Annotated in this window: 51 protein-coding genes (1 of these 51 cut by a window edge); 22 read left to right on the top strand and 29 right to left on the bottom strand. The window is 66.8% G+C overall.

Going from position 1 to position 50152, the window contains the following annotated elements; translation table 11 throughout:
* Positions 1-27: 27 nt before the first annotated feature.
* The 13 genes from PVZ77_RS15125 to PVZ77_RS15065 form a co-directional block, all read right to left on the bottom strand.
* Positions 28-1263 carry an aspartate kinase gene (locus PVZ77_RS15125; protein WP_273809275.1) on the bottom strand — a complete coding sequence of 412 codons (1236 nt, stop codon included), beginning with the start codon at positions 1261-1263 and terminating at the stop codon, positions 28-30.
* 84 nt (positions 1264-1347) lie between these two features.
* A complete protein-coding gene (gene alaS / locus PVZ77_RS15120; RefSeq protein WP_273809274.1) occupies positions 1348-3972 on the bottom strand; it encodes an alanine--tRNA ligase in 2625 nt (874 codons plus the stop codon).
* Between the two features lie 185 nt (positions 3973-4157).
* Entirely contained in the window at positions 4158-5156 is a 999-nt protein-coding gene (ltaE, locus tag PVZ77_RS15115; protein ID WP_273809273.1) for a low-specificity L-threonine aldolase, read from the bottom strand.
* Positions 5157-5167: 11 nt separating this feature from the next.
* Positions 5168-6175 (bottom strand): succinylglutamate desuccinylase, encoded by a 1008-nt coding sequence (astE, locus tag PVZ77_RS15110; protein WP_273809272.1) that lies wholly within the window; start codon positions 6173-6175, stop codon positions 5168-5170.
* 39 nt (positions 6176-6214) lie between these two features.
* Positions 6215-6511, bottom strand: a complete 297-nt coding sequence (locus tag PVZ77_RS15105) for a GTPase (protein WP_273809270.1) — start codon at positions 6509-6511, stop codon at positions 6215-6217.
* Between the two features lie 14 nt (positions 6512-6525).
* On the bottom strand, positions 6526-7887 hold the full coding sequence (gene astB / locus PVZ77_RS15100; protein ID WP_273809269.1) for an N-succinylarginine dihydrolase: 1362 nt from the start codon (positions 7885-7887) through the stop codon (positions 6526-6528).
* On the bottom strand, positions 7884-9347 hold the full coding sequence (gene astD / locus PVZ77_RS15095; RefSeq protein WP_273809268.1) for a succinylglutamate-semialdehyde dehydrogenase: 1464 nt from the start codon (positions 9345-9347) through the stop codon (positions 7884-7886). Before astD ends, astB begins: the two co-directional genes overlap by 4 nt.
* A 9-nt stretch (positions 9348-9356) precedes the next feature.
* Positions 9357-10364 carry an arginine N-succinyltransferase gene (gene astA, locus PVZ77_RS15090; protein ID WP_273809267.1) on the bottom strand — a complete coding sequence of 336 codons (1008 nt, stop codon included), beginning with the start codon at positions 10362-10364 and terminating at the stop codon, positions 9357-9359.
* Between the two features lie 26 nt (positions 10365-10390).
* Entirely contained in the window at positions 10391-11410 is a 1020-nt protein-coding gene (gene aruF, locus PVZ77_RS15085) for an arginine/ornithine succinyltransferase subunit alpha (protein ID WP_273809265.1), read from the bottom strand.
* Between the two features lie 62 nt (positions 11411-11472).
* Positions 11473-12693, bottom strand: a complete 1221-nt coding sequence (locus tag PVZ77_RS15080; RefSeq protein WP_273809263.1) for an aspartate aminotransferase family protein — start codon at positions 12691-12693, stop codon at positions 11473-11475.
* Positions 12694-12879: 186 nt separating this feature from the next.
* Positions 12880-13344: a hypothetical protein gene (locus PVZ77_RS15075; protein WP_133859558.1), complete on the bottom strand. Its 465-nt coding sequence runs from the start codon at positions 13342-13344 to the stop codon at positions 12880-12882.
* 133 nt (positions 13345-13477) lie between these two features.
* Entirely contained in the window at positions 13478-14125 is a 648-nt protein-coding gene (gene pdxH / locus PVZ77_RS15070; protein WP_273809261.1) for a pyridoxamine 5'-phosphate oxidase, read from the bottom strand.
* Between the two features lie 80 nt (positions 14126-14205).
* Positions 14206-15051 carry an OmpA family protein gene (locus tag PVZ77_RS15065; protein ID WP_273809260.1) on the bottom strand — a complete coding sequence of 282 codons (846 nt, stop codon included), beginning with the start codon at positions 15049-15051 and terminating at the stop codon, positions 14206-14208.
* 327 nt (positions 15052-15378) lie between these two features.
* On the opposite strand from PVZ77_RS15065, the gene PVZ77_RS15060 reads away from it, so the two are divergent.
* Together PVZ77_RS15060 and PVZ77_RS15055 are read left to right on the top strand one after the other, a co-directional pair.
* Positions 15379-15798 (top strand): hypothetical protein, encoded by a 420-nt coding sequence (locus PVZ77_RS15060; RefSeq protein ID WP_273809259.1) that lies wholly within the window; start codon positions 15379-15381, stop codon positions 15796-15798.
* A gap of 178 nt (positions 15799-15976) precedes the next feature.
* Positions 15977-16570, top strand: coding sequence for an NYN domain-containing protein (locus PVZ77_RS15055; protein WP_133859562.1), 594 nt, complete (start codon positions 15977-15979; stop codon positions 16568-16570).
* Between the two features lie 184 nt (positions 16571-16754).
* Here the strand turns inward: PVZ77_RS15055 and PVZ77_RS15050 are convergent, their stop codons facing one another.
* The 4 genes from PVZ77_RS15050 to PVZ77_RS15035 form a co-directional block, all read right to left on the bottom strand.
* Positions 16755-17900, bottom strand: coding sequence for a serine hydrolase domain-containing protein (locus PVZ77_RS15050; RefSeq protein ID WP_273809256.1), 1146 nt, complete (start codon positions 17898-17900; stop codon positions 16755-16757).
* Between the two features lie 194 nt (positions 17901-18094).
* Positions 18095-20239: an ATP-dependent DNA helicase DinG gene (gene dinG / locus PVZ77_RS15045; RefSeq protein WP_273809255.1), complete on the bottom strand. Its 2145-nt coding sequence runs from the start codon at positions 20237-20239 to the stop codon at positions 18095-18097.
* Between the two features lie 135 nt (positions 20240-20374).
* Entirely contained in the window at positions 20375-20635 is a 261-nt protein-coding gene (locus PVZ77_RS15040; RefSeq protein ID WP_183630645.1) for a DUF1145 domain-containing protein, read from the bottom strand.
* Positions 20636-20725: 90 nt separating this feature from the next.
* Positions 20726-21385, bottom strand: a complete 660-nt coding sequence (locus PVZ77_RS15035; protein WP_064306594.1) for an OmpA family protein — start codon at positions 21383-21385, stop codon at positions 20726-20728.
* A 135-nt stretch (positions 21386-21520) separates the two neighbouring features.
* On the opposite strand from PVZ77_RS15035, the gene PVZ77_RS15030 reads away from it, so the two are divergent.
* Positions 21521-22018, top strand: coding sequence for a DUF6231 family protein (locus PVZ77_RS15030; protein ID WP_273809249.1), 498 nt, complete (start codon positions 21521-21523; stop codon positions 22016-22018).
* 1 nt (position 22019) lies between these two features.
* On the top strand, positions 22020-22493 hold the full coding sequence (locus PVZ77_RS15025; RefSeq protein ID WP_273809247.1) for a YchJ family protein: 474 nt from the start codon (positions 22020-22022) through the stop codon (positions 22491-22493).
* A gap of 12 nt (positions 22494-22505) precedes the next feature.
* On the opposite strand, the gene PVZ77_RS15020 is transcribed toward PVZ77_RS15025, so the two are convergent.
* Complete coding sequence (locus tag PVZ77_RS15020; RefSeq protein ID WP_273809245.1) at positions 22506-23066, bottom strand: hypothetical protein; 561 nt, start codon at positions 23064-23066, stop codon at positions 22506-22508.
* Positions 23067-23235: 169 nt separating this feature from the next.
* Between PVZ77_RS15020 and PVZ77_RS15015 the strand changes: the two genes are divergently transcribed.
* Both PVZ77_RS15015 and PVZ77_RS15010 read left to right on the top strand, forming a co-directional pair.
* On the top strand, positions 23236-23718 hold the full coding sequence (locus tag PVZ77_RS15015) for an LEA type 2 family protein (protein ID WP_183630654.1): 483 nt from the start codon (positions 23236-23238) through the stop codon (positions 23716-23718).
* A 1-nt stretch (position 23719) separates the two neighbouring features.
* The gene (locus PVZ77_RS15010; RefSeq protein ID WP_273809244.1) at positions 23720-23923 is read left to right on the top strand and encodes an SEC-C metal-binding domain-containing protein; all 204 of its coding nucleotides are present in this window, start codon (positions 23720-23722) and stop codon (positions 23921-23923) included.
* 121 nt (positions 23924-24044) lie between these two features.
* On the opposite strand, the gene PVZ77_RS15005 is transcribed toward PVZ77_RS15010, so the two are convergent.
* Entirely contained in the window at positions 24045-25538 is a 1494-nt protein-coding gene (locus PVZ77_RS15005) for a RimK family protein (protein WP_027596882.1), read from the bottom strand.
* A gap of 139 nt (positions 25539-25677) precedes the next feature.
* Between PVZ77_RS15005 and PVZ77_RS15000 the strand changes: the two genes are divergently transcribed.
* The 3 genes from PVZ77_RS15000 (at position 25678) to yghU (ending at position 28692) form a co-directional block, all read left to right on the top strand.
* Positions 25678-26772, top strand: coding sequence for a GNAT family N-acetyltransferase/peptidase C39 family protein (locus tag PVZ77_RS15000; protein ID WP_273809241.1), 1095 nt, complete (start codon positions 25678-25680; stop codon positions 26770-26772).
* Between the two features lie 64 nt (positions 26773-26836).
* Positions 26837-27739, top strand: coding sequence for an AraC family transcriptional regulator (locus tag PVZ77_RS14995; RefSeq protein WP_027596884.1), 903 nt, complete (start codon positions 26837-26839; stop codon positions 27737-27739).
* Between the two features lie 119 nt (positions 27740-27858).
* Positions 27859-28692, top strand: coding sequence for a glutathione-dependent disulfide-bond oxidoreductase (gene yghU / locus PVZ77_RS14990; RefSeq protein ID WP_273809239.1), 834 nt, complete (start codon positions 27859-27861; stop codon positions 28690-28692).
* A gap of 39 nt (positions 28693-28731) precedes the next feature.
* Here yghU and PVZ77_RS14985 read toward each other — a convergent pair whose 3' ends face one another.
* A complete protein-coding gene (locus tag PVZ77_RS14985; RefSeq protein ID WP_273809237.1) occupies positions 28732-30123 on the bottom strand; it encodes a CoA transferase in 1392 nt (463 codons plus the stop codon).
* A 162-nt stretch (positions 30124-30285) separates the two neighbouring features.
* Here PVZ77_RS14985 and PVZ77_RS14980 point away from each other — a divergent pair, with 162 nt between their 5' ends.
* From PVZ77_RS14980 to PVZ77_RS14970, 3 genes are all read left to right on the top strand, one after another.
* A complete protein-coding gene (locus PVZ77_RS14980; protein ID WP_273809235.1) occupies positions 30286-31329 on the top strand; it encodes an SDR family oxidoreductase in 1044 nt (347 codons plus the stop codon).
* An 85-nt stretch (positions 31330-31414) separates the two neighbouring features.
* Complete coding sequence (locus PVZ77_RS14975; RefSeq protein WP_273809234.1) at positions 31415-31954, top strand: DsbA family protein; 540 nt, start codon at positions 31415-31417, stop codon at positions 31952-31954.
* A gap of 113 nt (positions 31955-32067) precedes the next feature.
* Positions 32068-32505, top strand: coding sequence for a YqaA family protein (locus tag PVZ77_RS14970; RefSeq protein WP_273809647.1), 438 nt, complete (start codon positions 32068-32070; stop codon positions 32503-32505).
* 20 nt (positions 32506-32525) lie between these two features.
* On the opposite strand, the gene PVZ77_RS14965 is transcribed toward PVZ77_RS14970, so the two are convergent.
* The 3 genes from PVZ77_RS14965 to PVZ77_RS14955 form a co-directional block, all read right to left on the bottom strand.
* The gene (locus PVZ77_RS14965; RefSeq protein WP_273809233.1) at positions 32526-33347 is read right to left on the bottom strand and encodes a lipopolysaccharide biosynthesis protein; all 822 of its coding nucleotides are present in this window, start codon (positions 33345-33347) and stop codon (positions 32526-32528) included.
* A 263-nt stretch (positions 33348-33610) separates the two neighbouring features.
* A complete protein-coding gene (gene uraH, locus PVZ77_RS14960) occupies positions 33611-34009 on the bottom strand; it encodes a hydroxyisourate hydrolase (RefSeq protein WP_027602718.1) in 399 nt (132 codons plus the stop codon).
* Between the two features lie 11 nt (positions 34010-34020).
* On the bottom strand, positions 34021-34497 hold the full coding sequence (locus PVZ77_RS14955; RefSeq protein ID WP_273809229.1) for a GlcG/HbpS family heme-binding protein: 477 nt from the start codon (positions 34495-34497) through the stop codon (positions 34021-34023).
* Between the two features lie 349 nt (positions 34498-34846).
* Here PVZ77_RS14955 and dapA point away from each other — a divergent pair, with 349 nt between their 5' ends.
* The 10 genes from dapA (at position 34847) to PVZ77_RS14905 (ending at position 45591) form a co-directional block, all read left to right on the top strand.
* On the top strand, positions 34847-35722 hold the full coding sequence (gene dapA / locus PVZ77_RS14950) for a 4-hydroxy-tetrahydrodipicolinate synthase (protein WP_310045612.1): 876 nt from the start codon (positions 34847-34849) through the stop codon (positions 35720-35722).
* A 12-nt stretch (positions 35723-35734) separates the two neighbouring features.
* Positions 35735-36901 carry an iron-containing alcohol dehydrogenase gene (locus PVZ77_RS14945; RefSeq protein WP_273809226.1) on the top strand — a complete coding sequence of 389 codons (1167 nt, stop codon included), beginning with the start codon at positions 35735-35737 and terminating at the stop codon, positions 36899-36901.
* Positions 36898-38151, top strand: a complete 1254-nt coding sequence (locus tag PVZ77_RS14940) for a four-carbon acid sugar kinase family protein (RefSeq protein WP_273809223.1) — start codon at positions 36898-36900, stop codon at positions 38149-38151. The genes PVZ77_RS14945 and PVZ77_RS14940 overlap by 4 nt, the downstream gene beginning before the upstream one ends.
* Positions 38144-39157: a 4-hydroxythreonine-4-phosphate dehydrogenase PdxA gene (pdxA, locus tag PVZ77_RS14935; protein WP_273809221.1), complete on the top strand. Its 1014-nt coding sequence runs from the start codon at positions 38144-38146 to the stop codon at positions 39155-39157. Before PVZ77_RS14940 ends, pdxA begins: the two co-directional genes overlap by 8 nt.
* A gap of 11 nt (positions 39158-39168) precedes the next feature.
* Positions 39169-40119 (top strand): phosphoglycerate dehydrogenase, encoded by a 951-nt coding sequence (locus tag PVZ77_RS14930; RefSeq protein WP_273809219.1) that lies wholly within the window; start codon positions 39169-39171, stop codon positions 40117-40119.
* Positions 40120-40145: 26 nt separating this feature from the next.
* Positions 40146-41471 (top strand): MFS transporter, encoded by a 1326-nt coding sequence (locus tag PVZ77_RS14925; RefSeq protein ID WP_273809217.1) that lies wholly within the window; start codon positions 40146-40148, stop codon positions 41469-41471.
* A 78-nt stretch (positions 41472-41549) separates the two neighbouring features.
* Entirely contained in the window at positions 41550-42962 is a 1413-nt protein-coding gene (locus PVZ77_RS14920; RefSeq protein WP_273809216.1) for a sodium:solute symporter family protein, read from the top strand.
* Positions 42949-44079 carry a sialidase family protein gene (locus tag PVZ77_RS14915; RefSeq protein WP_273809207.1) on the top strand — a complete coding sequence of 377 codons (1131 nt, stop codon included), beginning with the start codon at positions 42949-42951 and terminating at the stop codon, positions 44077-44079. Before PVZ77_RS14920 ends, PVZ77_RS14915 begins: the two co-directional genes overlap by 14 nt.
* 11 nt (positions 44080-44090) lie before the next feature.
* Positions 44091-44774: an SDR family NAD(P)-dependent oxidoreductase gene (locus PVZ77_RS14910; protein WP_273809206.1), complete on the top strand. Its 684-nt coding sequence runs from the start codon at positions 44091-44093 to the stop codon at positions 44772-44774.
* A 55-nt stretch (positions 44775-44829) separates the two neighbouring features.
* Entirely contained in the window at positions 44830-45591 is a 762-nt protein-coding gene (locus tag PVZ77_RS14905; RefSeq protein WP_273809205.1) for a DeoR/GlpR family DNA-binding transcription regulator, read from the top strand.
* Between the two features lie 77 nt (positions 45592-45668).
* On the opposite strand, the gene PVZ77_RS14900 is transcribed toward PVZ77_RS14905, so the two are convergent.
* The 6 genes in view from PVZ77_RS14900 to PVZ77_RS14875 are tightly spaced (at most 13 nt apart) and all read right to left on the bottom strand, a layout consistent with a single transcriptional unit that may run on beyond the window.
* Entirely contained in the window at positions 45669-46028 is a 360-nt protein-coding gene (locus PVZ77_RS14900) for a RidA family protein (RefSeq protein WP_027596893.1), read from the bottom strand.
* The gene (locus PVZ77_RS14895; protein WP_273809204.1) at positions 45989-47155 is read right to left on the bottom strand and encodes an NAD(P)/FAD-dependent oxidoreductase; all 1167 of its coding nucleotides are present in this window, start codon (positions 47153-47155) and stop codon (positions 45989-45991) included. Before PVZ77_RS14895 ends, PVZ77_RS14900 begins: the two co-directional genes overlap by 40 nt.
* Positions 47156-47168: 13 nt before the next feature.
* The gene (locus tag PVZ77_RS14890; RefSeq protein ID WP_273809203.1) at positions 47169-48548 is read right to left on the bottom strand and encodes an FAD/NAD(P)-dependent oxidoreductase; all 1380 of its coding nucleotides are present in this window, start codon (positions 48546-48548) and stop codon (positions 47169-47171) included.
* Positions 48545-48892: a (2Fe-2S)-binding protein gene (locus tag PVZ77_RS14885; protein WP_273809202.1), complete on the bottom strand. Its 348-nt coding sequence runs from the start codon at positions 48890-48892 to the stop codon at positions 48545-48547. Before PVZ77_RS14885 ends, PVZ77_RS14890 begins: the two co-directional genes overlap by 4 nt.
* A complete protein-coding gene (locus PVZ77_RS14880; RefSeq protein WP_273809201.1) occupies positions 48882-50021 on the bottom strand; it encodes an NAD(P)/FAD-dependent oxidoreductase in 1140 nt (379 codons plus the stop codon). The genes PVZ77_RS14885 and PVZ77_RS14880 overlap by 11 nt, the downstream gene beginning before the upstream one ends.
* Positions 50018-50152, bottom strand: partial view of an ABC transporter permease gene (locus PVZ77_RS14875; protein WP_273809199.1) — the 3' end only. Its footprint extends 663 nt past the window's final position; only the last 135 of its 798 coding nucleotides appear in the window; its start codon lies beyond the right edge, outside the window; the stop codon is at positions 50018-50020. Before PVZ77_RS14875 ends, PVZ77_RS14880 begins: the two co-directional genes overlap by 4 nt.

Below are 50152 nucleotides of genomic sequence, written 5' to 3'. Positions count from 1 at the left end.
CCTGTGGCAGGGACCTCATCCGACCGGTCACTCGGCGCCGCGTGCGGGGGCGTCGAGCTCGAAGGCGGTATGCAGGGCACGGACGGCCAGTTCGAGGTATTTCTCCTCGATGACCACCGATACCTTGATCTCGGAGGTGGAGATCATCTGGATGTTGATGCTCTCCTTGGCGAGGGCTTCGAACATCTGGCTGGCCACGCCGGCATGGGATCTCATGCCCACGCCGACGATGGAGACCTTGGCGATCTTGATGTCGCCGACGGACTCCCGGGCACCGATCTCGACGCCGGTGCGCTTGAGGATCTCCAGGGCCGCCTGGTAGTCGTTGCGGTGCACGGTGAAGGTGAAGTCGGTGGTGTTATCGTGCGCGACGTTCTGCACGATCATGTCGACTTCGATGTTGGCCGCACTGATCGGGCCGAGGATCTTGAAGGCCACGCCGGGGGTATCCGGCACACCGCGAATGGTCAGCTTGGCTTCGTCACGGTTGAAGGCGATGCCGGAGATGATCGGCTGTTCCATGGATTCCTCTTCATCAAGGGTAATGAGGGTGCCCGGACCCTCCTGAAAGCTGTGCAGCACGCGCAGCGGCACGTTGTACTTGCCGGCGAACTCCACCGAACGGATCTGCAGCACCTTGGAGCCGAGGCTGGCCATTTCCAGCATTTCCTCGAAGGTGATCTTGTCCAGGCGCTGGGCCTGGGGCACCACGCGCGGATCAGTGGTGTAGACGCCGTCGACGTCGGTGTAGATCTGGCATTCGTCGGCCTTCAGCGCGGCCGCCAGGGCCACGCCGGTGGTGTCGGAGCCACCACGGCCCAGGGTGGTGATGTTGCCCTGCTCGTCGACGCCCTGGAAGCCGGCCACGACCACGACCTTGCGCGCCTTGAGGTCCGCGCGGATGCGGGCGTCGTCGATCTGCTGGATGCGTGCCTTGGTGTGGGCGCTGTCGGTGAGGATGCGCACCTGGCTGCCCGTGTAGGACACCGCCTGGACGCCGCGCTTGAGCAGCGCCATGGCCAGCAGGCCGATGGTGACCTGCTCGCCGGTGGAGACCATGACATCCAGTTCGCGCGGATCGGGTTGCTCCATGATCTGCTTGGCGAGGCCGATCAGGCGATTGGTCTCGCCACTCATGGCCGACACCACCACCACGATCTGGTCGCCCGCCTCATGGAAGCGTTTCACCTTATCGGCGACCTGCTCGATACGCTCCACCGTACCCACCGAGGTACCGCCGAATTTCTGTACGATCAATGCCATTGCTTGCTGCCCGTCCGCAGAAAAATCTGATTCAAGTTGTTGAGGGAGGAAGCGGGCCGCCCTCCCCGGCGACCCGCAGCGCTCTTAGAGGCTTTCCTCGGCGTACTGGCCGGCACAGGCCAGGGCCGCTGCGAGCTGGCTGGCATCGGTGCCGCCGCCCTGGGCCATGTCCGGACGCCCGCCGCCCTTGCCACCGACCACGGCCGCGGCGCGCTTCATCAGCTCGCCGGCCTTGAGCCTGGCGGTCAGGTCGGCGGTGACGCCGGCCACCAGCACCACCTTGCCATCGGCTTCGCCACCCAGCAGGATCATGCCGCTGCCGAGCTTGTTCTTGAGCTGGTCGACCAGCGCCAGCAGCGCCTTGCCGTCGAGACCGTCGAGGCGGGCGGTGAGCACCTTGGCGCCCTTGACGTCCTGCGCCTGGTCCACCAAGTCACCGGCCGAGGCACTGGCGGCCTTGGCCTTGAGCTGCTCGATTTCCTTTTCCAGCTGACGATTGCGCTCGACCAGCGCGGCCAGCTTGTCCAGCACGTTGTCGCGACTGCCCTTGAGCAGGCTGGCGGCTTCGCGCAGCTGCTCCTCGGCGCCGTTGAGGTAGGCCAGGGCCGCGGTGCCGGTGATGGCCTCCACGCGGCGCACGCCGGAGGCCACGCCGCCTTCGCTGACCAGCTTGAGCAGGCCGATGTCGCCGGTCTGGGCGACGTGGGTGCCGCCGCACAGCTCGACGGAGAATTCACCCCCCATGCCGACCACGCGCACCACGTCGCCGTACTTCTCGCCGAACAGCGCCATGGCGCCACGGGCCTTGGCTTCGTCGATGGCCATGACCTCGGTGGTCACCGCGCTGTTCTTGCGGATCTCTTCGTTGACGATGGTCTCGATGCGCTTGAGCTCCTCGGGCTTGATGGCCTCGAAGTGGCTGAAGTCGAATCTCAGGCGCTGGTCATTGACCAGGGAGCCCTTCTGGTGGACGTGGTCGCCCAGCACCTGGCGCAGCGCGGCGTGCAGCAGGTGGGTACCGGAGTGGTTCAGGGCGATGCCCTGGCGGCGGCTGGCGTCGACCTGGGCCATGAGCGCGGTGCCGACGTTGAGGCTGCCCTTGGTCACCACGCCATGGTGCAGGAAGGCACCCTGGGTCTTGGTGGTGTCGCGCACGGCAAAGCCGACGCCGGCGCTTTCCAGGGCACCGGTATCACCGACCTGGCCACCGGATTCACCGTAGAACGGCGTCTGGTCGAGGATGACCACGCCCTCCTCGCCTTCGGCCAGGCTGTCCACCGGCTGACCGGCACGGTACAGGGCGACGATGGTGCCCGAGGCGCTGGTGGTGTCGTAGCCGAGGAAGCGGGTTTCGCCCTCGACCTTGACCAGGCTGTTGTAATCCACGCCAAAGGCACTGGCGGAACGGGCGCGCTCGCGCTGGGCTTCCATCTCGCGCTCGAAACCGGCCTCGTCGAGGTTGAGGTTGCGCTCGCGGGCGATGTCGTTGGTCAGGTCGACCGGGAAGCCGTAGGTGTCATAGAGCTTGAACACCAGGTCACCGGGGATGGTGTCGCCCTGCAGTTGCGCCAGATCCTGCTCGAGGATCTTCAGGCCTTGCTCCAGGGTCTTGGCGAACTGTTCTTCCTCGGTACGCAGCACGCGCTCGATGTGCGCCTGCTGCTGGACCAGCTCGGGATAGGCCTGGCCCATCTCGGCCACCAGGGCGGCGACGATCTTGTGGAAGAAGGTGCCCTTGGCGCCCAGCTTGTTGCCATGACGGCAGGCACGGCGAATGATGCGACGCAGCACGTAGCCGCGGCCTTCATTGGACGGCAGCACGCCGTCGGCGATCAGGAAGCTGCAGGAGCGGATGTGGTCGGCCACCACCTTGAGCGACGGGGCGTCGTCATTGGCGCAGCCGATGGCTTCAGCCGAGGCCGCCAGCAATTGCTGGAACAGGTCGATCTCGTAGTTCGAATGCACGTGCTGCAGCACCGCGCTCACCCGCTCCAGGCCCATGCCGGTGTCGACGCTGGGCGCCGGCAGCGGATGCAGGACGCCATCGGCGGTGCGGTTGAACTGCATGAAGACGTTGTTCCAGATCTCGATGTAGCGATCGCCGTCTTCTTCCGGCGAGCCGGGCGGGCCGCCCCAGATCTCGGCACCGTGGTCGAAGAAGATCTCGGTGCAGGGACCGCAGGGACCGGTGTCGCCCATGGTCCAGAAGTTGTCCGAGGCGTAGGGCGCGCCCTTGTTGTCGCCGATGCGCACCATCTGCGCCTCGGGCACTCCGACGTCCTTGGTCCAGATGTCGTAGGCCTCGTCATCGGTGGCATAGACGGTGACCCAGAGCTTTTCCCGGGGCAGACCCAGCCACTGGGGCGAGGTGAGGAATTCCCAGGCGAAGGTGATGGCGTCGCGCTTGAAGTAATCGCCGAAGCTGAAGTTGCCCAGCATCTCGAAGAAGGTGTGGTGACGCGCCGTGTAGCCGACGTTCTCCAGGTCGTTGTGCTTGCCGCCCGCGCGCACGCACTTCTGGCTGGTGGCGGCGCGGGTGTAGCTGCGCTTTTCCATGCCGAGGAAGCAGTCCTTGAACTGGTTCATCCCGGCATTGGTGAACAGCAGGGTCGGATCGTTCGCGGGGATCAGCGAACTGGAGGCGACCCGGGTGTGCCCCTTCTCTTCGAAGAAGCGGAGGAAGGCTTCACGGATTTCGGCGCTTTTCATATTCATTCCAGACAATGGGCTTTTCGACGCGCGTGACGGGCATCCGACTGGATCGCAGACGAGACGAACGGAGCGGGCGCCGCAGACGCGGCACGTGCGGAAAACGGACACGCATGTCTGGGAGTATATCGACGCCCGCGCCCCGGTGTCGCCCCGGTTGCGCAGGAAAAACGTCGTCGGAAGACTTAGCGGCGGCGGTAGGCGGAGAAAGCGGCGACGACCGCCTCGATATCGGCGGCGCTGACGTCTAGATGGGTGACCAGCCGCAGGCGCGCTGCCGGACTGATGCGGATGCCACGCTCGGCCAGGAAGGTATGCAGGGCGGGCGCCTCGTCGCCCATGGCGAGATAGACCATGTTGGTCTGCACCGGCTCCACCTGATAGCCGAGTTCGGCCAGAGCGGTGCCGAGTTGCGCCGCGTGGGCGTGGTCCTCGGCCAGGCGCTCGACCTGGTGATCGAGGACATGCAGACCGGCGGCCGCGAGGATGCCGGCCTGGCGCATGCCACCGCCCACCACCTTGCGCCAGCGCCGCGCCTTGGCGATGAGCGCGGCCTCGCCGCAGAGCACCGAACCCACCGGTGCACCGAGGCCCTTGGACAGGCAGACCGACACCGAGTCGAAATGCTGGCTGATCTCGCGCACCGGTACGCCGAGTTTGACCGCAGCGTTGTACAGCCGCGCGCCATCCAGGTGCAGGGCCAGGCCGTGTTCCCGGGTGAAGGCGCGTGCCGCCGCCAGATAGGCCAGCGGCAGGACCTTGCCGTGCATGGTGTTTTCCAGCGCCAGCAGCCGGGTGCGGGCGAAATGGAAGTCATCGGCCTTGATGTAGCTGCGCACCAGATCAAGGTCGAGACTGCCGTCGGCGGCCATCTCGATGGGCTGCGGCTGGATGGAGCCGAGCACGGCGGCGCCGCCGCCCTCGTACTTGTAGGTGTGGGCCTGCTGGCCGACCAGGTATTCGTCGCCACGCTCGCAGTGCGCCAGCAGGCCGAGCAGGTTGCTCATGGTGCCGCTGGGCACGAAGAGTCCGGCTTCCAGACCGAGATCGCCTGCCAGACGTTGCTCCAGGCGGGTGACCGTGGGGTCTTCGCCGTAGACGTCATCGCCGAGTTCGGCGGCCAGCATGGCCTGGCGCATGGCCGGCGTGGGCTGGGTGACGGTGTCGCTGCGGAGATCGATCAAGCGTTCGCTCCTTATGCCGGGACCACGATGAGTCCGGCCCGCAGGCCGACGGCGACCTTGGGATTGGGGAAGATGATGCGCGCCTCGGCCTCGTCGACGATCCAGCGCTCGCTGCCGTCTTCGGCCAGCAGCGAGCCCTGGCGCAGCGGCGAGAAGTTGGCCACGTCGTCGGCCAGGTGCAACTGGAAGCGCGGACTGGACTTGTACACCTGGCGCGCCACGCGAAATCTCAGCAATGAGGAATCCGGTGGCGGCAGCTCGGCTTCGCGGCCTTCGACCAGGGCTTCCAGCAGCAGGCGCAAGCGACTCAGGTCGAGTTCGCTGTTCTCGCCGAAGGGCCGTGCCTGGCCCAGCTCCAGGGTCAGGGCCTCGGCCTGGCATTCGGCGTAGGTGTAGGCGCTGAAGGTGATCCCCGGCTTGTCGTAGAGCAGCACGGCCTCGATGCCGGCCGCTTCGAGGCGCTGCAGCTCGGCTTCCGAATGCTCGCGCCCGGCGCTCCAGGGATAGAGGGCGAAGCGCGGCAGCGCCGAGGCGCGCAGCGCGGTGTGCAGGTCATAGTGCAAACGCGCCCGATCGGGCTTGCTGAAGAACTGCGCGGACAGGCGTTCCAGGTCGTTGGCGCGTTGCGCCTCGGAGCCTTCGGCCTGGGCATGGCGGCCGTTGAAGAGGCGATTCAGATCCTGCTCGACATAGCGGGTGCCGCGGCGCATGGCGTCGGGATTGCCATACATGAACAGCAGGCGGCAGGCGGGGCGCAGGGCGCCGCTGGCGATGCCGCTGAGCAACTCGTCGAGCAGCTCCATGGGCGCCGTCTCGTTGCCATGGATACCCGCGGAGAGCAGCAGGTCCATGCGGTTGTCGCGCGCCACCGGCGGGGTCACTTCCAGCACGCCTTCGGTCAGCCAGTGGAGACGGGTGCCGTCGGCAGTCAGTTGAATCTTCTCGGTCGGCTCGCGGCCGGCCAGGGTCAGGTCCAGCAGGCGGCCAAGCGCCAACCGATAACGTTCAGATGCAGCCATGCTCTACTCCGCTGAGCGACGTGTCGTCGGGCTAGATACTCAATGATCGTGGCCGCAACCGCAATCGGCGTCATGCACATGATTCTCATCGCCTTCGTCGGCGAAGGTCTCCAAGGCGATGGACAGGCCCAGGGCATTGAGGGCCTGAGGGCGCAGCACCAGGACCGGGGTCTGCTCCTCATCATCCTGGGAGTCGGCGAAGATGTTGAGACCGCCGCTGCCATCGGCTTCCAGCCAGAGGTCGCGACCGGCCAGGCGAATGGCCAGGCGCTGGACCTGCAGCGTCTGCTGCTCGTCGGCGGTGGGTTCGAGGATGAGATCGAGAAGGTTGCTCATGGAGGCTCCGGAGGTCAGGGCAATTGAAAGGGATAGACCGAGCCGAGGCCCAGCAACTGGGTCAACTCGTCCAGGGCGGTGCGGACTTCGCCCAGCAACTGGGGATCGGCGAGATCCGCAGGTGTCAGGCGGTCGCGGTAGTGGCGATCCACCCAGTCGAGCAGTTGGGCATGCAGCGCCGGGGTGAAGCGCACCCCCGGATTCACCGCGACCAGCTCGTCCGCGGTGAGCGCCACTCGCAGGCGCAAGCAGGCGGGGCCACCGCCGTTCTGCATGCTCTGCTTGAGATCGAAGACCTTGACCTCAGCCAGCGGGCCCGCGCTGCCGACCTGGGCCTGCAGATAGTCCCAGACCAGCGGATTCTGTCGGCACTCGTCGGGCACCACCAGCAATGTGCCCTGCCCCGGCCGATCCAGCAGCTGGCTGTTGAACAGATAGGAGCGCACGGCGTCACCGACGCTGATCTCGCTGCGACGCACGCAGAGGCGTTGCAACGTGGCACCGCGTCGGGCGAGCTTGGCTTGCAATTCGTCGAGCACGCGATCGCTGTCGAGGAAGGCATCCTCATGGTGGAACAGCACCTGGGCGTTGCCCACCGAGATGACGTCGTTGTGGAAGACGCCCTGGTCCACCACCGCCGGATTCTGCTGGGCGAACACCACGCCCTCCTCGCTCAGGCCATGCAGGCGGGCGATGGCCTGGGAGGCTTCGAGCGTCTGCCGGGCCGGATAGCGATGGGGCTCGGGATAACGCGGATCGAAGGCGCTGCGGCCGAAGACGAAGAATTCCACGCCCGGGGCGCCGTGGTCGCGACTGAAGCGGGTGTGATTGGCCGCGCCCTCGTCGCCGAACTGGGCCACCGAGGGCAGCGGCGCATGGTGCTGGAAATGCGCGGGATCGCGAAACATCGCCTGGAGGATGCGCGCCGTGGTGCTGGGTTCGAGGCTGCGGTGGAACTTGCAGGCCAGGTTGGCCGGGGTGAAATGCACCCGGCCGTCGCGGGTATCGGCGCTGGGGCTGACGGTGGCAGCGTTGGCCGTCCACATGGCCGAGGCGGAACTGGCGGACAGCAGCAGCGGCAAGGCTTCGCGCGCCGCGCCCTGCAGTACCTGGGCATCGCTGCCGGCGAACCCCAGGCGGCGCAGCGAGGCGATGTCGGGTCTTTCGTGGGGGGCCAGCACACCCTGCTCGAAACCCAGCTCCATCAGCGCCTGCATCTTGGCCAGGCCCTGGCGCGCGGCCTCGCGCGGATTCGAGCATTGCTGCTTGCTGGCCTGGGAGGCCACGTTGCCATAGGACAGGCCCGCATAGTTGTGGGTCGGACCGACCAGGCCGTCGAAATTGACCTCCCGAGCAGCAGGGGCGTGATGACTCATAGCTGTAGTCCTGGAGGCAGTTGGCTAGGCAGGGTCAGGGCGTCGCTTTCCAGCGAGGCGACCGGGAAGGCGCAGTAGTCCGCGGCGTAGTAGGCGCTGGGTCGATGATTGCCCGAGGCGCCGACGCCGCCGAAGGGCGCCGCACTGGCCGCCCCGGTCAGAGGCCTATTCCAGTTGACGATGCCGGCGCGCACCCCCTGCCAGAAGCGGTCGTAGAGGGCCGGATCGTCGGCCAGCAGGCCGGCCGCCAGGCCAAAGCGAGTGGCGTTGGCGAGCGCCAGAGCCTCGTCGAAGTCGCCATAGCGCTGGACCTGCAACAGCGGCCCGAAGACCTCTTCATCGGGCAGGTCGGCGATCCCCGACACCTCGATGATCCCGGGCGTGAGCAGCGCTCGATGGGGCTCCGGCTGCCGCAACTTCAGCAGTGCCCGGCCACCCTGGGCCAGGCGCCGGGCCTGGGTCTGCAGCAGGGCCTGGGCCGCGGCCAGAGAGATTACCGTGCCCATGAAGGGCGCCGGATCGGCGTCGAAACGACCAATGCTGAGCCCGGCGCTGACGCTCACCAGACGCTCCAGCAGGGCATCGCCCCAGGCCCCCTGGGGTACGAGCAGGCGGCGGGCGCAGGTGCAGCGCTGCCCGGCGGAGAGGAAGGCCGACTGGACAATGGTCACCACGGCGGCGTCCAGATCCGCCACCGCCGCCACCACCAGCGGATTGTTGCCGCCCATCTCCAGGGCCAGCAGGCGCTGCGGGCGGTCCGCGTTGAGACGATGCAGCGCCGCACCGGTGGCGCTGGAGCCGGTGAAGAGGATGCCGTCCAGGCCCGGATGCGCGGCCAGGGCCTCGCCGGTGGTCCGACCGCCCTGCACCAGATTGAGCACCCCGGCCGGCAGCCCGGCGGCGATCCAGCATTCCAGGGTCAGGGCGGCGAAACGCGGCGTCAGCTCGCTGGGCTTGAACACCACCGTGTTGCCAGCCAGCAGCGCCGGCACGATATGGCCATTGGGCAGATGGCCGGGAAAATTGTAGGGACCGAAGACCGCCAGGACGCCGTGCGGTCGATGGCGCGTGACGCTACGGGCGTCCGCCACGCTGGCCGAGCGCTCGCCGCTACGGGCCGCTTCGGCCTGGGCCGAGATGGCCACCTTGGCGATCATGCTGCCGAGCTCGGTATCGGCCTCCCACAGCGGCTTGCCGGTTTCCTCGGCCAGGGCCCGGGTCAGCTCGGAGCGGCGTTGCTGCAGCGCCTGGGCGAAGGCCTGCAGGATCTCCAGGCGCGCGGCCTGGCCGCGGCTTTCCCAGGCGGGAAAGGCCTGGCGCGCCGCGGCGATCGCCTGGTCGACGTCCGCTGCGTCCGCGGCGGTGCCCTGCCACAGCGAGGTACCGGCGTAGGGGTCGAGCGAAGTGAAGGTCTCGCCGCGCCCGGGGCGCCACTGACCAGCGATGTAGAGGCTATCCATGAGCGCTCCTCAAGGCATCAGGCGCACGGCGCGCACCTGGGCGCCGGCCATCAGCCGCAGTTCGCGGGCAGTGGCCAGATCGACCACCAGGGTGCCGGAAGCCACGCGCGCGCGAGCACTGGTGATGCGGCAGTCCTGGCATTTGCGGTTGTGGATCAGATAGACCTCGGCATCGTCGCCGGGCGTGCCGACCGCCAGTACCAGGCGCTGGCTGTCGCGGATGGCGCGCACCTTGGCGGTCTCGGCCTCGACGGTCGGACCCGCGTCGAAGATGTCGACATAGCCCTGGTAGTTGAAGCCCTCGGCCTCCAGCAGCCGGCGCGCGGCCTCGGTGTCCGGGTGTACCCGGCCGATCACCTGGCGCGCTTCGGGCGACAGGAAGCAGGTGTACAGCGGAAAGCGCGGCATCAGCTCGGCGATGAAGCCGCGATTGCCAATGCCGGTGAGATAGTCCGCCTGGGAGAATTCCATCTTGAAGAAGTGGCGGCCCAGGGCCTCCCAGAAGGGTGACCGACCCTGGTCGTCGGACATGCCGCGCAATTCGGCGATGATGCGCTCGGCGAACAGCTCGCGGAATTCGGCGATGAACAGGAAGCGCGACTTGGACAGCAGGCGCCCGGCCGCGCCGCCGCGCCGATCCGCGCGCAAGAACAGCGAGCAGAGTTCGGAGCTGCCGGTCATGTCGTTGGCCAGGAACAGCGTGGGGATCTGCCGGTGGATGTCCAGCTCGCGCGAGGCGCTCACCGTCAGGCCAACCCGGTAGTTGTACCAGGGCTCACGCAGGCCCAGGGCGGCGGCGATCCCGGCGATGCCGATGACTTCGCCGTCCTCTTCCAGGACGAACAGATAATCCGCATCGGCGGATTCGACCTGACGCAGAAAGCTGCGCTCGGCATTTTCCACCCGCTGTGCCAGGCGTTCTTCGCTGGCCGGCAGGGTGGTGAGACCGGCGCCGGCCGCCTGCGCCAGCTGCAGCAGCGCGGGCACATCGGCACGGGTGACGGGACGGACGATCATCGGACCTCCAAAGACGCTAGGGTCGGCTACAGCGCTACCAGACGAACCCGGTCGCCTTCGGCGATCTCCAGGGTGGCGATCTGCTCGGGGGAAAGGACGACGGACTCGCCAGGCGTCCAGCGCAGCGGCGTGGCCAGCGCCCGGAAGTTTTCCAGGCCGTCGTTGGCGACCAGGAACCAGGGCGCCTCGTCGCCGGCCGGGAGACCTTCGCTCACCGGCGCCAGGCGGCTCTCGGCGATGGAGCGGATGGCCGTGGTGCGGGCGTGCAGGGTCGGACCGCCATCGAAGATGTCGATGTAGTTGTCGGTCTCGAAGCCTTCACGGCTGAGGATGTCGAAGGTGATCTGGGCACGGGGATGCACCTGGCCCATGGCCTCCTGCGCGCTGTCGGGCAGCAGGGGCACATAGAGCGGATAGGTCGGCATCAGTTCGGCCAGAAAGGTACGACTCTTCTGCCCGGACAGGCGCTCGGCGGCGGCGTAGTCCATGTCGAAGAAGTTGCGCCCCACCCCGTTCCAGAACGGCGATTCGCCGTCGTCGTCCGCCAGCCCGACGATTTCCACCACCACCGTCTCGGCGAAGCGCGCCGGGTGGGCGGCCATGAACAGCAGGCGGGCGCGGGAATTGAGTTCGGCGTGGGGCGTGTCGAGCAGCGGACGCTGGACGTAGAAGCTGCTCAGCACGCTGTTGCCGGTCAGGTCGTGACAGAGCGACAGCACATGGACCTTGTTGTGGATCTTCAGCTCGCGCGAGGCATGGATGAAGGTCTCGTTGCGAAAGCTGTAGAAGGGCTCGGAGAATCCGGCCGAGGCGACGATGGCCGAACAGCCCAGCAACTCGCCGCTGCGGGTGTCTTCGAGCACGAAGAAATAGCTCTCCTCGCCATGAAAGCCCACCTCGGCCGCCAGCGATGACTCCGAGGTGCGGATCTTGTCGCGCAACCGCTCTGGGTTGTCGGGCAGCGAGGTGACGCCAACCGGGCTATCCGCGGCGAGCCGCTGGACCAGGGGCAGATCCGCCGCGCGCGCAGGGCGCATTACCAGCATGAGAACTCCTTGTGTACGGATCCATCCCTGGATGCCGGCGGTACGCGTCCCGCGTCCGGAGATTAGCCCTGGGTGAGTCGCGCCAGGGCGCGATCCAGGCGGGCGAGGCCTTCGTCGATATCGGTGTCGGAGATGATCAGGCTTGGCGCCATGCGCAGCACGTCCGGACCGGCCTGCAGGATCATCAGGCCTTCCTCGTTGGCGGCGGTGACGATGTCCTTGGCACGCCCTTTCCAGCGGTCGTTGAGCACCGCGCCGATCAGGAGCCCCAGGCCGCGAATCTGTTCGAACAGGCCATAGCGGGCATTGAGCTGCTCCAGACCGGCGACAAAGCGCTGATGGCGCGCGGCGACCCCGGCCAGGGTTTCCGGGGTGGCGACGATGTCCAGCAGCGCGGCGCCCACGGCGCAGCCCAGCGGATTGCCGCCATAGGTGCTGCCGTGCACGCCGGCGCTGAAGTGCTGGGCGACCTTCTCGGTGGTCAACATGGCTGCCAGCGGGAAACCGCCACCGATGCTCTTGGCGGTGGTGAGGATGTCCGGCACCACGCCATAGTGCTGGTAGGCGTAGAGATGACCGCTGCGACCGACCCCGCTCTGCACCTCGTCGAAGATCAGCAGGGCGCCCTGGGCGTCGCACAGGCGACGCGCGCCTTCCAGGTAGGCCTGGTCGGCCGGCAGCACGCCGCCCTCGCCCTGGATGGGTTCGAGGATGACCGCGCAGGTCTTGTCCGAAACCACGGCTTCGAGGGCGGCCAGGTCGTTGTAGGGCACGTGGCGGATGCCCTCGATCTTGGGACCGAAGCCATCGGAATACTTGGGCTGCCCCCCGACGCTGACGGTGAACAGGGTCCGGCCATGGAAGCTGTTGGTGGCGGCAACGATCTCGTAGCGACTGCCGCCGCTGACATCGTGACCATAGCGACGGGCCAGCTTGCAGGCCGCCTCGTTGGCTTCGGCGCCGGAGTTGGCGAAGAACACCCGGTCGGCGAAGGTATGGTCCACCAATTTGCGTGCCAGGCGCAGCGCGGGCTCGTTGGTGTAGATGTTGGATACATGCCAGAGCTTGCCGGCCTGCTCGGTCAGGGCCTTGATCAGCGCGGGATGGCCATGGCCCAGGGCACTGACGGCGATGCCGCCGGCGAAGTCGACGTATTCGCGATCGGCCTGATCCCAGACGCGGGAACCCTCTCCTCGCACCGGAATGAACGCGGCGGGGGCGTAGGTCGGGACCATCACCTCATCGAAGGCGGCGCGTTGCACATTGGGTTGAGAAGCGGACATCGGGATTTCTCCTGCCGATCACGGCGGTGACTGAGGGGGATTGTAGGACGACCTCCAGGCGCGGCATTGCGCCCAGGCGACAACTATTTACGGGCGAAAACGCAAACGGGCGTCCGACTCGCAGTCTAGCGATTCGGACACCCGCTCTGGAAGGGCATGGACGTACCTTCGGGTACGCCCGGAAGATCAGTTGGGCGCGACGCGGCTGGTGCCGTTGACGGTCATGATGCGCACCCGCTCGCCGACGCGGAACATCTCGCCCTTGTTGACCGCCTGCACATAGGCGCGGGAGCCGCCGTCGTCTTCCTTCACGGTGATCTCGACACCGCTGGCCTTGGTGAAGCCTTCTTCGGTGGCCGCACCCAGCAGGCCGCCGGCTACCGCGCCGATGATGGCGGTGACGAAGCTGCCACGCCCGCCGCCAATGGCGCTACCGCCAATGCCACCGACCACGGCACCGGCACCGGCGCCAACGGGCGACTTGGTGCCTTCGATGGTGACCGGACGCAGGGCGGTGATGGTACCGGTACGGACCGTCTGCACCTGCCGGGCCTCATCGCGCGAATAGACGTCGCCGGACTGATCGGAGGCGCAGCCGGCCAGCAGGGCGACGGCGGTCAGGGAAGCGGCGAGCTGAAGGACTCTGTTCATGGGGCAACTCCAGGGGCAGTTGAAAGACACTGGTCGTACCGGGCAGCGGTACGGGCGCAGATCGCTATTATCCTTGACCCAGGGCATCCGGGGAGGTTTCCGGCGACTGTAACCTCGGCACCTTGCGAACGCCTTAAGGTGCCAGGCGCTGGCGCTGCCATCCACCCTCTACGCGCTGGTAATCCAGCCGATCGTGGAGGCGGCTGGAGCGCCCCTGCCAGAATTCGATGCGCTGTGGCTTGAGGCGATAGCCACCCCAGAACGGCGGCCGGCTGGGATCACCGTCGGCGAAGCGCCGCTGCACCTCGGCCAGGCGCTGTTCCAGCTCGTGCCGATCGGCAATCGCCTGGCTCTGCGGCGAGGCCCAGGCACCCAGGCGACTGCCCAGTGGACGGACCCGGTAGTAGGCGTCGGATTCCTCGGCGGACACCTGCTCCACCCGGCCCTCGATCCGCACCTGGCGCTCCAGCGCCGGCCAGAAGAAGGTCATGGCCGCACGCGGCTGCGCGGCCATCTGCTGCCCCTTGGCGCTGTCGTAATTGGTATAGAAGACGAAGCCCTGGGCATCGACGCCCTTGAGCAGCAGCACGCGGCAATGGGGCTGGCCTTCGTCATCGACGGTGGCCAGCCAGCAGGCATTGGCTTCGACAGGAGGCTGCTCGGTGCGCACCGCCTCTTCGAACCACTGCCCGAACAGGGCATAGGGATCGGCGGGCGCCTGGGCTTCGGTCAGGCCGTCGCGGGTGTAGTCGCGACGCATATCGGCGAGGGACGGTGACATGGAAGTCTCCTGCTAGGTCGGTATCGACCTAGCTTAACTAAGTCCCGCCCGCCTCGCCTGCTTCAGGACAAGCTTTGTCGCTAGCGCGCCGCCAGCGACTGCAGGCTGGCCAGCACGGTGGCGCGCGGCTGGATCAGTACCTCGACGCGGCGGTTGACGGCACGACCGGCGGCGGTGGTGTTGTCGGCGCGCGGATGAGCGGCGGCCAGACCGCGCACGATCAGGCGATTGCCGCTGTAGCCGCTGAGACGGAAGATCGCCGCAACGGCCTGGGCGCGTTGCAGGCTGATCTTGTCGTTGAGCGCGGCGGCGCCGGTGCTGTCGCTGAAGCCGAGCACGATGACGGCACTGTCTTCATCCACGCTCACCGACTTGGCCGAGCGCGACAGCGGGCCGAGCATCACCGGCAGCAGCATCTCGGCGCGATCCGGGTTGAAGGAGCTGTCCACCGGCGTGATCAGTACCAGGGCGTCGTCGCGACGCTCGACCTTGACATTGCTGCCGGCCACGGCGACGCGCAGCTTCTGCTCGTGCTCATCCAGCCAGGCCTTGCTGACCTTGACCGGTACCGGCTTGAGGACTTCCGCCTTGGCCAGGGGCTTCACGTCTTCGCTGCCGAAGGGCCACCACCAGCGACTGCCCTTCTCGCCTGCCGGAGCGGCCTGTTCGGACTTGACGGCGGGCGCCCTCGCCGTGACCTTGGCGTCAGCCTTGGGCTCGGCCGCCTTGGCTACGGGCTTGGCCGGCTCGGCCGCCTGGTCGCCAGCACCGAACGGCCACCACCAGTGGCTGCCACTGGCGGCGGTGCTGGCCTGGGCGTTGCCCGGCTTGGCAGGCGCGGCGGCCTGGTCGCCAGTGCCCTGGAAGGAGCTGCAGGCGGATACGCCCATGCAAAGAATGAGGGTGGTGGATTTGATCAGCTTCATGCAAAGTTTCCCATCGGCGAGCCGGAGGACAGAGTGAATCAATGCCCCGGCCAGAGCCGGCGGCATGAGTGAACTTAAAGTAGTTTCGAGATTGTGGCCGCAAACCTACGCCGGGCAAAGCGGTGGAGTCACGAAATTTGCGCCTGTGCCGACCAGTGGCAGTGCCTCTGGCGGCGAGCGAAGGACAATCCGGGCGAACCCTGGCGTCGCGCCAGGGGTACGCAGGACTGGAATGCCGCCGGCGAACCCCTACCAATGTGATGCCGGTGGGTCAGCGGCGAGCGCAGGTTGTTTTCAAGGCATGGCTACCCGCCAGGAGGCTGGACTGTGGAAGGACTCATCGATGTCGCGACCCTGGAGCGGCTGGCTGCCAGCGCCGCAGCCATTACCCGTGACTGTCGCTGTCTGCAGCGGGATCTGTCGGGATGGACGGCCTGGCCGGTGGGCTACCGGGAAACGGAGTTCGCGCAGATCGGCACCCTGGCGCGTCACGCACCCGAGGACGCCATCATCGCGGAGTACCACCCGGCGGGTACTCACTATTGGTCAGCTGACGCCCCCATCGCGCCGCGCTTCTATCCCTACAACCAGAGCACGGTATGGCGGTGTCTGGGCTGCGAGCGCCTCTACCTGCGGCATGACGACGATGGCGCCTACCACGTGGCGCCGCGCATTCGCCTGCTGCAGAGCGCGCTGATCATCGATGCGCCCCACGCCAATGACGGCCGCGAAGCCACGGCGACCTGACCTCTTTCGCCGTCCAGGGCCATTTTTCCACCCTGGCGGACGCTCTAGATCGCAGCGTTTGGAATCCCCTCGCGTTACCTGAGGCGCAAACCGGGAATTAAGCCCACAATAGGCGCCGCGTATCCCGCGTGCGGGTGTGCGCCCATCAACGGTAAAAAAACCTGGTCCCAGCAATACGATGGCAACTACAACTCGAACGGGCGTCGCTTGGTTTGTCGACGGTGCCTATGCACTGAGCGCCTGGAATGGTTCGGTCTATGGCGCGAAATTCGACTATCTCAAGCTACGGCTTTTCATTGAAGAGGATGCGGGCGAACCCATAGGCGACGCCTACTACTTCAACTGCGATAGCGACCCGCCCACCATCGCCCAGACCGGCTTCAACAAGTTTCTGAGCTCCGCGCCACCCAAGGGCGCCGGTCTCAGGGTCAAGCTCTACTGGCTGCAGAGCAAGGCTCATGAGTGGCCTGCCTCTGTGGGTGGCGGGCCGATACTGCATCCGGTAACCGGCGAGCAGTACACCACCAAGAGCCAGAAAGGCGTGGATGTCGGCCTGGCCTTCAACCTGATGCGCTCCCATGCCAAGCGCGGCTGGAAGAAGCTCTACCTAGTGGCGGGCGACGGCGATTTCCACGAGGTGGTGCAGTACCTGGTGGAAAACGAAGGGGTCGAGGTCACGGTGATCGGCGCGCACTTCTCCATCAGCGGCGAGATCGCGCCCTATGTCCGGGTGATCGAATTCAAGGACATCGAGGCGGCCATCGCCCGTTAGCCAACTGGGCTAGGGCTTGTCTGAAAAGTCGCCGAGCGAAGGTTAGGCAAGGCAAAAATCCGTGAGGAAGTGGACCGGGCTCGCGCTCGCGTTCACAAGTGGTAAATGAGCATTCCGGCCGGGTTGGCGATCCAGCGGATTTTTAACGCAGCATGGCTGAGCGCAGGCACTTTCCAGACAAAGCCTAGAGGCACTCCCCTACCGCGCGCGCCAGGGCCTGGGCGCGCGGATCCATCAGCACATAGGGGCCGAGGGTATTGGTGACGAAGCCAAAGGCCACCTCGCGCTCCGGATCGGCAAAGCCGGTCGAGCCACCCGCCCCCGGATGGCCGAAGGCCTGGGGACCGAGGCCGTAGGTGGCATTGGCCTGGTCAGGCTGATCGAGCATGAAGCCCAGGCCGAAGCGGGTCGGCGTGAGCAGGGTCCGGTCCTCGCCCTGGCTGTGCTCCACCAGGGCCTCGCTCAGGGTCTCCCATTCCAGCAGATCGCCGGCCAGCAGACCGGCATAGAAGCCCGCCAGGCTGCGCGCATGGCCGTGACCGTTGGCGGCCGGCTGCTGGAAGCGGCGCCACTCGGCCTTGTTGGTGCTGGTGAGCACTCCGGACGGATTGCCAAAGGCCAGGGTCGGCAGAGCCGCGGGGTCGCTCATGGTGGTCTTGAGCAGGCGCTGCGCGGCGGCATCGCCCAGCACGCCCTTGCCGCGCACGATATGGGCGACGCGCTCGTCTTCGCTGGCCGGCAGGCCGATGTGGAAATCCAGGTCCAGGCGCTCGGCGGTCCGGGCCACGATGGCCTCGCCCGGGCCACGGCCGTCGGCGCGACGGATCAGTTCGCCGAGCAGCCAGCCAAAGGTGATGGGGGCATAGCCATGGGCAGTGCCGGGCGTCCACCAGGGTGCCTCGGCGGCAACCGCAGCGGTCATGGTGTCCCAGTCGTACAGGGCGTCACCCGCCAGGCGTTCGCGCAAGGCGGAGACGCCGGAGCGGTGGCTGAGCAACTGTCGCAGGGTGATGTCGCCCTTGCCGCCGGCGGCGAATGCCGGCCAGCGTTCGGCGACCGGGGCATCGAGGGCCAGCTTGCCCTCCTCCACCAGCTGCAGCGCCGCCACCGCGGTGAAGGCCTTGGTGCAGGAGAACAGATTGAGCAGGGTATCGGTGTGCCAGGGGGTCTGACCGTCCCTGTCGGCCATGCCGCCCCAGAGATCCAGCACCGTTTCACCGCCGACCTGGACGCACAGCGCCGCTCCGCGGGTCTGGCTGGCCGCGAGCAACTCGGCGAAGGCTTCGCGGACGGATTCGAATCTCAGATCGTGATAGCCGTGGACGGTCATGGGTTTTCCTTACTGGTGATGCTCTGGCGCCGTGGGTCAGACGGTCCGCTAATACGGCCACTGCCAAAGGTCGCGGTAGGTTGGGTTGAGCGCAGCGAAGCCCAACAGCTGTTGCGTCGGCGCCGGATCCGTTGGGCTTCGACGATGGAACCGTCTCAGCCCAACCTACGAATTAGCGTAACCCTAGCCGCCAATTACTGGATCTCCCGCCGGAACGGCGGCAGGGCATTGAGGATGGCCTTGCCGTAACGCTGGGTCACCAGGCGGCGATCCAGTAGCGAGATGGTGCCGCTGTCCTGCTCGGTGCGCAGCAGCCGACCGCAGGCCTGGATCAGTCGCAGCGAGGCGTCGGGCACGGCGATCTCCATGAAGGGATTGCCGCCGCGCGCCTCGATCCACTCGGCCAGGGCGGCTTCCACCGGATCGTCCGGCACGGCGAAGGGAATCTTGGCGATGACCACGTGCTCGCAATACGCGCCCGGCAGGTCGACCCCCTCGGCGAAGCTGGCCAGGCCGAACAGCACGCTGGCCTCGCCATCGTCGACGCGTTTCTTGTGCTTGTTCAGGGTCTCCTGCTTGGACAGGTTGCCCTGGATCAGCACCCGCTTGCGCCAGTCGCGCTCCAGGCCATCGAAGACGTCCTGCATCTGCCGCCGCGAGGAAAACAGCACCAGGGCACCACGCGCGCCTTCGAGCATGGCCGGCAACTCTCGAACGATGGCAGCAGTGTGCTCGGCCGCGTTGCGCGGATCGGCCTTGAGATCCGGCACCCGCAGCACCCCGGCCTCGGCATGGCGGAACGGACTGGGCACCACGGCGGTGGCCGCCGAGCGCGGCAGGCCGGATCTCATGCGAAAGCGGTCGAAGGTGCCCAGGGCGGTCAGGGTCGCCGAGGTCACCAGGGCGCCGTAGGCGACATTCCACAGGTGGCGGCGCAGCATTTCGGCGGCGAGGATGGGGCTGGCGTTGACCTCGATGTCGTACAGCGACCCCGCTTCGGCAAGGGTCATCCAGCGCGCCATGGGCGGGCTGTCTTCCGGGTCTTCGCAGGTAAAGGCCGTCCACAACTCCCAGTTGCCCTGGGATCGCGCCAGCAGACTGCCGAACAGCGGATACCACTCTTCGGCCTGGTAGCTGGCGAGGCCAATGCTGGATTCGCCATCCATGGCCTGCTTGAGCATCTCGGTCAGGCGGGTGAACAGGTCGGTGAGCTTGGCGAAGCCTTTCTTCAGCTCGATGCCCATTTCCCGCAGGTCTTCGGGGATCACCCCGCCGACGAATCTGTGCCGCGGTCGCTCGCGGCCTTCCATGTCCTCGCCCGCGCGAAAATCCGCCAGCGCCTCGCAGGCGGTGAACATGAATTGCTGCTGGGTGCGGATCTCCCGCGCCAGCTCCGGCACCTGCTCCACCAGCCGCCCGAGATCGCCGGGCAAGGGGTGCTGGGCAAGGAGCTTGGTGAGGTTCTTGGCGATCTGCTCGAGCCACTCGGCGGTGGATCTCAGCCGGGTGAAATGGGCGAAGTGGCCGATGGCCTTGTCCGGCAGGTGGTGGCCTTCGTCGAACACATAGAGGGTGTCGCGAGGGTCGGGCAGGATGGCGCCGCCGCCCAGGGCCAGGTCGGCCAGCACCAGGTCATGGTTGGTGACGATGACATCGACCTTGGTCATGCCTTCGCGCGCCCGGTAGAAGGCGCACTGCTGGAAATTCGGACAATGGCGATTGGTGCACTGGCTATGGTCGGTGGTGATGCGCGACCACTGGACGTCCTCGATGGCTTCCGGCCAGCTGTCGCGATCGCCGTCCCAGCGATTGCCGGCCAGGCGCTCGATCATCTTGCCGAACAGTTCGTTGGACGCCTCGTCCACATCGATCTTGAAGCCATCCTCGGCGAACAGCTGGGCGGTGGCATTTTGCGCCTGGCCCTCCTGCAGCAGCATGTCCAGCTTGGACAGGCACAGGTAGCGACCCCGCCCCTTGGCCAGGGCGAAGCTGAAGGACAGCCCGCTGTTGCGCAGGATGTCCGGCAGGTCCTTGTGCACGATCTGCTCCTGCAGCGCCACCGTCGCCGTGGCGATCACCAGGCGCTTGCCGGCCGCCTTGGCCACGGGAATGGCGGCCAGGGCATAGGCCACGGTCTTGCCGGTACCGGTACCTGCCTCCACCGCCACCACGGCGGGCTCGCCTTCGCGATGGCCCTCCTCGTCCTGGGCGATGCCACCCAGGCCCTTGGCGGTCTCTGCGATCATCAGCCGCTGGCCATAGCGTGGCTTGAGCGACTTGGCTTCGAGGAAACGCGTGTAGGCGCCCTGGATCTGGGTCTTGAGTTCGGTGCTGAGCATGCCTGGTTCCGGGCGATGGCAAAGCAGCGCCACGTCCGGCGGACGAGCGCTGTATGCATCTACAGTAATGGATCTTGGGCGCTATGATAACGCGCCTGTCGCCAGGATGCGCCCGACGTTGAGGTCGCCGGCCGTTCAGGCACCCGGCAGCTGCGGGGGCAGCCGATGAAAGGCGCCGAAGATCAGCAGGCTCAGACGATCAAGCCAGGGATGGCGGCGCAGGCGCAGGGCACGACGGCTGGCGAAGACTTCACCCAGGTGCAGGAGCAGCAGGGCCAGAGCGACCAGGGCGAGCAATTGGGGAAAGGGACGAGCGAGAGGCAGAGCGATAGCGGCGGCTGCGGCGAGCCAGAACAGCAGGAGGAGAACTTTGCCGGTAAGGGACAGGGTTTTCATGGATTCCAGCAGGAGGACGAGATGGATCGGACCATAACGCCTGGAGCCGGAGAAAGTAAAGGCGGCGGACCAGGGTCCGCCGCCGGTGCATCACTCGCGGTCGATCTGGATTTCGACGCGGCGGTTGGTGGCACGGCCTTCAGCGGTCTCGTTGGTGGCGATCGGCTGACGCTCGCCCATGCCCTTCACGGAGACGACGCTGGCTGCCGGCACACCGGCCTGGATCAGGTAGTTGCTGACCGACTTGGCGCGACGCTCGGACAGACGCTGGTTGTAGGCGTCGGTACCCTTGCTGTCGGTGTGGCCGGTGATCGACAGGCGGGTGCTGGCGGCTTCGCCACGCAGACGACCGGCGATACCGTCGAGCTGAGCACGATCCTGCGGACTGACTTCGGCGGAATCGAAGGCGAAGTGCAGATCACGGGCGGTGATCACTTCCTGCTTGGGCAGCGGTGCCGGTGCGGGAGCCGGTGCGGGCGCCGGAGCCGGGGCCGGAGCGGGCTCCATGCGGGCGACCTGCTCGTTGCCCTTGCCATGCACCCAGCAGTAGGCGCCGGCGGTGGTACCTATGCCCAGGGCCGCCATGCCGGCTACGTTACCGCTCTGGGTAGCGCCCGCCGCGCCGCCGACCAGGGCGCCTACGGCTGCGCAGACCGGCCAATCGGATTTCTGTACGCCGCCCGCACAACCAGCCAGCACGGTGCTTGCCAGGATGAGGGGTAAAGCTGTCCTTGCGATGCTCTTGCTCATGAAGGGTCTCCTATAGACCGGGTGCCGCGAGTTAGGCTCGTCTTTCGTTTTATGGCGCTGTCAGACTAATGGTGGCGTACACATCTTGACAACGCTGGTTGCTTAGTCAATCGCGATTTGATTAGGGTTCCCTTAATGGCAAACATATTCTCGTCCCGTACCCCGCAACAGGCTCTGGCAGGCCTGCTCGAACATCATCAGCCGGCTCGTCTGCTCTGCGTGGCGCGTGAGCCGCTACCGGCGCTCAAGGCCTATGCCGAGGCCCATCCCCACTGCCAGCTGGTGCAGGCCGCGGTCCCCCTGGGCGATCCGAGCCTACTGGCCGAACGCTACGATCTGGTGATCCTTGCCGATTGCCTGGAGCATCTGCCGCTGCGCCAGGGCCGCGAATTGCTCGGCGGCCTGCGCAACCTCAATACCTCGCGCCTGGCGGTGCTGGTGGACCTGACGGCCAGCGAATGGCAGCTGACGGATTTCTACGCCCTGGCCCTACAGGCCAGCGAGCGCTTCGCCCGCGACGGTCAGGTGGTCACCCTGTTCAGCTATGATCTGCACGACTACAAGCAGGTCCCGGACTGGCTCAACGCCCGGTTCTGGGCCAATCCGCAGAATTTCGGCAAGTACTGGTGGTGACATGCACTCCATGGCCCCCTGCCCCTGTGGCTCGGACCTCTCGCTCGGCGACTGTTGCGGAGCCTTTCATGCCGGCACTCCGGCGCCCGATGCCGAGCGCCTGATGCGCTCGCGCTACAGCGCCTATGTGCTGGGGCTGATCGACTATCTGGTGGCCACCACGGCGCCTGCGCAGCAGGGACAGCTGGACAGGGAAGCCCTGACGGCCTGGAGTCTGGGCAGTCGCTGGCAGGGTCTGCAGGTGCTGGAGCATCGCCCCGAGCCGGGCGATCCCGCCCATGCGCGGGTCAGCTTCGTGGCGCGCTGGGAGGATGGGCGCGGCGCCCATCGTCATGAAGAGCGCTCGGGTTTCGTCCAGCGTGAAGGACGCTGGTACTTTCTCGATCCAACCGCCAGGCCGCTGCCGGGTCGCAACGACGCCTGCCTGTGCGGCAGCGGCGCAAAGTTCAAGAAGTGCTGCGCCGGCTTCCTGTAACGCCGGCCGCGCTCACTCCCTGACCAGCGTCAGGTGATCGGTATCCGGCACCGCCACCGGTAGCGCCTCGGACGCCGGCCCCAGATCGCTGCCCACCGGCGCCAGGCTCAGGTGCGACAGATCGACCCGCGGCGGCGCCACCGGCGCGGCCTCATCCTGCAGATCGGCGCCTACCGGTGCCAGGCCGAAATCTGGTGCCTGGACATCGGCGAAGGCCGCCATCACGGCATCCCGGGGAGCGACCGACAGCGATCCGCGCTCGGTGGAAGACGCGGCGGTGGGCGCTTTGGCAGCTGGCTCCCGGGTCTCGACGGGCGCCGCAGCCGCCTCGATCGTCTCGGCCATGGGCGCCACCTCGACCAGCGCCCCGGCCTGGGCCAGAGTGGCGCGATAGCGCTCGGCGGTGGCGGCGTCGAGGCGATTCTTGATAATCATGCGGCGACCGGAGAAGAGCACGGCGATGCGCTGTTCATCCGCCTGAAACAGCCGCATCAGATTCTGTCGGGTCTGCTGCGCATCGGCGCCAGCGACCAGTTCGCCCTGGAAGGCGATTTCATAGAGCACGGCGGACATGACGACCTCCTCGGTCACGGCAAGAGCTGCAGGATGCAACGTCGCGCCGGAGGGGTCCAGTCCGCACGGTCGCCTGGCCCAGGCGTTTTTTTGTTAGCCTGTGCCGAAGCGGCCCCGACTTGTGCAGCAATCGGTGCTTGTTAAACTGCGCAGAAAACGGGAGTGCCGCATGCTTCGCCAGGCCTTGTTCATCACCCTGCTCGGCGTCCTGCTGAGCAGCCTTGGCGGTTGTACCTACATCGGGCGCAACTATGAGGAGCCCCAGGTCGAACTGACCGGCGTGGAGCTGATCCGCGCACGGCTGTGGAGCCAGGACTTCGTGCTGCACTTCCGCGTCCAGAATCCCAACGACAGCACCCTGCCCGTGCGCAACCTGGCCTACACGGTCTACCTGAACGATCTGCTGCTGTCCCAGGGGACCGCCAACCTGCATTCGTCGGTGCCGGCCAATGGTCAGCGCAGCTTTTCGGTACCGGTGCAGACCAACCTGTGGCGCTATGTGAAGGACGTCGGTCGCATGCTGGAAGACCCCAACCAGCCGATCAACTATCGCCTGCGCGGTCGCGTGAAGACCGGCTGGCTGTTCGGGCGCAGTGTCCATTTTTCTCGCCAGGGGCAGTTCGTGCCTGGCGCCTACATCCCGGAGTTATGAGATGAACCAACACGTCCACGGTCCCGATTGCAATCATGACCATGACCATCAGCATGATCACGGTCATGCGCATCATGTGCATGGCCCGCACTGCAACCATGGCCATGCCCAGGAACCGGTGCGCAATCCGCTGAAGGAAGTGGGTCGCAACGATCCCTGCCCCTGCGGCAGCGAGAAGAAATTCAAGAAGTGCCACGGCGCCTGAGCACTTCCCGGCGGGTCGGGCTGAGCGCAGCGAAGCCCAACAGCCTGGGTTGACCCTGCCATGTTGGGCTTCGACGATAGCGCCGTCTCAGCCCAACCTACCCCTCCGCGACCCTGGCGCGTTACCAGGGCTGTCCGCCGCGTTGCGACTCCAGCCGCCGGATGAATTCCTCCAGCACCAGGGCGTAGAGATCGTCCTTGAGCACCAGGTCCTCGACCCCGCAATCGATGTTGGGATTGTCGTTGACCTCGATCACCGCCAGCTTGTCGCCCGCCTGCTTGAGATCCACGCCATAGAGACCGTCGCCGATCAGGTTGGCGGTGCGTACCGCCAGTTCGACCACGGCATGGGGCGCATCCTGCACCGCCAGGGTCCGGAAATCGCCGCTGACCTCGGTCGCGCTGGCGCTGTGGTCGTAGATCTGCCAGTGCCCCTTGGACATGAAGTACTGGCAGGCGAAGATCGGTTCCTGGTTGAGCACGCCGATACGCCAGTCGTATTCGGTGTAGAAGAATTCCTGGGCCAGGAGCAGCACCGAGCGCTCGAACAGCTCGGCGCTGGCCTTGCGCAGCTGCGCCGCGTCCTCGACCTTGATGACGCCACGGGAAAAGGAGCCATCGGGGATCTTCAGCACCAGCGGGAAGCCCAGGCGCTCGCCGAGGCCTTCGAGCTGGCCGGGGTTGTCCTTGTAGAGGATCTCGGTGGCGGGCATGTCCAGCTTGTGGGCGCGCAGGAGGTCGGCCAGGTAGACCTTGTTGGTGCATCTGAGGATCGAGCGTGGATCGTCCATCACCACCAGACCCTCGCTTTCGGCCTTCTTGGCGAAGCGATAGGTGTGGTGGTCGATGGCGGTGGTCTCGCGGATGAACAGGGCGTCGAATTCACCCAATCGCGCGTAATCCTTCTTTTCGATCAGCTCCACGTCCAGCCCCAGGTGCTTGCCGACGCGCACGAAATTCTTCAGTGCCTTGGCATCTGACGGCGGAAAGGCTTCCTTGGGGTCATGCAGGATGGCCAGGTCGAAACGGTATTTTTCACGCCGCCCCGGCTTGAGCCAGACGCGGCGACTGAAGCCGTCGAGGGCGTTGGCGAAGAGGTCTTCCTGCTGTTCGTGCAGCTTGTGGATGCTGCCCAGCTTGAGGCCGCCGATGTGCCAGCCGGCGCGGTCGCGGCGAAACTCCACCAGCAGCAGCGGACAGGGAAAGGCCTCGAATACCTGGCGAGCCAAGTCCTGCAGGGGCGCGATGTCGGTGTTGCCGAAATAGAGCGTCAGGGTGAAGCCGTCGGCGCTGCCATAGGGATGACCGGCGAGCGCCTTGGTCAGCAGCTTGTCCAGGTCCTCCAGTGCCAGGCCATAGAGCGACTTGCGCGCCAGTTCGCTGATGGTACGCACCGAGGGGATGACCTTGTGCCCCCGGGCTTCGGCGAGCAGCGAGCAGTAGTAGCCGTGGCCGAGGTACTTCTGGCTGCGGCAGAGGTTGATCACCTGCACCCGCTTGCCATTGTCCTGTTCGTTGGATTGCTCCAGGTATTCCTGGGCGGTGATGACGTCTTCGCTGGGATAGTAGGACGACCAGTCTTCCTTGCGTTCCACGACGATATACAGCTTGCTCACTGGACCTCCTGGTTGCGGGGCGTGGTCCCGGCGGAAACCCGGATGCCGCCGGACCACTCCAACTGTTGTAACGCGGGTGCTATTAACCGTTGCTTAACCATGCCAGGCTGCCCGCTCTGCTCCAGGAGAATCCTTCGCGATGAGTTTCACGCTCAGGCCCGCCGGGCTGGACGATCTGGCGGCGCTGGTCGATCTGGAAGCGCGCTGCTTCAGCTATGACCGCCTTTCCCGGCGCAATTTCCACTACATGCTCACCCGGGCAAACGCCGTGCTGATCCTGGCGGAAAACGACCGCCAGGTGGCGGGCTACGCCCTGGTGCTGTTCCACCAGAACACCTCGCTGGCGCGTCTCTATTCCATCGCCGTCGATCCCGAGGCGCGCGGCCATCGCCTGGGCCAGCGCCTGCTGGAGGCTGCCGAAGCCGAGGCGGTGGAGCGCGACTGCGCCTACCTGCGCCTGGAGGTCCGCCCGGACAACGCCGCCGCCATCGCCCTCTACGAGCGCAACGGCTACCTGCCCTTCGCCACGGTGGAGGACTACTACGAGGACCACAGCCAGGCCCTGCGCTTCGAAAAGCGCATCCGCCAGCCGCGCGAAGGCCAGGCCCGTCCGGTGCCCTTCTATCGCCAGACCACCGATTTCACCTGCGGCCCGGCCAGCCTGCTGATGGCCATGGGCGCCCTGCAACCGGGCCGGCCGCTGGAGCGCCGCGAGGAACTGCGGCTGTGGCGCGAAGCCACCACCATCTACATGACCGCCGGGCACGGCGGCTGCGGCCCCCATGGCCTGGCCCTGGCCGCACTGCACCGGGGCTTCAAGGTCACGCTGCAGGTCAATACCCGGGGGCCCCTGTTCCTCGACGGCGTGCGTAGCGAGGAAAAGAAGGAGGTCATGCGCCTGGTGCACGAGGACTTCAGCGCCGAGGTCAAGCAATCGCCCATCGAGCGTCTCTACCGGACGCGCCTGGACATCGCCCACTGGGTCAACCAGGGCGCCTTCCCGCTAGTACTGATCAGCTCCTTCCGGCTGACCAAGGCCAAGGGGCCGCACTGGGTGCTGGTCACCGACTGCGACGAGGACTTCGTCTACCTGCACGATCCCGATGTCGACCACAGCCAGCACCGCCGCGAACTGGACTGCCAGCACATCCCGGTGTCCCACGCCGAGTTCGACAAGATGAGTCGCTTCGGCCGTGGCAAGCTGCGCGCGGCGGTGATCCTGCGGGTGGGCTGATGCGGGGTTGCGCGCCAGGGCGAACAGGGCCAGGATCAGGACCACCTCGATTGGCGGGTCGCCCATGAGTCAGTCCCTGCGCAAGCGCAATCCTTCCTATGAGTTGATGGAAGACCTGAGCGGTCACTCGGTGATCTATCGGGAGCATGGCTTTCCCTGTCCGTTGGTGCGCTGGCATTTCCACAAGGAATACGAGCTGCACCTGATCGTGGCCAGTTCGGGCACCGCCTTCATCGGCGACTACATCGGCAACTTCTACCCGGGCAGCCTGTTCCTCACCGGTCCGCATCTGCCGCACAACTGGATCAGCCGCGTCGCCGAGGGCGAGGTGGTGGCCAAGCGCGACATGCTGGTCAACTTCACCAACGAGACCGTGGATAACGCCACGGCGGTGTTTCCCGAACTCAGCGGCCTGGCGCCGCTGCTGGAGCGCGCCCGCTACGGCATCGAATTCCAGGATCCGCAGCTGATCGCCCGCGCCGAGGCGTTGCTGCAACAGATTTCGGAGAGTGGCGGCGCCACCCGCCTCGGCCATTTCCTGGTGCTGATGGAAGCGCTGGCCACCTCGGAGCGCTACCAGCTGCTGTCGGGCAGCGTCGAGCCGGCCACGGCCAGCGAACAGGCGGTGGATCGCACCAACCGGGCGCTGAATTTCATCTTCGATCACTACCAGCGTGATTTCACGCAGGAAGAAGTGGCCGAACACCTGGGTATGACGCCCACCTATTTCTCGCGCTTCTTCCGTCAGGCCACCGGTCGCACCTTCGTCGAATTCGTCAACAGCCTGCGCATCAGCAAGGCCTGCGAGATGCTCTCCCACAGCAGCATGCCAGTCACCGACATCTGCTTCGAGGCCGGCTTCAACAACATCTCCAACTTCAATCGACGCTTCCACCAGCTCAAGGGCATGACCCCACGCCAGTACCGCACCCTGACGGTGCAGCGCCTGACCGAACAGAACGCTTGAGCGGGTGAGCGGCTTTCCTGGATCCGGTTTGTTGCCAGCTTGAGAGCCATTGAACAGACCTGGCGCAAAGTTCGGTTATGATCGAACTACCCATCCGTGCGACCGAGGACAGAGCCATCATGAGCGAACCCTACACGCCCCCACGCGTCTGGACCCCTACCACCTCCGGCGGCAACTTCGCCAGCATCAACCGCCCCATCGCCGGGTCGACCCACGACAAGAAGCTGCCGGTTGGCGAGCATCCCTTCCAGCTGTATTCGCTGGGCACGCCAAACGGCATGAAGGTGACCATCCTGCTGGAAGAGTTGCTGGCGGCCGGACATGGCGACGCCGAATACGACGCCTGGCTGATCCGCATCAGCGAGGGCGAGCAATTTTCCAGCGGCTTCGTAGAGATCAATCCGAATTCCAAGATCCCGGCCCTGGTGGATCGCCGCGGCGCCGAGCCGCTGCGCGTCTTCGAGTCCGGTGCCATCCTGCTCTATCTCGCCGACAGCTTTGGCGCCTTCATCCCGAAGGATCACACCGGACGCACCGAGACACTGAACTGGCTGTTCTGGCAGATGGGCTCGGCGCCCTTCCTGGGCGGCGGCTTCGGGCATTTCTATGCCTATGCGCCGGAAAAGCTCGAATACCCCATCAACCGCTACGCCATGGAAGCCAAGCGCCAACTCGATGTACTCGACCGCCTGCTGGCCGAGCGCAGCTATGTCGCCGGCGAGGAATACGGCATCGCCGACATCGCCATCTGGAGCTGGTACGGCAACCTGGTGCTGGGCCAACTGTACAACGCCGCGGAATTCCTCTCGGTGCAGGACTACACCCATGTGCAGCGCTGGGCCAAGGCCATTGCCGCGCGGCCGGCGGTGCAGCGCGGGCGGCGGGTCAATCGCACCTGGGGCGAGCCGGGCGAGCAACTGGCCGAACGGCATTCGGCCAGCGATTTCGACTAATCCGGCAGAGCGGACGGCGGCGGAATGGCTCCGCCGCCGCTAGCGACTCCAGTCCGCGGTGGCGGAGCCGAGGCGTGTCGCGGGGCGACGCCACTGCAGCTCGACCTCGCCCATTCGGAGCGGCGCCCGCAAGCGCAACGCCGGTCCCCAGGCGGTGGGTTCCTGAGCGTCACCGTAGTCCCCCTTCGCGGGTCCTCGATACGCCGATCCGCCGTTTGCGCCTGGCCGCTCGGTCAGCAGCCAGGCGGTACGGGCCAGGGACAGCCGTGCCGTCAATGCCTGCCCCTCACTTTGACGCCGCGCCAGCCCGCGAAGGGCGGCGGCTGCCATGAGATAGCCGGTGGCATGGTCGAGCGCCTGCACCGGCAAGGGTACCGGCTGCTCACCGCCCTGCCAGTCGCGCCCGGCCGCGGCGATGCCGCAGGACATCTGCACCAGGCTGTCGTAGCCGCGCCGCAGGGCCCAGGGCCCGGTCCAGCCGTAGGCGCACAGGGACACGTCGATCAGCGCCGGATTCAACGCCCGGCGCTCGGCGCTGCCATAGCCGAGCCGCTCTAGAGCGTCGGCGCGATAGCCATGCACCAGGACATCCGCGTCCCCCAACAAGGCTTCGAATACCCGGCGGTCGGCCGGCCGGCGCAGGTCCAGTCGCGCGCAGCGCTTGCCCAGGGTCACCTCGGGTGCCTGGGGCGGTTCGTCCCAGTCGGGCGGATCGATCCGCAGCACCTCGGCGCCCAGCCCGGCCAGCAGGCGGGTGGCGATCGGCCCGGCGAGAATGCGGGTCAGGTCGAGGACGCGGATGCCCTGCAACGGACGTTGTGGATCGGGGTGCCAACGGCTGGCGATATCCGCGGCTGTCCATTCCTGGGCGATCAGGGGTTCGGCGCGAACGGCCTGCCCCTGGGGATGCACCTGCCACTCCGCCTGGGTTTGCAGTCTCGCCGCGCAGCCACCCGCGGCGACGATGGCCGTCTCCAGGGCTTCGCCCGACCAGCCCGCCATGGCCTTTACCACAGCGTCGCGGCTATTGGCGCAGCCGAGCATGGCAAGGGCACGCTCGCGGTGATGAGGCGCATTGGCGTGCAGCCGCAGCCAGCCATCTCGGGTGCGGTAGTCGCCAGTGATCGGGTCCCAGACGGTGGGCAGCCCCCAGCCCAGGGGACACAAGGTGGTCTTGAACCAAGCCGCGGCTAGATGCCGGTCCACCTGCACCGGCAATCCGGGTGCCCCTTCGGCCAGCAGGTCGGCGGCAGCCAGGCCGGCGACCCCGATCGCCGCCGTGGCAAGGTCGCTGACCGGAAAGCAAGAGGCCAGGCTGTCGTTGCCCCGGACCTGCAGGTTTGCCGCCTGGGCGGTAGGCAGATCCAGGGCGGTGACGAACTCGCCGAGCAGGGATTGAAAGATGGCAGGCGTACGGGACGGGTGGGTCAAGGCACGGTCCTCCGCGGCAGCAGACAGAGCTCTCACAGTAACTCTGCTTGCGCGAGCAGGGCACCGACTTTCGTCCACCTACCGTCCAGCCCGACACGGGGACAAATCGCCCTCTGCCTGGGTCTCCCCTTCATCAGCCCACCCACGCTATCGGGAGACCCCATGACCGAACGACAGCTCCTCATCGCCGGCGCCAGCGGCATCATCGGCCAGGCCGTGCTGGAAGCCTTCGCCAAGGCCGGCTGGTCCATCACCACCGTCGGCCGCTCGCAACAGGCACCGAGTCGCTTTCCGCACCTGACGGCCGACCTGCTGTACCCGGACAGCTTGGCCGCAGCCAAGGCCGATCTCGCCGGCGTGACCCATCTCTTCTACAGCGCCCTCAAGCCCAACCCTGACCCGGGCGTCGAGGCGGACGAAAATGCCGCCATGCTGGAGAACCTGGTCGACGCGGTACGCGGTGCCGGCGCCCCCCTGGCTCGCATCACCTTCGTCCAGGGCGGCAAGATCTATGGCGCCCATCTGGGGGTGTACAAGACCCCAGCCCGCGAGGACGACAGCCGCCACTTCCCACCCAACCTCTATTTCCGCCATGAAGACTTCGTGCGCAGCCTCGAAGCCGACGGCATTCGCTGGACCGCCCTGCGCCCCGACATCGTCATCGGTCACTCGCTGGGCTCGGCCATGAACCTGGGCAACCTGATCGGTCTCTACGGCGCCCTGTGCAAGGCGACCGGCACCGCCATGCAATTCCCCGGAACGGAGCAGGCCTATCGCGGCGCCCTGGTCAACGTCACCGCCGCGCCGCTGCTGGGTGAAGCCGCGGTCTGGGCCGCCGAAGAGGAGCGCGATGGCGCCTTCAATCTCACCAATGGCGATGTCTTTCGCTGGAGTCACGTCTGGCCGCAGCTGGCCGACTGGTTCGGGCTGGACGTGGGCGAGCCGCAACCCATCTCCCTGGCCCAGCGCCTGACCGCGCTGAAGCCGGTGTGGCAGGGGCTGGCGCAGCGCGAAGGACTGGCCGAGGCCGATCCCGAGCGGATCGCACCCGGGGCCTTCGGCGACTTCATCTTTCATGTCGAGAGGGACGCCATCTTTGACGTGACCAAGGCGCGGCAGGCCGGCTTCGCGCGGATGACCCTGAGATCGGACGAGGTCCTGCTCGCGCACCTGGAGGACATGCGTCGGCGGCGGCTGATTCCCTGAGGCATCCCGCGTTGTCCCGGGTGAGGAAAAACGCCCGGGACGGCGTGCGGTCTCAACCCCATCGCCTCGCCATAGGAGTCCTGCCTTGTACGCCGACACCCTCACCTGGGGCCACGGTCCCCGCACCTTCGAAGTCTTTCTCGAGCCCACCTGCCCCTTTTCGGTCAGGGCCTTCAACAAGCTCGACGACCTGCTGGCCCAGGCCGGCCCCGAGCGGATCACCCTGAAGATCCGTCTGCAATCCCAACCCTGGCACCTGTTCTCCGGCGTCGTGGTGCGCTGCGTGCTGGCCGCCGCCACCCTCGACGGCGGCAAGGAAAGCGCCAAGGCGGTGCTGGCCGCGGTGGCGGCCCATCGCGAGGAGTTCGAATTCAAGGATCACGCCACCGGACCCAACCGCGACGCCACGCCCAACGACATCATCGCGCGCCTGGAAGGCTACAGCGGCCTGGCCCTGGCCGACGCCTTCGCCAATCCGGACCTGCAGCACGCCATCAAGTGGCACTGCAAGTACGCCCGGCAGAACGGCATCCACGTCTCGCCGACCTTCATGATCGATGGCCTGGTGCAGCCCGACATCAGCAGCGGGGACTCGGTCGCGGACTGGCTCGCTCGGCTGGGTTGAGCAGGAGGGCTCAGGGCCGGGAGGCAGCGTAGCCCGGCTACTCGCGCTATGCTCGGCGGCTTCGTCCCGACCCGAGACAGCCCCCTCATGGCTTTCCCTGCTGGAGCTGCATCCTGGAAGCCCTGAGCGTCTACCTGGGTCTGGCCGCCCTCGCCTTTGGCGCGGCCACCCTGCTGCCCCTGCAATCGGAAGCGGCCCTGGCCGGACTGCTGCTCACCGAGCGCTATGCGACGGCCCTTCTGCTGCTGGCCGCGACGCTGGGCAATGTCGCCGGCTCGACGCTGAACTGGTGGCTGGGCACCCATCTCGAACGCTTTCGCCAACGCCGCTGGTTTCCGCTGTCGCCGCAACGCCTTGCCCGTATCCAGGCGGCCTACCAGCGCTGGGGCTGGTGGTCGCTGCTGCTCAGCTGGACGCCCGTGATCGGCGATCCCCTGACCCTGGTGGCCGGGGTCATGCGCGAACCGCTGTGGCGCTTTCTAGTGGTGGTGACCCTGGCCAAGGCCACGCGCTACGCCGTGGTCTGGGGCCTTACCCAGGGCTGGCGCTGAGCCGGCTCGCCGGCCGGTCGCTAACCCGGCAGACGCCGGCGTCGCCACAACCAGCGCGTTTCCACGGCGGCGAGATCGGCAAGCGGAATCAGGTCGGCGGGAATACGACTGCAGTTCGACAGATTGAACACCTGGCGACCCGCGGCGCGCATCGCGGTCTGCATGACCTGCAGGCCGGGCAGGATGCGACTGTGCAGGTGCTCGTCGAGGCCGCAGGGCGACGCCGGCGAGCGGCCATCCTCGTAGAACCGCGGACGGTCGCTGTCGAGATCGACGCCGGCAAGATAGATCTCGGTGAATCCCAGGTGATAGGCCAGTTGCAGGGCGATAAAGGCCACGGTGCGGACATCGAAGATGCCGTAATCCAGGTTGCAGCTGAAGCCGATATCCCGGGCGCGACGACTGAACCAGGCGGGCAGCCGTTGCGCCTGTTCCTGCTCGGCGCCCAGGTGGTGCTCCAGGCGCGTGGCTGGCGCACGGTGCAGCGGATGTGCCTTGGCGGCCAGTTCCGCCGGCAGGGCCTGGATGGCTTCCGGCCAGAGCGCCAGCCGGGTAGCCCGCTCGAGTCCCTGCCGATAGAGCTCGGGTTGCTGCTGCGCGAAGCTGAGGTCGCTGCAGACGTAGAACAGAGGACTCAGGGGACTGCCCAGCAACTTGGCGATGGCGCCATTCATGGTGATGACCGGAATGTCCCGCCAGACCGGCAGGTTGAGCCTGCCCGCCGAAGGCCCCGACGCCATCAGCAGCACGGGGCCGCGGTAGGCATTGCGGCAGGCAGCGAAGGCGCCAGAAGCCGAACTGACCGGTTCGGCCGACCGAAACGAGAGGGGCGACAGGTACAAGGTGCGACTCCCTGGAGTGACGATGACCTGGTACGCCGACCCTAGCGGTCGGACGGACCGCGGGACGGCATCCAGCACTCCGTAACGCTGCAGCCCTGGATCCCATTGTGCGTGAACCTACCTCAGCTGGGTTTCTACCCCAGGTAAAAGTCCGTCGCCACCTTGTATCCGGATCCTTACAAAGTCTGACTTCCAGCCATTGCGCCGCTGTCCAGACAACTCCCAGGCTCTACTGCCAAGCCCTAGCCTGGGAGACCTCGCCGCTAGGAACCGCGATAGGTGCTGAAGCCGTAGGGGCTGAGCAGCAGCGGGATATGGTAGTGCTGTTCCGGCTGGGTGACGTCGAACACCACGGGGATTTCCGGGAAGAAGGCGCTGCGGCCCTGCTGACGATAGTAGTCGCCGGTCTTGAAGACCACCCGGTACTCACCCTTCTCGAAGGTCTTTTCCTTGGGAAACAGCGCCGGCACCCGGCCCTGCTCGTTGGTGACCTCCTCCGCCAGCGGCTGCCAGCCCTGCCCTACCTGGCGCTCCAGGGTCACATGCACCCCCGCCGACGGCTTGCCGTCTTCCAGGTTGAGCACATGGACACTCAGGGGATTGGGCGCGGCGACCGCGAAGCCGGACAGGGCCAGGCCAGACAACAGCACGAACGTCTTCATGGAGATCTCCTTCAAGGATGAGAGGTGAGGTTGAGGTGTTCAGCGGCCGCCAGCGCACAGCGCTCGTCCGCCCCGCCACCGCCGGCACCGGCAATGCCCAGGGCGCCGACCAGCTGGTCGCCTTCATAGAGCGGGATGCCACCGCCCAGCAGCAGCAATTCGGGCAGGGTGACCAGATTGGCGGCGTCCGGGTTCTGCCGGGCACGCTCGGCCAGCGCCTGCGACGGGGTACGGGTGGACAGGGCGGTAAAGGCCTTGCGCCGCGCCGCCTCGGCGTTGTGCGGTCCGACGCGGGTATCGCGTTGCAGGAGGATCAGTTGACCGCTGCGGTCGAGCACCGCGAGCGCGGCGCTGCAGGGTGCAGCCTGCGCCAGGCGCTGCGCGGCAGCGAGGTCGAGATCGGGGTGCTGCGGCAGCGCCGCCTGCGCCTGGCCGAGCAAGGCAGCGCCCAGCAACGTGAAGGTGAGGGAGGAAAGGAAGCGCGACATGATTCGAGGTCCAGGAGATGACCCCGCCAACTTATCCTAATCGTTCGGTCAGGAACGGGTACTGCCGCGTGACAATTTTGTCAGGTTGATCAGCGCACCGCTGTTTGGGTGTCCGAGCGAAAACCCGTGCGCCTCCAGGCAGCCGCATCACCCCGACGGCCTGCGACCGGCGTTGCTGTACTGCTGGGGGCAGACCCAGCAGGCTGCCGGGTCGGGTGGCCAACGGCATGCTGTCCTGTCCCGCCGCGGCCCTGGATCAGTCACCGCACAAAACTGTCCGGCCACTATTGATCGATTAGATCATTCCATGCTTTATTGTGATCAGAACAATCACAAAGCAGGCATGACCATGAAATTTCGCGGCATCGTTCCCGCCCTCGTCACCCCCTTCGACGCGCAACAGCGCGTCGATGAAACCGCTTTGCGCGGTCTGATCGAAAATCTGATCGGCGCCGGCATCCACGGCCTATTCGTCCTGGGCACCAATGGCGAGTTCTTCGCCCTGTCCGAAGCCGAGAAGCTGCGTATCGCCGAGCTCACAGTAGACGCCGCGGGCGGCCGGGTCCCGGTCGTAGCCGGTACCGGTGCCTTCGCCACGCACGAAGTGATCGAACTGAACAAAAAGATGACGGATCGTGGCGTCGACGCCCTCTCGGTCATCACCCCCTACTTCAACGCCGTGAGCCAGAAGGAGCTGATCGCCCACTACGAGGCTATCGGCGATGCGTCCAGCCTGCCGCTGATGCTCTACAACATTCCGGCCAAGACCGGCATGTCCATCGGCATCGGCGCCGTCGCCACCCTGAGCCAGCATCCGCAGATCAAGGGCATCAAGGACAGCGCCGGCAACTTCGACGCCCTGGTGCAGATGATGAAGTATCGCAGCGATGACTTCGCCGTCTTCGCCGGTACCGATTCCCTCATCTACTGGAACCTGCTGGCCGGCGGCGATGGCGCGGTGGCAGCCACGGCCAACGCGGTACCTCAGGTCGTCATGACCATCTGGAACGCCTTCCAGGCCGGCGACCACGCCACCGCCCGTGCCGCCCAGGAAAAGCTGCGCCCGCTGCGCGATGCCTTCGCCCTGGGCACCATGCCGTCGGTACTGAAGAAGGCTGCCGACCTGCTCAACGTCCCGGTCGGCCCCTGCCGGGCCCCGGTCGCGCCGCTGGACGAAGCCACGGTGCACAAGCTCAAAGGCCTGCTGGCCATCTACCGCGACTGATCCGGAGCGCCCATGTCCCTCTATCATTTCCAGACCGTCAAACACCTGATCCATGGCGCCGGCGCCCTGGATCAGCTCGGCGACAAGCTCGCCCTCCTCGACGTCCCGCTGCGCCGCGTGGTGCTGGTCACCCAGAACGCCATGCATGGCCTGGGCGTGACCGAGCGCGTCAAGGCGCAACTGGCTGCCCGCGACATCGACGTGGCGGTGATCGACAACGTCGAGATCGAGCCGACCCTTGAGAACATCGAGCAGGTCTTTCGCGAGCAGGTCGCACCGCGCCAACCGGACGCCCTGCTGGCCATCGGCGGCGGCTCGGTGCTGGACGCCGCCAAGCTGTTCGCGGTCATGCTCACCAACGAGCAGTCGCTCAAATCCATGCTCGGCATCGACCAGGTGGCCCGCGCCGGGCTGCCCACCGTGCTGGTCCCGACTACTGCCGGCACCGGCTCGGAAGTGACGCCCAATGCCATCGTCACCCTGCCCGACGAAGAGCTGAAAGTGGGCGTGGTCAGCCGCCACCTGCTGCCCGCCCTGGTGCTACTCGATCCGCTGCTGACCCTGAGCCTGCCCAAGGCCATCACCGCGGCTACCGGGATGGACGCCTTCACCCACTCCCTGGAGTCCTTCATCTCCAACAAGGCTAATCCGGTCAGCGATACCTTCGCCCTGGAGTCCATGCGCCTGATCGCCGGCAGCATCGTCGAGGCCTATCAGCAGCCGGATTCGGTACGCGCCCGCAGCGACATGCTGCTCGGCTCCACCTATGGCGGCGTGGCCCTGACCGCCGCCGGCACGGCCGCTGTCCATGCGCTAGCCTATCCCTTGGGCGGCAAGTTCCACGTCACCCACGGCGTGGCCAATGCCATGCTGCTGCCCCATGTCATGGCCTTCAACCTGGACAGTTGCGCGCCGCGCCTGAAGCGCGCCGCCGTGGTCTGCGGCCTGGCCCGCGAGGAGGACAGCGACGAAGCCGCCGCGCACAAGCTGATCGAGCAGATCGCCGCCTGGACCGCCACCCTGGAAATTCCCCAGGACCTGGCCGCCTTTGGCGTGCGCGAGGAGCACCTGCCGGACATGGCCGTGGCGGCCTCCAAGGTCACCCGGCTGATGGTCAACAATCCCAAGCCGCTGAGCCTGGACGACATCCAGGCACTGTACCGGCGCCTGCTGCCATGACCCGCCTGCTGATCCTGGCCGACGACCTCAGCGGCGCCGCGGACTGCGCCCTGGGCTTTGCCAAGGCCCAGGCGACCCGGGTGCTGCTCGACGCCGAGGCCCTGGATGCCCAGGCGCCGGTGACAGCACTGGATCTGGACAGCCGTCGACTGGACACGCGTGCGGCCGCCGCGCGCCATGCCGCATTGCTCGGGCACCCGGCGTTGGCGGGCGCCGCGCTCTATAAGAAGATCGACTCCACCCTGCGTGGCAATGTCGCCGCCGAGGTGGCGGCCCTGGCCCCGCGCGGCCTGGCCCTGGTTGCGCCCGCCTACCCGGCACTGGGCCGCACGACCCAGGGTGGACTCCAGTACCTGGACGGCGTACCGGTCGACCAAACCGATGTCTGGCGCAACGAGGGCCTGACCGGCAGTGCCGATCTGGTCGCTCAACTGACCGATCACGGCATCAGCTGTGCCCGGCTCGACCTCGCCACCCTGCGTCAGCCGGTGGCCCTGGCCGTCGCCCTGCGCCGCGCGCTGGACAGTGGTCTGCCCGCGCTGGTCTGCGACGCCGAGCGCCAAACGGACCTTGAGGCGCTGGCCCGGGCTTCCGCGCCCCTGGCGCAGCAGCTGTTCTGGGTCGGCTCCGCGGGCCTGGCCGAGGCGCTGCCTGCAGCGCTGGGCCTGACCGGCCATACCGCGCTCCGCCCTCTGAGCGACGGCCCGATCCTCACGGTGGTGGGCAGCATGTCGCGGCACTCCCAGGCGCAGGCCGAGCGTCTGGTGGCGGGGAGCGGCCAACACTGGCAGCGGCTGGCCCCTGCCTGGCTGCTGGAGCCGCAGCGCGCCGCCGAGCGTACCGCGCTGGCCATGGCCCTCGCTCGGCAGCTCGCCCGCGGCGAAGACGTCCTGGTCAGTCTTGACCAACAGGCCCGGGATCCGCGCCAGGCCGTGGCCCTAAGCCAGGCCCTGGCCGAACTGCTGCAGCCCGCCCTGCAGGAGGCCGCCGCCCTCATGGCCACTGGCGGCGAAACCGCTCGCGCCCTGCTCGCCCAGGCCGGCATCACGGCGCTGGACCTGCACGGCGCCCTCGCACCGGGCGTGGCCCTGGCTAGCACCCGCTGGCGTGGTCGCGCCCTGCGGGTAGTGACCAAGGCCGGCGGCTTCGGCCAACCCGACACCCTCCTCGACGCCTGGCGCCACCTGCGCGCCAGCCTACCCGCACAGGCCGCCACGGCCTGCCTGCAGAAGGAAGCCCACCATGTCTGAACGTCCCGTCATCGGCATCACCATGGGTGACGCCACCGGCGTCGGTCCCGAGATCATCATGAAGTCCCTGGCCCACGCCTCGGTGTACGACAGTTGCCAGCCGCTGGTCATTGGCGACGCGGGTCGCCTGGAGGATGCCAATCGCATCGTCGGCGGTCGCCTGCAGATCAACGCCATCGAGCGCCCCGATCAGGCGCGCTTCCAACCCGGCGTGGTGGATTGCATCGACCTCGGGCTGATTCCCGCCGACCTGCCCTACGGCAAGCTGTCCGCGCTGGCCGGCGACGCCGCCTATCGCTACATCGAACGCACCGTGCAGCTCACCTCCGCCGGTGAACTCGATGCCATCTGCACCGCCCCGCTGAACAAGGAAGCCCTGCACGCGGGCGGCCATATCTTCCCGGGCCACACCGAGCTGCTGGCGCACCTCACCGGCACCGAGGAGGTGTCGATGATGCTGATGACGCCGATCCTCAAGGTCATCCACGTCACCACGCACATCGGCATCATCGATGCCATCGCGCGCATCGAACCGGGCTTGGTCAAGCGCACCATCGAGCGCGCCCACGCGACTCTGCAGCGGGCCGGCATCCAGGATCCCCTGATCGCCGTCTGCGGTATCAACCCGCATGCCGGCGAGAACGGCCTGTTCGGCTACGGGGAAGAAGAAACCAAGATCCAGCCGGCCATCGACGAACTGCGCACCCGCGGCTGGCGCGTGGAAGGCCCGCTGCCTGCGGACACCCTGTTCTTCCGCGCCGGTCGTGGCGATTTCGATTGCGTCGTGGCCATGTACCACGACCAGGGCCATGGCCCGGTCAAGGTCATGGGCCTGGAAGCCGGCGTCAACGTCACCGTCGGCCTGCCGGTGATCCGCACCTCGGTGGACCACGGCACCGCTTTCGACATCGCCGGCAAGGGCATCGCCGACGAGCGCAGCCTCATCGAGGCGCTGCGCCAGGCCACCGAACTCGCCAGCCGACACCGCGCCAGCCGGGCTGCGTGAGGAGCATGACCATGAAAGTTGTCTGCACCTCGCCGTCCTTCGCCAAGTACTCCCGGGAACCGCTAGAGTTGCTGGCCCGCCACGGCATCGATGTGGTGACCTTGCCCGCCGACATCGATACCGAGGGTTTCATCGCCGCGGCCGCCGACTGCCAGGCGGCCATCACCGCGTTCAATGTCTTCGACGCCGCCACCTTCGCGGCCCTGCCGCAGCTGCGCCTGGTGTGCAAGCACGGCGTCGGGGTCGACAACATCGACCTGGACGCGGCCCGCGCCAGCGGCGTGACCGTGTGCAACGTGCCCAACTCCAACCGCCACGCGGTGGCCGACTACACCTTCGCCCTGCTGCTGGCCTCGGCCCGCCAGGTCGCCCGCGCCGACCGTGAAACCCGCGCCGGCGAATGGCCACGGCTGTTCGGCGCGGATGTCCACGGCAAGACCCTGGGCATCGTCGGCCTGGGCAGCATCGGCAAGGAAGTCGCACGGCGCGCCAGTGGCTTCGCCATGCGCGTCATCGCCCATGACCCCTATCCCGATCAGGCCTTCGCCGACCGCGAACGCATCGAGTTTCACGACCTCGACGAACTCCTTGCCGAAGCCGATTTCGTCACCCTGCACATCGGCCTGTCCGACGCCACTCGCCACCTGCTGGACGCACGGCGACTCGGCCTGATGAAGCCGGGCGCCCATCTGATCAACGCCGCACGCGGCGGCATCGTCGATGAAGAGGCGCTCTACCAGGCGTTGCGCAACGGCCTCCTGGGCGGTGCGGCCCTGGACGTGTTCGAGGACGAGCCGGCCAGCCAGCACCCGCTGTACGAGCTGCCGACCGTGGTGGTGTCCCCGCACATCGCCGGCTACACCCCGGGTGCGCTGGACATCCTCAGCCTCACCTGCGCCCGCAACGTGGTCGCCGCCCTCACCGGCAACAGCGCTCTGGAGTCCGTCGTCGTCGCCCCCTGACCCCCTACCCCTTTCGGAACCTGATCATGGATAACAACAACAAGGCCACCAGGATTCGCTGGATCATCGCCGGACTGATGTGGACAGCGATCGCCATCAACTACATCGACCGGGTGGTGCTCTCCGCCGCCGCGCCCTTCATCAGCAAGGAATTCGCCCTCAACGCGACCGAGATGGGGCTGATCATGTCGGCCTTCTTCTGGTCGTACGCCCTGCTGCAGTTGCCCGCGGGCTGGCTGGCCGACCGCTTCGGTCAGAAGGCCACCCTGGGCGGCGCGGTGCTCTGGTGGTCGCTGGCGACTGCCCTGACCGGCCTTGCCACGGGCTTCAAGTCGCTGTTCGCCTTGCGCATCGGCCTGGGCATCGGCGAGGCGGCGGCCTACCCGAGCAACGCCGGCATCACCTCGCGCTGGTTTCCCGACAAGGAGCGCGCCACTGTCTCGGGCATCTTCGACAGCGGTTCCAAATTTGGCGGCGCGGTGGCCATGCCGCTGATCGTCGGCCTGATCGCGGTGTTCGGCTGGAAGTTGACGTTCGTCATCAGCGGCGCCCTCGGCATCCTCTGGGCCCTGGCCTGGTTCGCCTTCTACCGCAACGATCCAGAAGACCATCCGCGCATCAACGAGGCCGAGCTGCGCTACATCCGCGAAGGCCAGCGGCGCCGCGAAGGCAATGGCGAGAAGCCGGCCATGCGCTGGTACGAGCTCTTGCGCTACCGCAACGTCTGGGCCATGTGCCTGGGCTTCTTCTTCATCAACTACAACTCCTACTTCTTCATCACCTGGCTGCCCACCTACCTGGTCAAGGAAAAGGGCATGGACCTCATCTCCATGGGCTTCATGGCGGCGCTGCCGCTGCTGATCGCCATGGTGGTGGAAGTCTTCGCCGGCTGGCTGTCGGACCGCATCTACCGCAGTGGCCGCTATTCGCTGACCACGATCCGCAAGACCTTTCTGATCGTCGGTCTGCTGATGGCCTCCTGCATCGGCCTGGCCGCCTTCGCCGAATCGGCCTGGATCGCGATCGTGCTGCTGTGCATCGCCAAGTCCGGCACCACCGTGGCCGCCACCCAGGTGTGGGCCATGCCCGGAGACATCGCCCCGCGCGGCATGACCTCCATGCTGGCCGGCCTGCAGAACTCGGTTTCCAACATGGGCGGCGTGGTCGGCCCCATCGTCACCGGCTTCATCGTGGCCAGCACCGGTTCCTTCAACATCGCCCTGCTGTTCTCGGCGGCGCTGATCGTGGCAGCCATCCTCAACTACCTGTTCCTGCTCGGCCGGGTGGAACCCATCGTCACCGAGGATGACCCGGAGGCGGACCTGCTGGGCGCCGGCCAACCCAGCCACTGACGTTCCTCGCCCAGGGCGTCGGCGGCCTGCCGGCGCCCTGTGAAAAAGCTCGTACAACAACAACACGGAGCGATTTCCATGCAGACGTTCGACGTGCAAAGCACTGCCATCATCATCGGGATGGTAGTGGTCTACATCCTCTTCACCACCTGGCTCAGCATCCGCCTGCGCAGCCGCACCAGCGGCGAATTCATGGTGGCCGCGCGCAGCATGCCCGCCTTCGTGGTGGGTATCCTGATGATGTCGGAATTCATCGGGGCCAAGTCGACGGTGGGCACTGCCCAGGCGGCCTTCGAGAGCGGTTTCGCGGCCTCCTGGTCGGTGATCGCCGCGGCGATCGGCTTTCCGCTGTTCGGCCTGCTGATGGCGCGCAAGCTCTATGCGTCCGGTGAATTCACCATCTCCGGCTTCATCGCCCAGAAGTACGGCCTGTCCACCAAGCTGATGGTGTCGATCATCATGATCTACGCCCTCTTGCTGGTGAACGTGGGCAACTACGTCAGCGGCGCCGCGGCCATCGCCACCGTGCTCAAGATCAACCTGCCCACTGCGGCCTTCATCACCGCCATCGTCAGTACCCTGTACTACGCGTTCGGCGGGCTGAAGAGCGTGGCCTACGTCAGTGTCCTGCACACCGCGGTCAAGTACGTGGGCGTGTTCATCGTCTTGGGCGTGGCCCTGCACCTGACCGGCGGCTTCACCCCGGTCATGCAGAACATGCCGGAGCACTACTTCACCTGGGACGGCGCCATCGGCGGCAGCAAGATCTTCGCCTGGATCATCGGTACCGTCGGCGCAATCTTCTCCACCCAGTTCATCATCCAGGCGATTTCCTCGACCAAGGATGCCCGCGCCGCCCAACGCTCGACCTTCCACGCCTCGCTGCTGTGCATTCCCATCTCCCTGGCGCTGGGCTTCATCGGGGTCGCGTCCAAGTACCTGCATCCGGAGATGAGCAGCCTCTACGCCCTGCCCGTCTTCCTGCAGTCGATGCATCCGGTGCTGGCCGGCGTAGTGACCATTTCGCTGGTCGCCTCCATCTTCGTCAGTGTCAGCACCGTGGCCCTGGCCATCGCCTCGCTGGTGGTCCGCGACTTCTATGTGCCGCTGCGCAAGCCGACGCCCGAGCGTGAATTCAAGGCCACCCGGGTGATCTCCCTGATCATCGGCTTCGTGCCGCTGTTCTTCGTGTTCTTCGTGCCCGAGATCCTCAACCTGTCGTTCTTTACCCGGGCGCTGCGCCTGTCCATCGCGGTGATCGCCATGATCGCCATCTACCTGCCGCTGTTCGCCACCAACCGGGGCGCGACCCTCGGCCTGCTGGCCTCGACCATCACCACCAGCGTCTGGTATCTGCTGGGCAACCCCTATGGCATCGACAACATGTACGTTGCCCTGGCGACGCCCGCCATCGTCGTGGTCATCGAACGTCTCTTCCCCCAGTCCGCCGCCAAAGCCGCCCCTGCCGAGGTCCCCCATGTCCACCACTGAAATCGCCATCGCCGGCCGCCAGGACGCCTTCCTGCCGACGCCTTACCCGCAAAATCACGCCGCCAACCTGCTGGCCCAGCCTGACGGCACCCTGCTGTGCACCTGGTTCGCCGGCACCCAGGAGGGCAAGGCCGATATCTCGGTGCTGCTGAGCCGCCGCGATCCGGTCACAGGTACCTGGAGCGATCCCGTACAGCTGTCGGACGACCCGGCTCGCTCCGAGCAGAATCCCATCCTGTTCCAGGCGCCAAACGGCCCGCTGTGGCTGCTGTGGACGGCCCAGGTGGCCGGCAACCAGGACACCGCCATCGTCCGGCGCCGGCTATCCATGGACGGTGGTCACAGCTGGGGCGCCATCGAGACGCTGATCGACACCCCCGGGACCTTCGTGCGCCAGCCGCCGGTGGTGCTCGCCAACGGTGACTGGCTGCTGCCGATCTTCCACTGCATCGCCCGCCCCGGCGAGAAGTGGGTGGGCAGCCATGACACCAGCGCAGTGCTGGTGTCGAGCGATCAGGGCCGCAGCTGGAACGAGCACCCGGTACCCGAGAGCACCGGCTGCGTGCACATGAATATCCAGCGGCTGGGTGACGGCAGCCTGCTGGCGCTGTTCCGCAGTCGCTGGGCCGACTTCATCCACACCAGCCGCTCCCAGGATGGCGGTCGTAGCTGGAGCGCACCCACGCCGACGGCCCTGCCCAACAACAACTCCTCGATCCAGTTCGTTCGCCTCGCCAGCGGCGAATTGGTCGTGGCCTACAACCCCACCAGCGCCGCCGACTACAGCGAGCGCCGCGCCTCGCTCTACGACGAGATCGACGATGGTGACAGCCGTGTCGATCCGGTGGCGAAGGACGGCGAGCGCGCCGCTGTCTGGGGCGTGCCGCGCGGCCCGATGAGTCTGGCCGTGTCTACGGATGAGGGTCACAGCTGGCGGCGCCTGGACGTCGAGGCCGGCGATGGCTATTGCCTGACCAACAATTCCACCGAGAAGCTCAATCGCGAGTACTCCTACCCGAGCCTGGTGCAGGCGGCCGACGGGGATGTGCACCTGGCCTTCACCTACTTCCGCCAACGCATCAAGCACGTCCGGCTGCCGCTGGCCGCGCTGCGTTAGAGGAGACGGCGATGACGACTCAGCCTCATGCCCTGGTGACCGGCGTCAGCTCCGGCATCGGCGCGGCCATCGCCCAGCGCCTGCTCGCCGAAGGCTGGCGGGTGACCGGCCTCAGCCGCCGCCCGCCGGAACAGCCGCATCCGGCGCTGACCTGGATCGGCGTCGATCTGGCCGATGACCAGGCACTGGACGCCGTGCTGGCCGACAGCGGTCCGCTGGATGCCATCGTTCACGCGGCCGGCTTCATGCGTACCGCGCCCCTGGGCACCCTTGATCCGGCCGATGGCGCCGCCATGTGGCACCTGCACGTCGCCGTGGCCAGCCGGCTGGTGGATCGCCTGATCGAGCGCCTCGCCGCAGGCGGTCGTATCGTGCTGATCGGCAGCCGCACCATGCAGGGCGCCGCTGGACGCAGCCAGTACGCCGCCACCAAGGCGGCCCTGGTGGGTCTGGTGCGCTCCTGGGCGCTGGAGTTGGCCTCGCGTGGCATCACCGTGAACCTGGTGGCGCCTGGGGCAACCGAGACGCCCATGCTGCGTGATCCGGGTCGTGCCGGCACCCCGCCGCGGCTGCCCCCGCTGGGCCGCTACGTGCAGCCTGAAGAGATCGCGGGCCTGACCGCCTTCCTGCTCGGTCCGGATGCCGGCGCCCTCACCGGCCAGACGCTGACGGTCTGTGGTGGCGCGTCGCTGTGATGTGGGGGAAGCGTGACTGCGCTAGAGTAGCGCGGTCTCTCCCGATGGATTCCCCATGAAGGTCGCCAAACGTCGCCAGGCCATCCTCGAACTGGTCCTGGCTGGTCACACCAACGTCGAAACCCTCTGCCGGCATCTGGGGGTGTCGGAAGCCACGGTCCGCCGCGACCTCACCGCCCTCGCGGAAGAAGGCCAGATCCTGCGGACCTATGGCGGCGCGACCCACATCGGCACCCGTGAGCCCGAGCCATCCCTGGAGCAACGCAGCAACCAGTCCGGCCCGGAAAAGGCCCTGCTTGCCCGCGCCGCCCTCGCCCACATCAAGGATAACGACACCCTGGTGCTGGACGGCGGCACCACCACTGCCGCCCTGGCCAAGCTGCTCAATGAAAGACGCGGCCTGCACGTCATCACCAACAACCTGCTGGCGGTGCCGCTGCTGCGTGATCTGCCTGAAGGCCACGTCACCCTGCTCGGCGGCGACCTGCGCCCCGGCAGCATGTCCACCTTCGGCCCGGCGGCCTTCACCATGCTGGAGCGGCTGTCGGCCGACAAGGTCTTCCTCAGCGCGGACGGCGTGGTGGCCGGCCGCGGCCTGTGCGAGGCCAGTACCGAGCAGGCCTACCTCAAGGAGCTGATGATCCAGCAGGCCGCCGAGGTCTTCGTGCTCGCCGACTCGACCAAGCTGGGGCGTGATCGCCAGCAATACTGGACGCCGCTCAAGACGGATTGGACCCTGATCACCGATGCCACGGCGAGCGACGTCCTCACCCCCTTCAGGCAGCAGGGCCTGGTTCGCGTCGAAGTGGTGTCCTGAGCGACCTATCCCGGCGTCGCTAGCCGCTGGTGATTACCGATAGGCGCACCGCCTCATGCGAGCCGATGCGCCTTCTATCACTCCGCTGCCGCGACGATGGCGATCTCGACCAGCAATTCCGGCGCCGCCAGCCTGGATTCCACCGTGGCCCGCGCGGGTGCCTGCCCTTCCGGGGCCCAGGCGTCCCACACTTCGTTCATGCCGGCGAAATTGGCCTGGATGTCCGACAGCCACACCTGGGCGCTGAGGATGCGCGTCTTGTCCAGGCCGACCTTGGCCAGGTAGTCGTCGATCTTCTGCAGGACCTGCGCGGTCTGCCCCTTGATGTCCTGGGTGCGGTCGTTGGCGGTCTGGCCGCCGACGAAGGTGATGCCACCCTTGTACTGGACGACCCGGCTCATGCGCTGGTTGGTTTCGATACGGGTAATGGGTTGCATATAGGCTCCTTGGGTGGCCTGGGGGTTGAGGAATTTTTGTGAAAGCGATCGATGGCAAAGGCCGCAAAATCGATGGATGACGACTCGCCCAGCACCAGCTGCGCGACCCGCTGACCGGTGCCGAGGCTCATCTGGAAACCGCTGCCGCAGTAACCGAACGAGTAGGTCAGGCCACTGGCGCGACTGCTGTTCGAGATGACGGGTAGATCATCTTCGGTGAAGGCTTCGATACCGGACCAGGCGCGGTTGATGCCGAGGTGCCTGAGGTGCGGAAAGAGATCCGTCACGGTCTGGGCACTGGTCACCAGACGAGCGATATCGACTTCGCCATGGCGAGCGTCGAAGTCCAGAGCACCGATCAACTTGCCGCCAATGACCACTGTGCCGTTGTCGAATTGCTTGAAGGATAGGGCGCGGCCAGTGGCCCCGAGCACCTGACTGCAGAAGGGCGCCACCCGATGGGTCACCATCAGCATCAGCCCTTGTGGATAGGTAGGGACCGGTTCGCCCACCTCGGCAGCCAGCCGTCCCGCCCAGGCACCGGCCGTCACCACCAGCTGGTCCGCCTCGAACCGCCCTTGGCGCGTCTCGACCTGCCAACGCGTGCCTCGCTGGCTGATGGACAGCGCCGGCGTCTGCTCATGCAGCACCACACCCAGGCGCTCCGCTGCCTGCCGAACCGCAGTCACTACGCGGTAAGGCGTCGCGTAGCCATCGTCCGCCACCCATATACCCCCCACCACATGGGGCGCGACCGTTGGCAGGAGTTCGAAAACCTCCTGCCGATCGATGAGCACCTCATGAGTGAAGCCATGGGCCTGCAGTTCGGCGACTCGATCCCGACAGTCCTGCAGCTCTGCGTCGGTTTCGGCCAACTTGAGCTGGCCGCTGGCAACGAAACTGGCATCGGTTCCTAGCAGCTCCGGCAGGTTGTGCCAGAGCGCGCGCGACGCCAGCGCCAGTGGGATTTCCGCGAGATGCCGACCGAGCGTCCGCACCCCGCCGGCGTTCACCCCAGAGGCATGCCGTCCGGCGTAGTCGGCTTCGAGCACGATTACCCCCACGCCGCGCTGCGCGAGCTGCCAGGCCGTGCTCAACCCATGCAGCCCGGCGCCAATGACGATCACGCCTGCCGTCCTGTCAGCCACTGGCGAGTTCTCCCAGGGTGATGGGCTTGATCGGTGGCCGAATACGGTAATAGCCCACCTCGTCGGGCGTGAGCCCGCGTGACTTGGCGATGATCTCGGTGACGGTCAGTCCGCACATGCGCCCCTGACAGGGGCCCATGCCGCAGCGCCCGAAGGATTTCGCCTGGTTCGGACCACTGCAGCCCAGCTCGACGAAGCGGCGGACATCGCCTGCCGTGACCTCTTCGCATCGGCAGATGGTGACGTCGTCACGCGCGGGAATGCGGTTCTCCTCGCGGGGGCGATACAGGGCATCAAGGAAGGGACGGATACGCAGGTTGCGTTCCAGCTCCGCACGCAAGGGTGCGGCCTGGGCATCGCGCTGAGCCGGGGTGAGCTGGCCGAGGCTGCGCGCCAGCCCGAGCGCCGCGAGCTGCCCCTGCAAGGCCGCGGCCTGGGCGCCACCGATACCCGCGCCATCGCCGGCCACCGAGATGAAGGGCACATCGAGCGCGCCCCATTGGTCGGTTTCAGGTACGAAGCACAACTGCGCATCATCCCAGCGATGCTGGGCCCGGAGGGCCTGGGTGAACTGGATGTTCGGCACCACGCCCTGGTGCAGCAACACGGTGTTGGCTCGAACGCGCTGTGCCTGCCCATCGACGACGAAGCTGAGCGCCTGCGCCTGCCCTTCCCCTTCGACCTGCAGTTGCTCGGCACCGGTGTAGTGCGGGACCTCGCCTTTGCGTAAGGCGCGCAGCAGCGAGACGCCCTTGCGCAGGTAGGGCCAGGCCCTAAGGGCCGCCAGCAAATGGCCCCGGGCGCGCCAGTAGTCCTCACGGCGACTAGTGTCCACCAGGGCCGCGATGGGGATGCCCGCCCGCAGGTATTGCCAGCCGAGCAGGTAGAGCAGCGGCCCGCACCCGGCCAGCACCACCGGTCCCTGCGGACCGATGCCGGCGGTCTTGAGCAGGATCTGCGCGGCCCCAGCGGTCATCACTCCGGGCAGGGTCCAGCCGGGAATGGGAAAGGGCCGCTCCATAGCGCCGGTCGCCAGCAGTACAGCCCTGGCGGCGAATGAACGTACCCGTCCGTCCTTGAGATAATGCACCTGACGCTCGCGGATGATCTGCCAGACGGACGCCCCCGTCTCGTGGCGCACGGTAGTGTTCTTCAATGCATCCGCCAAGCTGGCGCCGGCCGCATAGTCCGGCCCGAGCAGGGTGCGACGCGCGGGTGAGGCGCTGGCGATGCCGCGATAGATCTGCCCGCCCACCGCGGCCTGTTCATCCAGCAGCACGACGGAGAGCCCCAGATCCGCCAGGGTTCGCGCCCCGGCCATGCCGGCAGGACCCGCACCGATGACGACGACGTCTATAGGTTCGAGATTCATGGCTGCACCTCCATCACCACGGGCTCGACGGCGATGAAAGGCAGCTCCCGGGCGCCCTGCTGCGAACGGATGCGCATGCCGTCGGCCGCCTCGATCAGGCAACTCTGGCGACTCGGCACCCCATCGATCTCGACCAGGCATTCGAAGCACACGCCCATCATGCAATAGGGTGCACGGGCTTCACCGCCTACCGGTGAGGTGCGGAACCGACGTACGCCCGCCAGCAGCAAGGCGGCGGCAACCGTAAGACCGTTCGGCACCTGGAAGGCCTGGTCGTCGAAGGTCAGGGTGATGAGACGGCCGCCTTCGGCGTCCACGCGGCGAAACAAGGAATCAGTGGGCATGGGAAAACACCTCCCCCGTGAGAAAACGTTCGCCGGCGAATACCGCCAGCTCTTCCGGCTGTTCACCGCCGCGGACCCAGGGCGCGATTCGGGTCGCATGCGCTGCGGCCAGGGTCACGCCGCTGTGGCAGGTGACGACGAAGGCGCCGGGATGCGAGGCGGACTCTTGATAGATCGGATAGCCATCCGGGCTCATGACGCGCAGGGCGCCCCAGGCGCGCACCAGGCGCACGTCAGCCAGCAGCGGGAAGGTGTTGACGCCACGCTGGGCGATCCTGGCGAGCACGTCGGTGGTGGTGAGGTCGTTGAAGCCGACCTCCTCCATCGAGTCGCCGAGCTGCACGCTGCCCTCGTCGGTCTGGCGCACATTGATCGTCGGGTAGTCCAGGAAGGGGCGAACCCGCTCACTGACCAATACCTGCCCACGATTTGGCGCGACCGGGGCATGCAGTCCGACCTGCTCCCCCAGCGGCCGATTGCCCAGGCCCGCCGCCAGCACCAGGCGCGGCGCGGTGAAGCGCTGACCGGGGGTGACCACGGTGAATTCGCCAGGCGCGGAGTCGATCCGCTCGACCGGCATCCGCCCCAGTACCGTCGCCCCGTGGTGCTGCGCTCCCGCATGCAAAGCCCGCAGGAGCTTGAGCGGATTCACATGGCCATCCATGGGCGTGTAGCTCGCCCCGACGACCTTCGGACCGATACCGGGCAAGCGTGCCCGCAGATCCGCCTGATCCAGCATCTCGAAGGGGTAATCGCCCAGGCCCGCCTGCATACCTGCCAGCCGCGCCTGCCGCTCCGCCAGCTCCTGATCGGAAAAGCACATGTGAAAGCCGCCGGGCTGCTTCAGGCGGACATCGACGTCCGTCTCTGCCAGCAGATCCTCGGCCAGCCCAGCCCAAGCCAATGCCGAGGAACGCGTCCAGCGAGAATATTCGAGGCGATCGAAGCCCTTGCCCTGCACCCAGACCAGACCGAAGTTGCCCCGGGAAGCGCGGAAGGCGTCATCGCCCTGGTCGAGCACGAGCGTCCTGGTACCGGCCTTCGCCAGGCCATAGGCCACCGCCATGCCGACCAGTCCACCGCCAACCACGATGACCTCCGCCGAAGTGGGTACGCTGCTGTCGTTCATTGCTTCTCTCCGATCAGCACCCGATCCAGACCGACGAGCCGATCCAGCAGCAGCATCACCGCCAGGGTGCCCAGGATCAGCACCGTGGAGGCCGCCGTGATCAGGGGATCGATGGTCTGGGAAATCTGGTT

The sequence above is a fragment of the Pseudomonas sp. SHLD1 genome (assembly GCF_028640935.1).
In the GTDB taxonomy this organism is placed as follows: domain Bacteria; phylum Pseudomonadota; class Gammaproteobacteria; order Pseudomonadales; family Pseudomonadaceae; genus Chryseomonas; species Chryseomonas aestiva.
This window is presented reverse-complemented; position numbering and strand designations above follow the sequence as displayed.

Coding starts and splice junctions, on each gene's coding strand:
- PVZ77_RS15105 (WP_273809270.1), bottom strand. CDS start 6,511: ATGAGCAACCTTCTCGATCTCATCCTCGAACCCACCGCCGACGAGCAG.
- yghU (WP_273809239.1), top strand. CDS start 27,859: ATGAGCGAACCCTACACGCCCCCACGCGTCTGGACCCCTACCACCTCC.
- PVZ77_RS15075 (WP_133859558.1), bottom strand. CDS start 13,344: ATGAACAGAGTCCTTCAGCTCGCCGCTTCCCTGACCGCCGTCGCCCTG.
- PVZ77_RS14910 (WP_273809206.1), top strand. CDS start 44,091: ATGACGACTCAGCCTCATGCCCTGGTGACCGGCGTCAGCTCCGGCATC.
- PVZ77_RS14925 (WP_273809217.1), top strand. CDS start 40,146: ATGGATAACAACAACAAGGCCACCAGGATTCGCTGGATCATCGCCGGA.
- PVZ77_RS14945 (WP_273809226.1), top strand. CDS start 35,735: ATGTCCCTCTATCATTTCCAGACCGTCAAACACCTGATCCATGGCGCC.
- PVZ77_RS14915 (WP_273809207.1), top strand. CDS start 42,949: ATGTCCACCACTGAAATCGCCATCGCCGGCCGCCAGGACGCCTTCCTG.
- astE (WP_273809272.1), bottom strand. CDS start 6,175: ATGGCTGCATCTGAACGTTATCGGTTGGCGCTTGGCCGCCTGCTGGAC.
- astA (WP_273809267.1), bottom strand. CDS start 10,364: ATGATCGTCCGTCCCGTCACCCGTGCCGATGTGCCCGCGCTGCTGCAG.
- PVZ77_RS14940 (WP_273809223.1), top strand. CDS start 36,898: ATGACCCGCCTGCTGATCCTGGCCGACGACCTCAGCGGCGCCGCGGAC.
- PVZ77_RS15050 (WP_273809256.1), bottom strand. CDS start 17,900: ATGACCGTCCACGGCTATCACGATCTGAGATTCGAATCCGTCCGCGAA.
- PVZ77_RS15035 (WP_064306594.1), bottom strand. CDS start 21,385: ATGAGCAAGAGCATCGCAAGGACAGCTTTACCCCTCATCCTGGCAAGC.
- alaS (WP_273809274.1), bottom strand. CDS start 3,972: ATGAAAAGCGCCGAAATCCGTGAAGCCTTCCTCCGCTTCTTCGAAGAG.
- dinG (WP_273809255.1), bottom strand. CDS start 20,239: ATGCTCAGCACCGAACTCAAGACCCAGATCCAGGGCGCCTACACGCGT.
- astD (WP_273809268.1), bottom strand. CDS start 9,347: ATGGATAGCCTCTACATCGCTGGTCAGTGGCGCCCCGGGCGCGGCGAG.
- PVZ77_RS14900 (WP_027596893.1), bottom strand. CDS start 46,028: ATGCAACCCATTACCCGTATCGAAACCAACCAGCGCATGAGCCGGGTC.
- aruF (WP_273809265.1), bottom strand. CDS start 11,410: ATGCTGGTAATGCGCCCTGCGCGCGCGGCGGATCTGCCCCTGGTCCAG.
- PVZ77_RS15080 (WP_273809263.1), bottom strand. CDS start 12,693: ATGTCCGCTTCTCAACCCAATGTGCAACGCGCCGCCTTCGATGAGGTG.
- PVZ77_RS15015 (WP_183630654.1), top strand. CDS start 23,236: ATGCTTCGCCAGGCCTTGTTCATCACCCTGCTCGGCGTCCTGCTGAGC.
- PVZ77_RS14930 (WP_273809219.1), top strand. CDS start 39,169: ATGAAAGTTGTCTGCACCTCGCCGTCCTTCGCCAAGTACTCCCGGGAA.
- PVZ77_RS14955 (WP_273809229.1), bottom strand. CDS start 34,497: ATGTCGCGCTTCCTTTCCTCCCTCACCTTCACGTTGCTGGGCGCTGCC.
- PVZ77_RS15025 (WP_273809247.1), top strand. CDS start 22,020: ATGCACTCCATGGCCCCCTGCCCCTGTGGCTCGGACCTCTCGCTCGGC.
- PVZ77_RS15040 (WP_183630645.1), bottom strand. CDS start 20,635: ATGAAAACCCTGTCCCTTACCGGCAAAGTTCTCCTCCTGCTGTTCTGG.
- PVZ77_RS15065 (WP_273809260.1), bottom strand. CDS start 15,051: ATGAAGCTGATCAAATCCACCACCCTCATTCTTTGCATGGGCGTATCC.
- astB (WP_273809269.1), bottom strand. CDS start 7,887: ATGAGTCATCACGCCCCTGCTGCTCGGGAGGTCAATTTCGACGGCCTG.
- PVZ77_RS14920 (WP_273809216.1), top strand. CDS start 41,550: ATGCAGACGTTCGACGTGCAAAGCACTGCCATCATCATCGGGATGGTA.
- PVZ77_RS14885 (WP_273809202.1), bottom strand. CDS start 48,892: ATGCCCACTGATTCCTTGTTTCGCCGCGTGGACGCCGAAGGCGGCCGT.
- PVZ77_RS15055 (WP_133859562.1), top strand. CDS start 15,977: ATGGCAACTACAACTCGAACGGGCGTCGCTTGGTTTGTCGACGGTGCC.
- PVZ77_RS15030 (WP_273809249.1), top strand. CDS start 21,521: ATGGCAAACATATTCTCGTCCCGTACCCCGCAACAGGCTCTGGCAGGC.
- PVZ77_RS14995 (WP_027596884.1), top strand. CDS start 26,837: ATGAGTCAGTCCCTGCGCAAGCGCAATCCTTCCTATGAGTTGATGGAA.
- PVZ77_RS15125 (WP_273809275.1), bottom strand. CDS start 1,263: ATGGCATTGATCGTACAGAAATTCGGCGGTACCTCGGTGGGTACGGTG.
- PVZ77_RS14880 (WP_273809201.1), bottom strand. CDS start 50,021: ATGAACGACAGCAGCGTACCCACTTCGGCGGAGGTCATCGTGGTTGGC.
- PVZ77_RS15010 (WP_273809244.1), top strand. CDS start 23,720: ATGAACCAACACGTCCACGGTCCCGATTGCAATCATGACCATGACCAT.
- PVZ77_RS15020 (WP_273809245.1), bottom strand. CDS start 23,066: ATGTCCGCCGTGCTCTATGAAATCGCCTTCCAGGGCGAACTGGTCGCT.
- uraH (WP_027602718.1), bottom strand. CDS start 34,009: ATGAAGACGTTCGTGCTGTTGTCTGGCCTGGCCCTGTCCGGCTTCGCG.
- PVZ77_RS14905 (WP_273809205.1), top strand. CDS start 44,830: ATGAAGGTCGCCAAACGTCGCCAGGCCATCCTCGAACTGGTCCTGGCT.
- PVZ77_RS14980 (WP_273809235.1), top strand. CDS start 30,286: ATGACCGAACGACAGCTCCTCATCGCCGGCGCCAGCGGCATCATCGGC.
- dapA (WP_310045612.1), top strand. CDS start 34,847: ATGAAATTTCGCGGCATCGTTCCCGCCCTCGTCACCCCCTTCGACGCG.
- pdxH (WP_273809261.1), bottom strand. CDS start 14,125: ATGTCACCGTCCCTCGCCGATATGCGTCGCGACTACACCCGCGACGGC.
- PVZ77_RS15000 (WP_273809241.1), top strand. CDS start 25,678: ATGAGTTTCACGCTCAGGCCCGCCGGGCTGGACGATCTGGCGGCGCTG.
- PVZ77_RS14890 (WP_273809203.1), bottom strand. CDS start 48,548: ATGAATCTCGAACCTATAGACGTCGTCGTCATCGGTGCGGGTCCTGCC.
- pdxA (WP_273809221.1), top strand. CDS start 38,144: ATGTCTGAACGTCCCGTCATCGGCATCACCATGGGTGACGCCACCGGC.